Annotated in this window: 50 protein-coding genes, 4 tRNA genes, 1 pseudogene and 1 riboswitch (2 of these 56 cut by a window edge); of the genes and pseudogenes, 21 read left to right on the forward strand and 34 right to left on the reverse strand. The window is 67.2% G+C overall.

Annotated elements, in window-relative coordinates; translation table 11 throughout:
• The 5 genes from ACIPRI_RS11215 to ACIPRI_RS11235 all read right to left on the reverse strand — a co-directional run.
• Positions 1–830, reverse strand: partial view of a ribose-phosphate pyrophosphokinase gene (locus tag ACIPRI_RS11215; protein ID WP_446621511.1) — the 5' portion only. The gene continues 142 nt to the left of window position 1, outside the view; the window shows 830 of its 972 coding nt (coding positions 1–830); the start codon lies at positions 828–830; its stop codon lies off the left edge, out of view.
• Positions 831–892: 62 nt separating this feature from the next.
• Positions 893–969 (reverse strand) — tRNA-Gln (locus ACIPRI_RS11220).
• A gap of 43 nt (positions 970–1012) precedes the next feature.
• Positions 1013–1897, reverse strand: coding sequence for a 4-(cytidine 5'-diphospho)-2-C-methyl-D-erythritol kinase (gene ispE / locus ACIPRI_RS11225; RefSeq protein WP_446621512.1), 885 nt, complete (start codon positions 1895–1897; stop codon positions 1013–1015).
• Positions 1894–2403 (reverse strand): lipoprotein insertase outer membrane protein LolB, encoded by a 510-nt coding sequence (locus ACIPRI_RS11230; protein WP_446621513.1) that lies wholly within the window; start codon positions 2401–2403, stop codon positions 1894–1896. Before ACIPRI_RS11230 ends, ispE begins: the two co-directional genes overlap by 4 nt.
• Complete coding sequence (locus ACIPRI_RS11235) at positions 2400–4247, reverse strand: tetratricopeptide repeat protein (protein ID WP_446621514.1); 1848 nt, start codon at positions 4245–4247, stop codon at positions 2400–2402. Before ACIPRI_RS11235 ends, ACIPRI_RS11230 begins: the two co-directional genes overlap by 4 nt.
• Positions 4248–4332: 85 nt before the next feature.
• On the opposite strand from ACIPRI_RS11235, the gene mutM reads away from it, so the two are divergent.
• The 3 genes from mutM to mutY all read left to right on the forward strand — a co-directional run bounded on the left by mutM (position 4333) and on the right by mutY (position 8338).
• A complete protein-coding gene (gene mutM, locus ACIPRI_RS11240; protein ID WP_446621515.1) occupies positions 4333–5148 on the forward strand; it encodes a bifunctional DNA-formamidopyrimidine glycosylase/DNA-(apurinic or apyrimidinic site) lyase in 816 nt (271 codons plus the stop codon).
• 128 nt (positions 5149–5276) lie between these two features.
• Complete coding sequence (locus ACIPRI_RS11245; RefSeq protein WP_446621516.1) at positions 5277–7238, forward strand: dynamin family protein; 1962 nt, start codon at positions 5277–5279, stop codon at positions 7236–7238.
• A gap of 8 nt (positions 7239–7246) precedes the next feature.
• Positions 7247–8338 (forward strand): A/G-specific adenine glycosylase, encoded by a 1092-nt coding sequence (mutY, locus tag ACIPRI_RS11250; RefSeq protein ID WP_446621517.1) that lies wholly within the window; start codon positions 7247–7249, stop codon positions 8336–8338.
• Here the strand turns inward: mutY and rapZ are convergent.
• The 3 genes from rapZ to ACIPRI_RS11265 all read right to left on the reverse strand — a co-directional run bounded on the left by rapZ (position 8335) and on the right by ACIPRI_RS11265 (position 11915).
• Positions 8335–9210 carry an RNase adapter RapZ gene (rapZ, locus tag ACIPRI_RS11255; RefSeq protein WP_446621518.1) on the reverse strand — a complete coding sequence of 292 codons (876 nt, stop codon included), beginning with the start codon at positions 9208–9210 and terminating at the stop codon, positions 8335–8337. The two genes, mutY and rapZ, sit on opposite strands and share 4 nt — an antisense overlap.
• A gap of 91 nt (positions 9211–9301) precedes the next feature.
• Positions 9302–11005, reverse strand: coding sequence for a DNA repair protein RecN (gene recN / locus ACIPRI_RS11260; protein WP_446621519.1), 1704 nt, complete (start codon positions 11003–11005; stop codon positions 9302–9304).
• 1 nt (position 11006) lies between these two features.
• Positions 11007–11915: an NAD kinase gene (locus tag ACIPRI_RS11265; RefSeq protein ID WP_446621520.1), complete on the reverse strand. Its 909-nt coding sequence runs from the start codon at positions 11913–11915 to the stop codon at positions 11007–11009.
• 28 nt (positions 11916–11943) lie between these two features.
• On the opposite strand from ACIPRI_RS11265, the gene hrcA reads away from it, so the two are divergent.
• Both hrcA and ACIPRI_RS11275 read left to right on the forward strand, forming a co-directional pair.
• Positions 11944–12948 (forward strand): heat-inducible transcriptional repressor HrcA, encoded by a 1005-nt coding sequence (gene hrcA, locus ACIPRI_RS11270; RefSeq protein ID WP_446621521.1) that lies wholly within the window; start codon positions 11944–11946, stop codon positions 12946–12948.
• Positions 12949–12972: 24 nt separating this feature from the next.
• Positions 12973–13049: transfer RNA gene (locus tag ACIPRI_RS11275), tRNA-Ile, on the forward strand.
• A gap of 154 nt (positions 13050–13203) precedes the next feature.
• Here the strand turns inward: ACIPRI_RS11275 and ACIPRI_RS11280 are convergent.
• Entirely contained in the window at positions 13204–13890 is a 687-nt protein-coding gene (locus ACIPRI_RS11280; protein ID WP_446621522.1) for a hypothetical protein, read from the reverse strand.
• Between the two features lie 30 nt (positions 13891–13920).
• Positions 13921–14349, reverse strand: a complete 429-nt coding sequence (locus ACIPRI_RS11285; RefSeq protein WP_446621523.1) for a hypothetical protein — start codon at positions 14347–14349, stop codon at positions 13921–13923.
• A 151-nt stretch (positions 14350–14500) separates the two neighbouring features.
• Between ACIPRI_RS11285 and ACIPRI_RS11290 the strand changes: the two are divergent.
• Positions 14501–14827: pseudogene (locus ACIPRI_RS11290) on the forward strand (VOC family protein); the annotation flags it as partial.
• Between the two features lie 78 nt (positions 14828–14905).
• Here the strand turns inward: ACIPRI_RS11290 and ACIPRI_RS11295 are convergent.
• The 9 genes from ACIPRI_RS11295 to ACIPRI_RS11335 all read right to left on the reverse strand — a co-directional run bounded on the left by ACIPRI_RS11295 (position 14906) and on the right by ACIPRI_RS11335 (position 24574).
• Positions 14906–15277 (reverse strand): FHA domain-containing protein, encoded by a 372-nt coding sequence (locus tag ACIPRI_RS11295; protein ID WP_446621524.1) that lies wholly within the window; start codon positions 15275–15277, stop codon positions 14906–14908.
• A gap of 117 nt (positions 15278–15394) precedes the next feature.
• Complete coding sequence (locus ACIPRI_RS11300; protein ID WP_446621525.1) at positions 15395–16216, reverse strand: M55 family metallopeptidase; 822 nt, start codon at positions 16214–16216, stop codon at positions 15395–15397.
• A gap of 18 nt (positions 16217–16234) precedes the next feature.
• Positions 16235–17305 carry a DmpA family aminopeptidase gene (locus tag ACIPRI_RS11305; RefSeq protein WP_446621705.1) on the reverse strand — a complete coding sequence of 357 codons (1071 nt, stop codon included), beginning with the start codon at positions 17303–17305 and terminating at the stop codon, positions 16235–16237.
• Between the two features lie 8 nt (positions 17306–17313).
• On the reverse strand, positions 17314–18240 hold the full coding sequence (gene gsiD / locus ACIPRI_RS11310) for a glutathione ABC transporter permease GsiD (protein WP_446621526.1): 927 nt from the start codon (positions 18238–18240) through the stop codon (positions 17314–17316).
• Positions 18237–19157, reverse strand: coding sequence for a glutathione ABC transporter permease GsiC (gene gsiC, locus ACIPRI_RS11315; RefSeq protein WP_446621527.1), 921 nt, complete (start codon positions 19155–19157; stop codon positions 18237–18239). The genes gsiD and gsiC overlap by 4 nt, the downstream gene beginning before the upstream one ends.
• Before the next feature lie 34 nt (positions 19158–19191).
• Entirely contained in the window at positions 19192–20730 is a 1539-nt protein-coding gene (gene gsiB, locus ACIPRI_RS11320) for a glutathione ABC transporter substrate-binding protein GsiB (RefSeq protein WP_446621528.1), read from the reverse strand.
• A 51-nt stretch (positions 20731–20781) separates the two neighbouring features.
• On the reverse strand, positions 20782–22674 hold the full coding sequence (locus ACIPRI_RS11325) for a dipeptide ABC transporter ATP-binding protein (protein ID WP_446621529.1): 1893 nt from the start codon (positions 22672–22674) through the stop codon (positions 20782–20784).
• Positions 22671–23630 carry an isoaspartyl peptidase/L-asparaginase family protein gene (locus tag ACIPRI_RS11330; protein ID WP_446621530.1) on the reverse strand — a complete coding sequence of 320 codons (960 nt, stop codon included), beginning with the start codon at positions 23628–23630 and terminating at the stop codon, positions 22671–22673. Before ACIPRI_RS11330 ends, ACIPRI_RS11325 begins: the two co-directional genes overlap by 4 nt.
• Complete coding sequence (locus ACIPRI_RS11335) at positions 23627–24574, reverse strand: MurR/RpiR family transcriptional regulator (protein ID WP_446621531.1); 948 nt, start codon at positions 24572–24574, stop codon at positions 23627–23629. The genes ACIPRI_RS11330 and ACIPRI_RS11335 overlap by 4 nt, the downstream gene beginning before the upstream one ends.
• A gap of 258 nt (positions 24575–24832) precedes the next feature.
• Here ACIPRI_RS11335 and ACIPRI_RS11340 point away from each other — a divergent pair.
• Positions 24833–24909: transfer RNA gene (locus ACIPRI_RS11340), tRNA-Arg, on the forward strand.
• 221 nt (positions 24910–25130) lie between these two features.
• Here ACIPRI_RS11340 and ACIPRI_RS11345 read toward each other — a convergent pair.
• The 4 genes from ACIPRI_RS11345 to ACIPRI_RS11360 all read right to left on the reverse strand — a co-directional run bounded on the left by ACIPRI_RS11345 (position 25131) and on the right by ACIPRI_RS11360 (position 30203).
• Positions 25131–25559: a hypothetical protein gene (locus ACIPRI_RS11345; protein ID WP_446621532.1), complete on the reverse strand. Its 429-nt coding sequence runs from the start codon at positions 25557–25559 to the stop codon at positions 25131–25133.
• A gap of 767 nt (positions 25560–26326) precedes the next feature.
• A complete protein-coding gene (locus tag ACIPRI_RS11350; RefSeq protein WP_446621533.1) occupies positions 26327–27463 on the reverse strand; it encodes a CaiB/BaiF CoA transferase family protein in 1137 nt (378 codons plus the stop codon).
• Between the two features lie 19 nt (positions 27464–27482).
• Positions 27483–28460 (reverse strand): Bug family tripartite tricarboxylate transporter substrate binding protein, encoded by a 978-nt coding sequence (locus tag ACIPRI_RS11355; protein WP_446621534.1) that lies wholly within the window; start codon positions 28458–28460, stop codon positions 27483–27485.
• 45 nt (positions 28461–28505) lie between these two features.
• Positions 28506–30203: an acyl-CoA dehydrogenase family protein gene (locus ACIPRI_RS11360; protein ID WP_446621535.1), complete on the reverse strand. Its 1698-nt coding sequence runs from the start codon at positions 30201–30203 to the stop codon at positions 28506–28508.
• Between the two features lie 105 nt (positions 30204–30308).
• On the opposite strand from ACIPRI_RS11360, the gene ACIPRI_RS11365 reads away from it, so the two are divergent.
• On the forward strand, positions 30309–31199 hold the full coding sequence (locus ACIPRI_RS11365; protein WP_446621536.1) for a LysR family transcriptional regulator: 891 nt from the start codon (positions 30309–30311) through the stop codon (positions 31197–31199).
• Between the two features lies 1 nt (position 31200).
• Here the strand turns inward: ACIPRI_RS11365 and ACIPRI_RS11370 are convergent, their stop codons facing one another.
• Positions 31201–32502 carry a D-amino acid dehydrogenase gene (locus ACIPRI_RS11370; protein ID WP_446621537.1) on the reverse strand — a complete coding sequence of 434 codons (1302 nt, stop codon included), beginning with the start codon at positions 32500–32502 and terminating at the stop codon, positions 31201–31203.
• Positions 32503–32604: 102 nt separating this feature from the next.
• Positions 32605–32716: riboswitch (glycine riboswitch) on the reverse strand.
• Positions 32717–32877: 161 nt separating this feature from the next.
• Here ACIPRI_RS11370 and greB point away from each other — a divergent pair.
• Positions 32878–33435 (forward strand): transcription elongation factor GreB, encoded by a 558-nt coding sequence (gene greB / locus ACIPRI_RS11375; protein ID WP_446621538.1) that lies wholly within the window; start codon positions 32878–32880, stop codon positions 33433–33435.
• Here the strand turns inward: greB and ACIPRI_RS11380 are convergent.
• The 4 genes from ACIPRI_RS11380 to ACIPRI_RS11395 all read right to left on the reverse strand — a co-directional run bounded on the left by ACIPRI_RS11380 (position 33432) and on the right by ACIPRI_RS11395 (position 37563).
• Entirely contained in the window at positions 33432–35693 is a 2262-nt protein-coding gene (locus ACIPRI_RS11380; protein WP_446621539.1) for a RelA/SpoT family protein, read from the reverse strand. The genes greB and ACIPRI_RS11380 overlap by 4 nt on opposite strands.
• Positions 35694–35787: 94 nt before the next feature.
• Positions 35788–35991 (reverse strand): DNA-directed RNA polymerase subunit omega, encoded by a 204-nt coding sequence (gene rpoZ / locus ACIPRI_RS11385; RefSeq protein WP_446621540.1) that lies wholly within the window; start codon positions 35989–35991, stop codon positions 35788–35790.
• Between the two features lie 25 nt (positions 35992–36016).
• A complete protein-coding gene (gmk, locus tag ACIPRI_RS11390) occupies positions 36017–36637 on the reverse strand; it encodes a guanylate kinase (protein WP_446621541.1) in 621 nt (206 codons plus the stop codon).
• An 8-nt stretch (positions 36638–36645) separates the two neighbouring features.
• A complete protein-coding gene (locus tag ACIPRI_RS11395) occupies positions 36646–37563 on the reverse strand; it encodes a YicC/YloC family endoribonuclease (RefSeq protein WP_446621542.1) in 918 nt (305 codons plus the stop codon).
• Between the two features lie 90 nt (positions 37564–37653).
• Here ACIPRI_RS11395 and ACIPRI_RS11400 point away from each other — a divergent pair, with 90 nt between their 5' ends.
• The 6 genes from ACIPRI_RS11400 (at position 37654) to ACIPRI_RS11425 (ending at position 42407) form a co-directional block, all read left to right on the forward strand.
• Positions 37654–38661: a serine/threonine protein kinase gene (locus ACIPRI_RS11400; RefSeq protein ID WP_446621543.1), complete on the forward strand. Its 1008-nt coding sequence runs from the start codon at positions 37654–37656 to the stop codon at positions 38659–38661.
• Between the two features lie 22 nt (positions 38662–38683).
• On the forward strand, positions 38684–39589 hold the full coding sequence (locus tag ACIPRI_RS11405) for a PP2C family protein-serine/threonine phosphatase (RefSeq protein WP_446621544.1): 906 nt from the start codon (positions 38684–38686) through the stop codon (positions 39587–39589).
• Positions 39590–39619: 30 nt separating this feature from the next.
• Complete coding sequence (gene rph, locus ACIPRI_RS11410; protein ID WP_446621545.1) at positions 39620–40351, forward strand: ribonuclease PH; 732 nt, start codon at positions 39620–39622, stop codon at positions 40349–40351.
• A gap of 10 nt (positions 40352–40361) precedes the next feature.
• Entirely contained in the window at positions 40362–40976 is a 615-nt protein-coding gene (gene rdgB, locus ACIPRI_RS11415) for an RdgB/HAM1 family non-canonical purine NTP pyrophosphatase (RefSeq protein ID WP_446621706.1), read from the forward strand.
• Between the two features lie 71 nt (positions 40977–41047).
• Entirely contained in the window at positions 41048–42226 is a 1179-nt protein-coding gene (hemW, locus tag ACIPRI_RS11420; protein ID WP_446621707.1) for a radical SAM family heme chaperone HemW, read from the forward strand.
• A gap of 93 nt (positions 42227–42319) precedes the next feature.
• Positions 42320–42407: transfer RNA gene (locus ACIPRI_RS11425), tRNA-Ser, on the forward strand.
• Between the two features lie 7 nt (positions 42408–42414).
• On the opposite strand, the gene ACIPRI_RS11430 is transcribed toward ACIPRI_RS11425, so the two are convergent.
• The 5 genes from ACIPRI_RS11430 to ACIPRI_RS11450 form a co-directional block, all read right to left on the reverse strand.
• Positions 42415–42636 (reverse strand): hypothetical protein, encoded by a 222-nt coding sequence (locus ACIPRI_RS11430; protein ID WP_446621546.1) that lies wholly within the window; start codon positions 42634–42636, stop codon positions 42415–42417.
• A 122-nt stretch (positions 42637–42758) separates the two neighbouring features.
• Entirely contained in the window at positions 42759–43559 is an 801-nt protein-coding gene (locus tag ACIPRI_RS11435; RefSeq protein ID WP_446621547.1) for a hypothetical protein, read from the reverse strand.
• A 15-nt stretch (positions 43560–43574) separates the two neighbouring features.
• Positions 43575–44687, reverse strand: coding sequence for a PepSY-associated TM helix domain-containing protein (locus ACIPRI_RS11440; protein WP_446621548.1), 1113 nt, complete (start codon positions 44685–44687; stop codon positions 43575–43577).
• A gap of 25 nt (positions 44688–44712) precedes the next feature.
• Entirely contained in the window at positions 44713–46827 is a 2115-nt protein-coding gene (locus ACIPRI_RS11445; RefSeq protein ID WP_446621549.1) for a TonB-dependent siderophore receptor, read from the reverse strand.
• Between the two features lie 110 nt (positions 46828–46937).
• A complete protein-coding gene (locus ACIPRI_RS11450; protein WP_446621550.1) occupies positions 46938–48644 on the reverse strand; it encodes a mechanosensitive ion channel domain-containing protein in 1707 nt (568 codons plus the stop codon).
• Between the two features lie 124 nt (positions 48645–48768).
• Between ACIPRI_RS11450 and ACIPRI_RS11455 the strand changes: the two genes are divergently transcribed.
• Entirely contained in the window at positions 48769–50592 is a 1824-nt protein-coding gene (locus ACIPRI_RS11455; protein ID WP_446621551.1) for a cation:proton antiporter, read from the forward strand.
• Between the two features lie 20 nt (positions 50593–50612).
• Here the strand turns inward: ACIPRI_RS11455 and ACIPRI_RS11460 are convergent, their stop codons facing one another.
• Positions 50613–51542 (reverse strand): carbohydrate kinase family protein, encoded by a 930-nt coding sequence (locus ACIPRI_RS11460; RefSeq protein ID WP_446621552.1) that lies wholly within the window; start codon positions 51540–51542, stop codon positions 50613–50615.
• 180 nt (positions 51543–51722) lie between these two features.
• On the opposite strand from ACIPRI_RS11460, the gene ACIPRI_RS11465 reads away from it, so the two are divergent.
• The 5 genes in view from ACIPRI_RS11465 to zwf are tightly spaced (at most 34 nt apart) and all read left to right on the forward strand, a layout consistent with a single transcriptional unit that may run on beyond the window.
• Complete coding sequence (locus tag ACIPRI_RS11465) at positions 51723–52733, forward strand: substrate-binding domain-containing protein (protein ID WP_446621553.1); 1011 nt, start codon at positions 51723–51725, stop codon at positions 52731–52733.
• A gap of 34 nt (positions 52734–52767) precedes the next feature.
• On the forward strand, positions 52768–53751 hold the full coding sequence (locus ACIPRI_RS11470) for an ABC transporter permease (protein ID WP_446621554.1): 984 nt from the start codon (positions 52768–52770) through the stop codon (positions 53749–53751).
• Entirely contained in the window at positions 53751–54554 is an 804-nt protein-coding gene (locus tag ACIPRI_RS11475; RefSeq protein ID WP_446621555.1) for an ATP-binding cassette domain-containing protein, read from the forward strand. Before ACIPRI_RS11470 ends, ACIPRI_RS11475 begins: the two co-directional genes overlap by 1 nt.
• On the forward strand, positions 54551–55807 hold the full coding sequence (locus ACIPRI_RS11480; protein ID WP_446621556.1) for an ROK family transcriptional regulator: 1257 nt from the start codon (positions 54551–54553) through the stop codon (positions 55805–55807). The genes ACIPRI_RS11475 and ACIPRI_RS11480 overlap by 4 nt, the downstream gene beginning before the upstream one ends.
• Positions 55808–56096, forward strand: partial view of a glucose-6-phosphate dehydrogenase gene (gene zwf / locus ACIPRI_RS11485; protein WP_446621557.1) — the beginning only. It continues 1193 nt past the right edge of the window; only the first 289 of its 1482 coding nucleotides appear in the window; the start codon lies at positions 55808–55810; its stop codon lies off the right edge, out of view. It abuts the gene before it with no gap.

The raw sequence follows: 56096 nt of genomic DNA on the forward strand, positions 1-56096 counted from the left end.
GTGTTGGTCACCACCACTTCGTCCAGCGCCGACTGCGTGATGCGCTCGATCGCCGGACCCGAGAAGATCGGGTGCGTGCAATAGGCATACACCTTCTTGGCGCCGCGCTCCTTGAGCACTTCGGCCGCCTTCACCAGGGTGCCGGCGGTGTCGATCATGTCGTCCATGATCACGCAGTTGCGTCCGTCGATCTCGCCGATCACGTTCATCACTTCGCTCACGTTCGCCTTCGGGCGACGCTTGTCGATGATGGCCAGGTCGGTGTTCAACTGCTTGGCCAGCGCACGGGCGCGGACCACGCCGCCGACGTCGGGCGAGACCACGATCAGGTCTTCGTAGTTCTTGGCGCGCAGGTCGCCCAGCAGCACCGGCGAGGCATAGATGTTGTCGACCGGGATGTCGAAGAAGCCCTGGATCTGGTCGGCGTGCAGGTCCATGGTCAGGACCCGGCTCACGCCCACCGTCTGCAGCAGGTTGGCCACCACCTTGGCCGAGATCGGCACCCGGCTCGAGCGCGGGCGGCGGTCCTGGCGGGCGTAGCCGAAGTAGGGAATCACGGCGCTGATCCGTTCGGCCGAGGCGCGCTTGAGCGCGTCGACCATGATCAGCAGTTCCATCAGGTTCTCGTTGGTCGGGGCGCAGGTGGACTGCACCACGAACACGTCGCGCGCACGGACGTTCTGGTTGATCTCGACGGTGACTTCGCCGTCGGAGAACCGGCCCACGCGGGCAGCGCCCACCGTGGTTCCGAGGTTGTGCGCTATTTCTGCGGCAAGGCCCGGGTTGGCGTTGCCGGTGAAAACCATGAAATCAGGATGTGGAGCCTGCATGCTTGCGTCCCGGCAATGCGAAGGGCCCCTTCGGGCCGTCGGTGGTCTTGATCAGAGAAATTTGGCAGGGGAGAAAGGATTCGAACCTTTGCATGCTGGAATCAAAATCCAGTGCCTTAACCAGCTTGGCGACTCCCCTACACGGGACTCCGGAAACACCCCGAAGGGCAGCAACCGGCGACCTATGAATTGTCGCTGTCTGCCCACCCGGCCAGGGGGTGGACCGACAAATTTCTGCATTGACGAACCGACCAGCCTTGCGGCACATCGGACAAGTCCAAGGACAAGTTCGCTTCTTGCAATCTTGCCGCAGCGAACACAGCGCTACCCGAACCGGTCATCCTGGGTTTGAGTCCCTTGGCGCCCAGCCATTCGATGGCTTGGGTGACCGAGGGGCAAAGCCTCTGTGCAACCGGCTGCAGGTCGTTGCGCCCGAAATCGAACATTTGCTCGACTCCTTGTGCACCGCATGCAGCAAAGCCAGAGATTATAGCAGGCGTTGTAGCGCGCTCAAGATCCGGTGCAACAAAAATTGATTTCGTGTCCAAGCCCTGGTCCGGCTTGACGACCACCACATCGGCAGCGCGCAGCTCGATCGGCGTGATTTGCTCGCCGATGCCTTCCACCCAGGCATTGTGCCCACGCAGGAAGAAGGGCACGTCGGCGCCCAGCGCCAGGCCGATGTCCTCCAGCTTGGCAAGAGGCAGGTTCAACTGCCAAAGGCGATTGAGCGCCAAGAGGCAAGTGGCGGCGTCCGAGGAGCCGCCGCCCATGCCGGCCTGGGCCGGAATGCGCTTGGCAACACCGATATGGGCACCGAGCCCGCCCGGTGCAAGCGCCTGCAGCGCGCGTGCAGCCCGCAGCACCAGGTCATCGGCCGGCAGTGGGGTCGTCAGGTCTTCGCGCGAGAGCTCGCCGTCGCTTCGCAACTCCACATGCAAGGTGTCGCACCAATCGATCAGCATGAAGACCGATTGCAGCAGGTGGTAGCCGTCCGGGCGCCGGCCGGTGATGTGCAGGAAGAGGTTGAGCTTGGCCGGTGCTGGCAGGTCGTAGATGGCTTTCATGGCCGCTCGAACACGATGCGCAGCTCGGCGCCCGGCGGCGGCGCCTGGCGGGTGGCCTGCAGGCGCCCGGCGCCGACCTGGCTCAGGTCGGCCTTCCAGCCGGGCACCGGCTCGTCGCGCCCGTCGAGCCAGCCGAACAGGGCGTCCAGCGGAATGGCAGCGCCGGTGGCCGCTTCGATCAGCGCCTCGACCGAGTCGAAGCGCCGGATGTCCGCGCCGTTTTGCAGCACCGCCTCGCCCGGCGTCCAACGCGCCAGGCCCAGGGTGCTGCCGATCGGGCTGGTGAGCTGCAATTCGCCGGCGCGCGAATTGCCGCGCAGGTCGAAGAAAGCCGAGAAGCTTTGCGGCGGCGCGCTGTCCACGCGCAGCGACATGCGTCCGCTCCAGCGGCTGGCCGTTAAATCCGGCGCCGCCGCCGAGGCGCCGCTGCCAACGCTGGCACAGCCGCTCAGTACGGCCAGCAGCGCGGCCGCCCCCGCTGCCAGCGCCAGCCTCCGGCTCGTCACGGCTTCACGCGCAGGCGTTTGAGCGTTTCCTGCAAGGTTTCGTTGTCGGCATCGGCGGCCACCGATTCTTTCCAGATCGACAAGGCGCGATCGCGTTGGCCGCTGACCCACAGCACTTCGCCCAGGTGCGCGCCGATCTCCGCGTCGGGCCGCTGCTTGTAGGCCGCCTCCAGGATGCGCGAGGCCTCCTGGGTGTTGCCCATGCGGAATTCGACCCAGCCCAGGCTGTCGGCGATGAAGGGGTCATCCGGTGCCAGTTGCACGGCCTTCAGGATCAGGGTGCGCGCTTCTTCCAGCCGCACCTTGCGATCGGCCAGCGAGTAGCCCAGTGCGTTGTAGGCGTTCTGGTTGTCGGGCTTCATGACGATCAGCTGGCGCAGCAGGCGCTCCATCTCGTCCATGCGGTTGAGCTTCTCGGCCACCATCGCCTGGTCGTAGATCAGGTCGGCGTCGTTCGGAGCGGCATCGCTGGCCTGTACCAGCAGGTCGTAGGCATCCTGGTAGTTCTTGGTGTCGCGCAGCAGCTGCACCTCGGCCAGCAGCTTCTGGCGCCGCTGGTCGGCCGAGCTCGCAGGCAGGGCTTGGATCAGTTCGCGCCCCTGGGCCAGCCTGCCCTGGCGCGCCAGCAAGGTGGCGCGGCGCAATTGCGTGGCCGTGAGGTCTTCCGTGCTGTCGACTTTGGCCAGCCAGGCTTCGGCGGCAGGGTAGTCCTTGCGCCGCTCCGCGATCTGCGAGAGAACGAAGTAGGCCTGCGTCAGGCCGCGGCTGCGTTCTTCCACATCACGCTGGCTTTTCGAAAGCTCGATGTAGCGCTTGACCGAGCTTTCCGAGGCGGCGTCCTGCTTGGCTTGCGCTTGCAAGGTGCCCAGCAGCAGCCAGGGCTCGGGCAAAGCGGGTTGCTGGCGGGTCAGGATCGACAGCTGGCTGCTCGATTCGGCATAGCGGCGGTCCTGGGCCAGCACGCGGGCGTAGCCCAGGCGCACTTCGGCAGCGGCCTTGGGGCCGTCCAGGTAGCGCTTGAGCAGAGCCTCGGCTTGCGGCTGGTCGGCATCCACCAGGTCCAGCGCCAGCACGGCCGGCGCTTCTTCGGCGGGCGCAGCCGCCAGGCCCTTGCTGGCGGCGTCCAGCGCGCCTGCCATGTCGCCGCCAGCCAGGCGCACGCGGCCGATGGCGGCCCAGGCGGGCGCCGCCGTCGCCGGCGTTTTCAGCTCGTCCGCCAGCGCCTGCTCGACCACTGACGCGGCCAGCTTCTTGTCGGTGGCGCGCGAATAGTTGCGGGCAATGACGTTCATCAGCACCGGGCGCTCGATTTGCGGCGTGGCGGCGACCTCGGCGCGCAGCGGCTCGGTGGTTTCGCCGATGCGGTTGAGGGCGATCAGGATCTGCAGCTCGAGCCGGCGCGCGTCGCGTGAATCGGGCAGGGTCTGCTTCCAAAGGCGAGCTGCCGTCAATGCGGCCTCGCCGGAGCGCGACTGCAGGGCGATCTCGGTGGCGCGCTGGAACAATTGCGCATCGCGCGTGCGGCGCGCCGAATCGAGCATCAGCGCATAGCCGGTGCCCGGGTCGCCGGAACGCAGGTTCAGCTCGCCCAGCAGCACTTCGTAGAACACTTGGGCCGTCATGGCCGAAGGCACTGCCTGGGACTCGGCTGGGGGCTTGGGCGGACTGGCGGCGGGCGCAGCCGCGGCGGCGGCCGGCGCGGGGGGCGGAGCGACTGCAGCAGGGGGTGTAGTGGCAGGAGGAGAGTCGGCTTGCGGCGCCTTGTCGATGGACGCGCAGGCGCATGCGCTGAGAGCGAGCAACGCGGCCGCCGCAAGGCGGAGTCGGCGGGGCGGAAGGGTCATCGGACCATAATAATCCAAGCATCTTTGGCGACGTTTGCAAGGGGCCCATCCGGCTTCGACGGCCTCGCTGCCCACAACGTAATTCATGCCAGAACTACCCGAAGTCGAAGTCACCCGCCTCGGATTTGCCGATCGGATTGCAGGCGCCCAGGTCCAGGCGGTGCGCCTGGGCAAGCCCTTGCGCTGGGGCCTGGGCATCGATCCGGCCGCGCTGGCCGGCCGCTGGGTGCAGGCCGTGCGCCGGCGCGGCAAGTACCTGCTGCTCGACCTGGAGCCTGGCCTGCTGCTGCTGCACCTGGGCATGTCGGGGAGCCTGCGCTTTGCCGACCAGATGCCCGAGCCCGGCAAGCACGACCATTTCGACCTGGTCACCAGCCGCGGCACCCTGCGCCTGAACGATCCGCGCCGCTTCGGCGCCGTGGTCTATGCCGAGGGAGAGGCGGCGCCCGGCGCGCGCAAACTCCTGGGCGGCCTGGGCGTGGAGCCGCTGGGCGATGGCTTCGACCTGGATGTCTTCCATGCAGGCCTGCGGCGTCGGCAGGCGCCCATCAAGCAGGTGCTGCTGGCCGGCGACCTGGTGGTCGGCGTCGGCAATATCTATGCGTCCGAGGCGCTGTTTGCCGCCGGCATCCGTCCCACACTGGCGGCCGCGCGCATCAGCCGACCCCGGGCGGCGCTCCTGCGCGAGGCGGTGCAAAGCATCCTGGCGCGCGCGGTGGAGCGGGGCGGCAGCACCTTGCGCGATTTTTCCAACGTCGACGGCCAGAGCGGTTATTTCCAGTTGGAAGCCATGGTTTATGGTCGCGCCGGTGAGCCCTGCCGCATTTGCGCGACCCCGATCCGCCAGTTGCGCCAGGGCCAACGCTCCACCTACTACTGCCCACGCTGCCAAAAGTACTAAGCGCTTGCCGGGCGGCCCCTGCCATTTGGGCATGCGCACAACGAAACCAGACTGGCGGTGCGATTGAGGGCCCTTGCAGCAGGGGCGGGTGCTATATTTTGTAAGTCGATGTTTACATTCTCGACCCCTTGACCCGCTCCTTCAATCAGCAATTCGACCAGCACGGTGCCTGGCGGCGCAACTTCGCCCATCGGCTCAAATGGCTGACTGGATGGCTGCGCGAGAACGACCTGCTCGACGCGGCAGTCGGCGAGCGCCTGCGCGAGCTGGAGGCGCAGATGCGCACCAGCAAGGTCATGGTGGCTTTTGTCGCCGAGTTTTCGCGCGGGAAGTCGGAGCTGATCAACGCGATCTTCTTCGCCGGCTATGGCCGCCGCATCATGCCCGCCAGCGCTGGCCGCACCACCATGTGCCCGACCGAGTTGGGCTACGACCCGGCGCTGGTGCCGGGCCTGCGGCTGTTGCCCATCGAGACCCGGATGGAGCCGCACTCGCTGACGCATTGGCGGGAGGAAAAAGAGCGCTGGGCCGAATTCCCGATCGACGTGCGCGACGCCGAGGCGCTGGCCCAGACCATGCACAAGGTGGCCGAGGTCGATTGGGTGCCGCTGGAAGAAGCACGCAGGCTGGGCTTCTGGAGCGACGACAGCCCCGACGACAACCCCGCGCCCGATGCCCACGGCCGGGTCGAGATTCCGCGCTGGCGCCATGCGGTGCTCAACATGCCGCATCCGCTGTTGGAGCAGGGCCTCGTCATCCTCGACACGCCGGGCCTGAACGCCATCGGCGCCGAGCCCGAACTGACGGTGAGCCTCATCCCGCAGGCCCATGCCGTGGTGTTCATCCTGGGCGCCGATACCGGCGTGACGCGCTCCGACCTGTCGATCTGGCGCGAGCACCTGATCACCGAAGGCGACGTCAATGACACCCGCATCGTGGTGCTCAACAAGATCGACACGCTGTGGGACATCCTGAACAGCCCGGCGGAAGTCGACAAGCAGATCGACCGCCAGTGCAGGGCTTCGGCCAAGGTGCTGGACGTGCCGCTGGAGCACGTGCTGCCGGTGTCCGCGCAAAAAGGCTTGCAGGCCAAGATCCGGCGTGACGCGCCGCTGCTGCAGGCCAGCCGCCTGCCGGCGCTGGAGGCGGTGCTGGGCGAAGGCCTGCTGGGCAAGCGCGAAACAGTGCTGCGCCTGGCCATCAACACCGGCATCACGTCCCTGCGCGCCGAGGCCGAGCGCATCCTGAAGGTGCGCGCACGGGACCTGTCGGAGCAGGCGCTGGAACTGCAGGGCCTGCGCGGCAAGAACTCGAGCGTGATCCGCCACATGCGCACGCGCATCGAGGGCGAGCAATCCGAATTCGAAAGCAGCAACGCCCGCATCCTGGCCTTGCGCTCGGTGCAGAGCAAGCTGCTGCGCGAGGTGTATGCGGTGCTGGGCAGCACGGCGCTCAAGGCCGACATGGCGCGGCTGGCGGCGGCGCTCAAGCGCCCTGGCATCAAGCTCAATGTGCGCAAGGTCTATGGCGCCACCTTCGATGCGCTGCGCGGCAACCTGCGCGAGGTGCAGGAGACCACGGCCGAGATCCAGGCCATGCTCAACGCCACCTTCCGCCAGCTTAATGCCGAGCACGGCTTCACCCTGCTGGCGCCCGCCGAGCCGGACCTGACGGGCTTCGTCAAGCAGCTCAGCCAGATCGAGCAGAGCCACATCCAGTACCTGGGCGTGGGCAACATGCTCAAGCTGGCGCAGCCCGAGTTTTGCGACAAGCTGGTGCGGGCCCTGGCCAGCCGGCTGAGGGTGGTCAACGAAGCCGCCATGACCGAGGTCGAGCGCTGGAGCAAGGGCGCCGGCGCCCAGCTCGACGCACAGCTCAAGGAACGCCGCCGCAACTTCGGCCGGCGCATCGAGGCGGTGGAGCGCATCCAGAGCGCCGCCGGCGGGCTCGACGAACGGCTGGCCGAGATTGCCATGCAGGAGGCTTCGCTCAAGCAGCTTGGCGAACGCCTGCAAGAGCTGAGCATGCTCCTGACCAGCCAGGAGTCCGGCGAATTCGGCGGTCGACCGGACCTGCGCGCCGTCGCTTGAGCAAGACCATGGCTGCAGTAGCGCCGCTGCGCGAGGCGGCGCCGGTTCCCTATCTCGCCAATGCAGGCTTTTTCGCCGCGCAGGTCGTGCGCTGGCAGCGCAGCCACGGCCGCAGCGAGCTGCCCTGGCAGAACACGCGCGACCCCTATCGCGTCTGGCTGTCGGAAGTGATGCTGCAGCAGACGCAGGTCAGCACCGTGCTCGCCTACTTCGCCCGCTTTCTGGCGCGCTTTCCCGCAGTGGCCGACCTCGCCGCCGCCACCGAGGACGAGGTGCTGGCGCTGTGGAGCGGCCTGGGCTACTACAGCCGCGCGCGCAACATGCATCGCTGCGCGCAGGAGGTGGTGGCGCGCTTTGGCGGCGAGTTTCCGCGCACGGCTGAAGCGCTGCAAAGCCTGCCTGGCATCGGGCGCTCGACGGCAGCGGCGATTGCGGCCTTCTGCTTTGGCGAGCGCGTGGCGATCCTGGACGGCAACGTCAAGCGGGTGCTGACGCGCTACATCGGCTTCGAGGCCGACCTGGCCAGCAGCGCCAACGAACGCGCGCTGTGGGACATCGCCACGCAGCTGCTGCCACCTGCCGCAAGCAAGCCCGAGATGACGGCCTATACCCAGGGCCTGATGGACCTGGGCGCCACCGTGTGCACGCCGCGCAAGCCCGATTGCGGCGCGTGCCCGGCCGCTGCGGATTGCGCCGCCCACGCGCGCGGCGAGCCGGAGCGCTTTCCGGTCAAGACGCGCAAGCTCAAGCGCAGTGCAGCGGCGCTGTGGATGCTGGTCGCGCGCGATGCTGCGGGCCGCGTCTGGCTGGAAAAGCGGCCGGCCTCCGGCATCTGGGCCGGCTTGTATTGCCTGCCCTGCTTCGACGACCGGCAGGCGCTGCTGGCGGCCCTGCCTGCGCATCACAAAGAAAGCGAGCTGCACGACGCGCCAGCCTTCGTGCACGTGCTGACGCACAAGGATCTGCATCTGCACCCGGTGGGCTGGACGACGCAGGAGGGCGCGCGAATCTCGCCGCACGGCGCCTGGTTCGACGCGCAGGCCTGGCCTGGCCTGGGGCTGCCGGCGCCCGTGCGCAAGCTCCTTCAAGAATTGGATTAGAGCTCGCTGAGCTCGCGATGCCGCTTGAGCGCCGCCCAGCGCTTTTCGAAAGTGCGCGTCAACTGCTCGACCAGGAATACCGAGCGATGCTGCCCGCCGGTGCAGCCGATCGCCACCGTGACATAGCTGCGGTGGTCGCGCGCCAGCGCATCGAGCCAGCGGCCGAGAAAGCCCTCGATGTCGTCGTACATGCGCAGCACCTCGTCGTGCTGGCGCAGCCAATCGATCACCGGCGAGTCGCGGCCGGTAAGCGGGCGCAGCGCCGGCACGTAGTGCGGATTGGGCAGCATGCGCACGTCGAACACATAGTCGGCATCCAGCGGAATCCCCCGCTTGAAGGCGAAGGATTCGAACACCAGGGTCAGCGCGCTTTGCGGCGCCGCGATCAGGTCCTTGATGTAGCTTTGCAGCTGCGCCGGACGGATGATGCTGGTGTCGATGATGTCGGCGCCCTCGCGCAGATCGGCCAGCAGCTCGCGCTCCAGCTCGATGGCCTGCACCAGGGCGCGGTGCCGCTCGGGCGCATCGACATCGCCCTCCTGGCGCGACAGCGGATGCCGGCGCCGGGTCTCGGAAAAGCGCCGCACCAGCGCGTCGGTTGTGGCATCGAGAAAGAGCGAGTGCAGCGACACGCCTTCCTGGCGCAGCGCCTCCAGCTGCTGCGGAATGAGCGGAAAAGAAACGCCGCTGCGCACGTCCATCGCAATGGCCACGCGCCGCGCCTGCTGCTGGCGCTCCAGCGCGATGAATGCCGAGAGCAGCTCGGGCGGCAGGTTGTCGACGCAGTAGTAGCCGGCGTCTTCCAGCGCGTGCAGCGCGACTGACTTGCCCGAACCGGACATCCCGGTGATGAGGACGACTTCGAGGCTCATCGATGGTTCGCTATTTCCCGCTGCGCTCATAAGGCAACCTTCGTGCTGCGCACTGCGGTGCGAGCCCCCTTCGGAGCGGCCGGGCGGGGGCTCATGCTCGGACCGCCTTGACCGGCGCCGCCGGCTTTCGGCCGAGCATTTCGCGCGCATGGGCCAGTGTGGTCTGAGACACGCGTTCGCCGCCCAGCATGCGGGCAATTTCCTGGTCGCGCGTGCCGTCTTCCAGCAGCACCACGCTGCTTTCGGTGCGCGGGCCGGCGGCAGCTTCGTCCTGCGACTGCCGCTTGGACACCAGGAGGTGATGGTCGGCGCAGGCCGCCACCTGCGGCAGGTGGGTCACGGCCAGCACCTGGCGGTCGCGGCCCAGCTGCTGCATCAAGCGGCCGACCGTCTCGGCCACGGCGCCGCCCACGCCGGAATCGACCTCGTCGAAGATAAGTGCCTGCGCTTCGCCGAGCTGGCTGGTGGTGACCGCGATGGCCAGCGCGATGCGCGACAGCTCGCCGCCCGACGCCACCTTGCCGATCGGGCGCGGCGTGCTGCCGGCATGGCCGCTGACCAGAAAGCCGATGTCTTCCAGGCCGAAACGGCTGGGCTGCGCCAGCGGCGCGAGTGCCACCTCGAACTGGCCGCCCTTCATGCCCAGGCCCTGCATCGCTTCCGTGATCGCCTTGGCCAGCCGCGGCGCCGCGGCCTGGCGCGCCTTGCCCAGGGCGCGCGCCTCCTTCATATAGGCTTGCAAGGCCGCTTTTTCGGCGCGCTCCAGCGATTCGAGGTCGCTCGCCGCATCCAGTGCCTTCAGCTCTTCCTGCCAGCCGGCCAGCAGCACCGGCAACTCTTCAGGTGGACGGCGGTAGCGGCGCGCCAGCGACATCCACAGGCCCATGCGCTCGTCGAGCTCGGCCAGGCGCTGCGGGTCGGTTTCGGTATGCCGCAGGTAGCCGTGCAGGCTGTGGGCCGCGTCGGCGGCCTGCGCCACGCTGGAGGCCAGCACGTCGCCGAGCGCCTTGAATTGCGGCTCGATGTGCTCGCAGTCCTGCAGCAGGGCCAAGGCGCGATTCAGTGCGCTGAGCGCGCCCTGGTCGTCATCCTCGATGGCCAGGCGGGCACCCTCGGCCGCGTCGATCAGCGCCTGGGCGTTGGAGATGCGCGAATGGCTGGTGGAAAGCTCTTCCCATTCGTCGGCGCCAGGCGCGAGCTTGGCGACTTCGGCGATCTGCCACTGAAGGCGCTCGCGTTCGCGCTGCAGCGAATCCTGGGCGCTGCGTGCGGCATCCAGGGCGGCGACGGCCTGCCGCCAGGCCTGCCAGGGCGCTTCGAGCGTGTCCTGGCGCGCGCCGGCATAGGCATCGAGCAGGCCGCGCACCGAGTCGGGCCGGGTCAGGCTTTGCCAGGCGTGCTGGCCGTGGATGTCGAGCAGGCGCTCGCCCAGCTCGCGCAACTGTGCCGCGGTGGCCGGGCTGCCGTTGATCCAGCCGCGGCTGCGGCCTTGCACATCGACGGTGCGGCGCAGCAGCAGGGCGTCGCCGGCGGCTGCTGATTCGAAGCCGCCTTCGTCCAGCCAGGCGTCGAGCGATGGCGCGGCGTCGAACTCGGCGCTCACGTCCAGGCGCTGGGCGCCCTCACGCACGGAACCGGGGTCGGCGCGGCTGCCCAGCGCCAGTTGCAGCGCGTCGATCAGGATGGATTTGCCGGCACCGGTCTCGCCGGTGAGCACGGTGAAGCCGGACGACAGGTCGATGTCCAGCGAGCGCACGATGACGAAATCGCGCAGAGTGATCCTTCGCAGAGCCAAGTCAGGAACCCCCCTCGTTCCAATGCAGTTTTTTGCGCAGCGTGTCGAAGTAGCTCCAGCCCTTGGGGTGCAGGAAGCACACGTTCAGGCCGGAGCGCCGCACCACGATCTGATCGCCGTGCGCCAGAGTGGCCAGCGATTGCATGTCGAAACTGGCGCTGGCGTCGCGGCCGGCCACCAGTTCGATGGTGACTTCCTCGTCGTCCGGCAGAAGAATCGGCCGGTTCGACAAGGTGTGCGGCGCGATCGGCACCAGCACCCAGCCCGAGACGGCCGGATGCAGAAGCGGCCCCCCGGCCGACAGCGCGTAGGCGGTGGAGCCGGTGGGCGTGGCGATGATCAGGCCGTCGGCGCGCTGGTTGGCCACGAAATGGCTGCCCACCGACACGCGCAACTCCACCATGCCGGACGTGGCGCCGCGGTTGACCACCACGTCGTTCATGGCAAGCGCCTCGAACACGATCTGGCCGTCGCGCAGCACCTGGCCGTGCATCAGGCCGCGGCGCTCTTGTTCGTACTCACCAGCCAGCATGGGCACCAGGGTCGACTGGTAGTTGTCCAGCGGGATGTCGGTGATGAAACCCAGGCGCCCGCGGTTGATGCCGATCAGCGGCACGCCGAAGGGCGCCAGCTGCCGGCCGATGCCCAGCATGGTGCCGTCGCCGCCCACCACCAGGCCCAGGTCGCACTGCTGGCCGATTTCTTCGACGCTGAGGGCCGGGTAGCGGCCGGGCGGCTCGGCGCCGTCCGCGTCGTCGTCCTCGCCTTTTTGCACCGACACTTGGCAACCCCGGGCCTGCAGGAACAGGCCGATGCTGTCGAGCATCTCGTCCGGAGCGCTGGATTGCGCGCGCACACCGCTTTGCTGGTATTTACCGATGAGCGCAACGTGCCGGAAGCGGGGGGTCATGTACAAATTACAACATTAAAATCATCAAATGCTGGACGATCGCGCACGTCTCTTGCTCAAGACCCTGGTGGAACGGTACATCGCCGACGGCCAGCCCGTGGGTTCGCGCACATTGTCTCGCGTGCCGGGGCTGGAACTGTCGCCGGCAACCATCCGCAACGTGATGTCCGACCTGGAGGAGCATGGCCTGATCGCCAGCCCCCACACCTCGGCCGGCCGCGTGCCGACGGCGCGCGGCTATCGTCTTTTCGTCGACACCATGTTGACCGCCAAGCGTGACGAGATTGCGGCACCTACCCTGGCGGCCGACCAGCCGCAGAAGGTGATCGCCAACGCGGCCAACATGCTGTCGAACCTGTCGCAGTTCGTCGGCGTGGTGATGGCGCCGCGCCGCACCTCCACCTTCCGCCACATCGAATTCCTGCGGCTGTCGGAAAAGCGCCTGTTGGTCATCATCGTCTCGCCCGAAGGCGACGTGCAGAACCGGGTGATCTTTCCGGAGATCGACTTCAGCCAGTCGGAACTGGTCGAGGCCTCCAACTACATCAACATGCACTACTCGGGGCTGACGCTCGAGCAGGTGCGCGACCGCCTGCAGTCCGAGATCGACACCCTGCGCAGCGAGATCGCAACCTTGATGCAGGCCGCGGTGCAGGTCAGCGCCGAGGCGCTGAGCCAGGCCGAGGACGAAGTGGTGATTTCCGGCGAGCGCAACCTGCTGTCGGTGAGCGATTTCTCCAGCGACATGACCCACCTGCGTCGCGCCTTCGACCTGTTCGAGCAGAAGGCGCAGCTGATGCGCCTCCTGGACGTATCGAGCAAGGGCGAGGGCGTGCGCATCTTCATCGGCGGCGAAAGCCAGGTCGTGCCCTATGAAGAACTGTCGGTGGTCACCACCAACTACGAGGTCGACGGCCAGGTGGTCGGCACCCTGGGGGTGATCGGCCCGACGCGCATGCCGTACGAGCGCATGATCCAGATCGTCGACATCACCTCGCGCCTGGTGAGCAACGCGCTCAGCCACCGAAAGTAGCGAAAGTAGAATGGCGCCCCACGTGGGCCGTTAGCTCAGTTGGTTAGAGCAGCGGACTCATAATCCGTTGGTCGCTGGTTCAAGCCCAGCACGGCCTACCAAAATCACCGCGTGGTTATTGAAAAGCCTGCTATCGAATCGGTAGCGGGCTTTTTGGTTTTTAAGTCCGTCTCCACTCCGCCTCCACTTTTCCAAAGATGGATGCGCAACTCCAGATTGAGGGCGGTTGCCGAGGCGGCCGACTAACTTGAGCGATCAACGCTCGGCGCGTGCCATTTGGGCAAGGATCACGTTGTATTTGCTGAGGTAGCGGTTGAGGTCGATGTTGAAAACGACAAGTTGGTCGAGCGGGGATGAAAGAAGAGGTGCGAGACCAAACACCTCAAGCACGTCAAGGCCTTCCAGCACTTCAAGTTGCGCGTATGCGTCGTGGTCGCGGTGGGCACCGACATAGTTGCGCACCTTGAGCAAGAATGGTTCATGCGCTCTACGGAAAGCAGCTATGGACTTTGTGATGGCATTTAGTCGATCAAGCCACTCATCACCGAGGCCCAGTTCGATCAGCCACTTGCGATAGTTCTTGCCCAAGAGCTCGGGCAAATCTTCAGCCAACTCATACAACAGAACAGCAAGTCCACGGGCATGGAACTTTCGATGCCACTGGGAGCGCCCGTGCAAGATGGACTCGGCATAGGTGCTCAAGTCTTGTTCAGCAATAGCAATGAAGAGCCCCACATTGAAGACGCCCTCATAGGTGGGCAACCTGTAAGTGCGCGCCTTCTCAATGTTGTTCTTGAACGTCTTTTGAAGCTTGCGGGAAGTGCTGAGTCTCTTGCGATTCTTCCAGCGGTGGCGGAGCCGGATCGGAATGGTCATTAGGTTGAATGCAAAGTCCGCCAACGTCCTCTTTGCCGAGCCCTCAGCGCCCGCCGGTTCGTTCATGCTCTTTCCCAATCAATTGAAGCCAAGGGCCTAGTACTGAGCGCGCAGCGCCTCACCTATCTGCTCTTGCGCACTACCCACGGCGCCAAGCAAGTCGTTGCACAGGTGGTTCCACTCGTCCGTGCTTTCCGTGTTGGTCGCCATCGTTGCCGTCTCAAGGATCGACATGAGTTGACTGCGCAAGGCATCGTCGGCCACGCGCTGCGTCAACTTCAGTATGGTCCTTTCCGTCTGCGTGTAGCCCGCGCCCAGGGCGCCCAACATTAGGTCGATCGTCTTGGCTTTCTTGCGCGTGCCTGCCTGTAAAGCGTCCTTCAGGAGGATATCGAGCGTGTCTTGCAGCGCGGCCAGCGTGTCGTGCTGAAAAATCCGGTGTTGCTCTGCCCGCGCGGCCTGAGACGCCTTGCTGTGCAGCTTCGCCGCGTTCCGATTCGTGATGATCGTCGTGAGGATGCTCACGCCTCCGCCCAGGAGGGCGCCAAGGAACCCCCATATCGCCTCTGTCATGTGACCCCTCGTTGTCGCGGCACTTGGGTGGCCGCGTGGCGCGGATTCTGCCTTGTCGTGTCCCGCACTCGAAAGCGCATTTGCCTAGACAGTTGCCGACTACCCCCAGGCGGGCTTCACCGTGGTGGAAGGCGGCAAGCATCCGGGACGCAACACGGCCAACGCGCTGGTGGTGTTCGAAGATGGCAGCTACCTAGAACTGATCGCCTATTCCGCCCCGTCGCCGCAGGAGCGCTGGTGGCGGGTGCTGGATGCCGCCGGCGAAGGTCTTGTCGATTTCGCGCTGCTGCCCCGGAACATCGACACTGTGGTCGCCCAGGCGCGCCAGCGCGGGCTGACCGAACTGACGACCGCGCCGGGCGGGCGCTTGCGCCCCGACGGCGTCCGGGTCGAATGGCAATCAGCGCGGCAGGCCAGGCACGACCTGCCATTCTTGTGCGCCGACATCACGCCGCGCGCATGGCGCGTGCCTGCATGGCGCGCTTTTCCAGTTCGGCGCGGCCTGATATCAGGCTGCCAATGCTGCCGGTTCCAGATCCACCAGGACACCCGGAATCGTGATCAGGCGAAGCGCCTTCTCTTCCGGCGTGCTGACATCGTTCAGAAAGCGCAGATTGCAGTCGCCGATGGTGATGGTGTCGCCGTTGCGCAAGGGGCGCTGCGTGACGCGCAAGCCGTTCACGTAGGTTCCGTTGCGGCTGCCGACGTCCGCGATCGCGAACTGCTGCCCGTTCCAGTCGATGACGGCGTGCTGGCGGCTGACGCGGTCGCGGTCGACGACGAGCGAGTTGTTGTGATGGCGGCCGATGGTGGTCATGCGGCCGCTGATGTAGACCTGCCTTGTGCTGCGGTCCTTGGTCAGGATGATCAATCTGGGCATCTTGCTGCTCTGAATCGAAGTAAGTCTCGGGGAAGGGCCAGACTGTACGAAGCGAAGCACGAGCGGCAAAGTCTGAAAAGAGAGGCCTTTCGGCCTCATCTTCGGGCCGGCAGCCCCTCAGCGCAGCATCGCCGACATGGCCGAGCAGCAATTGAGTATGCGCACCGCGGCCTCCATCGAGGGGGCGTCGAAGCGCAATTCGGTGGCCCCGCTGCGTTCGAAGGCGGGCCATTGGCAAAACAGATCGGCCAGGGCGGGCGTTTGTGTGCGCAACACGACGGCCAGGGGCTTCCTGGCCGGCAGCAGCGGCCGGGCCTGCCCGCGGGCGGCCAGGGCCGCGCTCACCCCTTCACGGATCGCGGCGCAGGATTGCGCCGGCGAAAGGGAGATGCCGCTGTTCTGCCCCGTGGCGCGCTTGGTCTGCACGAAAGTCGCATGCGGGAACAGTGGCCGGTTCTCCGCGATGAAGGCATCGTCGCCGCTGGCCATCAGCACCGGCGCGCCGTACTCTCCGGCCAGCGTGCCGTAGATGCCGGCCTCGCCCTGTGGCTCGCCATTGATCTCGATGCCGGCGAAGGCAAAGCTGTTGATCGTGTGGGCCAGAATGCCGCGCCCGCCGGCGCGCGAGTGATAGCCGACCATGCAGACCCCATCCACGCCAAGCTCGACCCCGGCCACCATGCTCAGGTAGCGCGGCTTGCCCTGAATGACCTGGGCCCGCTCGTCCAGCAGGTCCGGCGGCATGTTGCGGAAGTCGCCGTGCGAATCGTTCACCCAGACCTCGGTGGCGCCGCCGTCGAAGGCGCCGGCAATGGCGGCGTTGGCCTCCTCGGTCATCAGCCGGCGGGCCCGTTCGTACTCGGGGTTGCCGGCGCGCACCTGCTGCGAATGGAAGACGCCGGCCACGCCTTCGATGTCGACGGAGATCAGGATTTTCATTTTGGGGAGAAAGAGCTTCTACGAGTTGGCGAAGGCGTCCACGCTGTCCAGCAGGTCGCGCAGGGCCGGCCGCACATGGCCGTCGCGCCCCGTGACGGCCTGGGCGCGCCACAGCGCATGCAGGATGGCCTGCTCCACGCTGTCGGCCGCGGCCTGGAACAAGCCGTCGAGCAGGGCGTCGTGCAGCAGCGTTGGCGCAGGCATCGGCGCATCACGCAATTGCGGCACCGTGTAGGCGGTGGAGAAGGCGAGCGCGATGTCGCCGCTGCCGTGGCCGAAGACGGAGCCGGTGCGCGCCAGGCCGGCGCCGGCACGCAAGGCCAGGCGGCGCAGCTGGCGCGCGTCCAGCGGCGCATCGGTGGCGATCAGCATGATGATCGAGCCCTTCTCCGGCTCGGCCGCGGGCTTGGCCTCGGCCCGTTGGGCCGCCAGCCGCGCGCCGACCGGGCGGCCGGCAAGGATCAGGTTGGATTGCAGCCCGTAGTTGGCGAGCACCAGCGCGCCCACCGTGTGCGCTGCGCCGCTGTTGTTGCCGGGCGCCGGCACGCGGCGCGAGGCGCTGCCGATGCCGCCTTTGAGCCCGAAGCAGGACATGCCGCGGCCGGCGCCGACCGAGCCCTGTTCCACCGCTTCGCCTGCCGCTGCGGCCAGGGCGCCCAGGTAGTGCTGCTGGCCCACCGCCATGCGCTGCATGTCGTTGAGAAAGCCGTCGTTGCACTCAAATACGAGAGGGTTGACGCTGGGCAGGCTGCGCCCGCATTCCGGGTTGGCGGCGATGCACGCGCTGATCTGCGCCTGCGCGACGGCCGGGACCGAGAAGGTGTTGGTGAGCGCGATCGGGGTTTCCAAGAGGCCCAGCTCCTCCACCTGCAAGAGCCCGATGCTCTTGCCGAAGCCGTTGAGCACAGCGACGCCCGCCGGCACGCGCTGAAGGTAGGGGTCGCCGGCATGGGGCCGCAGCACCGTCACGCCGGTCTGCACGGCGCCTTCGTCCAGCGTGCAATGGCCGACCGTGACGCCGGCCACGTCGGTGATGGCGTCATGCGGTCCCGAGGGCAATGCGCCGATGCGCGGAGGCGTCGCAGTCACGGTCACGGTCAGATGCGGTCGATCTTCGGATCGAGCGCGTCGCGCAGCCCGTCGCCGAGCAGGTTGAAGGCCAGCACGGTGAAGAAGATGGCCAGTGAGGGAAACAGCGCCACATGCGGCGCATTGACCATGTCGGCACGTGCTTCGTTGAGCATGGCGCCCCATTCGGGCATGGGCGGCTGCGCGCCCATGCCCAGGAAGCTCAGGCTGGCGGCCGTGATGATCGATGTGCCCAGCCGCATCGTGAAGTACACGACGATGGATGAGATGGTGCCGGGCAGGATGTGCCGCAAGAGGATGGTGCGGTCGCTCGCGCCGATGCTGCGCGTGGCCTCGATGTAGGTGAGGTTCTTCAATGCCAGCGTGTTGCCGCGCACCAGGCGCGCGAAGGCCGGCACGCTGAAGACCGAGACCGCCACCACCACGTTGGTCATGCTGCTGCCCAGGATCGCCACCACGCCCAGGGCCAGCAGGATGCCCGGGAAGGCGAACAGCACGTCGGAGATGCGCATCACGATGCGGTCCCACCAGCCGCCGTAGTAGCCGGCCAGGAGGCCCAGCGCAGTGCCGACGATGGCGCCCAGTGCCACCGAAAGAAAACCGGCGGCCAGCGAGATGCGCGCGCCCATCAGGATGCGGCTGAAGATGTCGCGGCCCAGGGGGTCGACGCCGAACCAATGCACCGCGGAAGGGCCGGCATTGATCCTGTCGTAATCGAAGAAGTTCTCGGCGTCGTAGGGCACGATCCAGGGCGCCAGGATGGCGACTGCCACCAGCAGCAGCACGAACACGCCCGCGCCCATGGCGACGTGCTGCATGCGGAACTTGCGCCAGAACTCGCTCCAGGGCGTGCGCACGCGCGACGATGACGTGTCGGCCTCCTGCTGCGACTGCGTTGCGGCGGCGGAAAGGGTGTCTGCGGGAGGCGTGCTCATTTGAAACGGATGGTCGGGTTGATGAAGCCGTACAGCACGTCCACCACCAGGTTGATCAGGATGAATTCCAGCGAGAACAGCAGCACCAGCGTCTGGATCACCGGGTAGTCGCGCATCTCCACGGCGTCGACCAGCAGGCGACCGAGTCCGGGCCAGTTGAACACCGCCTCCACCACGATGGAGCCGCCCAGCAGGAAGCCGAACTGCAGGCCCATCATGGTGACCACCGGGATCAGCGCGTTGCGCAGGCAATGCTTGAGCACCACCCATTTTTCCGACACGCCCTTGGCGCGCGCGGTGCGCACGAAATCTTCCTGGATCACCTCGACGAATGACGCGCGGGTGAAGCGCGCCATCACGGCCGCCACCGCCGCGCCCAGCGTGAGCGAGGGCAGGATGTAGTGGCGCCACGAGTCGGCGCCGATCGTGGGCAGCCAGCCCAGCTGCACCGAGAAGATCTGCATCAGCAGCATGCCCAGTGCAAAGGCCGGAAAGGAGATGCCCGACACAGCGAGCGTCATGCCGATCCGGTCCGGCCATTGGTTTCGGTAGACCGCCGAAGTGATGCCGATGGCCATGCCGAAAACCACCGCCCACGCCATGCTGGTGAGGGTGAGCAGCAGGGTGGGCATGAAGCGGTCCGCGATCTCGGTGGACACCGGGCGCTGCGTGCGCAGCGACTTGCCGAAGTTGCCTTGCAGCATGTTGCCGAAGAAGCTCAGAAACTGCTGCGGCAAGGGCTTGTCCAGGCCGAGGTCCTGGCGGACCAGTTCCACCGTCTCGGGCGATGCGTCCACGCCCGCGGCCAGTCGCGCCGGATCGCCCGGCAGCATATGGACGAACAGGAACACCAGCACCGAGACGATCAGCAGCGTTGGCGCGAGGCCCAGCAGGCGCTTGAGCACGTACTGGATCATGCCGCGCGCTCCATGGCTTCTTCTTTCGCAACGATCACTTGAGCTCGGCTTCGTCGAAGTTGAAGCTGCCGTCCGGGATCACGTAGAAGCCGGTCAGGTTGCGTGCGCGCACCGACAGCAGTTTTTCGGTCACCAGGAAGACCCAGGGCGCGTCCTTCCAGATGCGCTGCTGCGCATCGGCGTACAGCTTGGCCTTTTCGCCGGAGTCGGTCACGACCAGCGCCTTGGCGATGTCGGCGTCGACCTCCGCATTCTTGTAGTAGGCCGTGTTGAAGAGCTTCGGCGGGAAGGACTCCGAGGCCAGCAGCGGGCGCATCGCCCAGTCGGCCTCGCCGGTGGAGGACGACCAGCCCACGTAGTACATGCGCACCGGCGCGCTGGCCGGGTCTTGCGCGCTTTCCACCAGCTCCACGCGTTGGCCGGTTTCCAGTGCGCGGACCTGCACCTTGACGCCCACCTGCGCCAGCTGTTGCTGCACGAACTGGATGACCTTCTGGGCCGTGGTGTGGTTGTAGGCCGACCACAGCGTCGACTCGAAGCCCTCCGGATAGCCCGCCTCCTTGAGCAGTTCCTTCGCCTTGGCCGGGTTGTAAGGCCAGGGGCCGAGCTTGGTCGCGAACTCCACGCCCTTGGGCAGCACGCCCTCTGCCGGAATGGCATGGCCGGAGAAGGCCACCTTGGCCAGCGCCTCCTTGTTGATCGCGTAGTTCATGGCCTCACGCACCTTCGGGTTGTCGAAAGGCTTTTGCTGCGTGTTCATCGACAGGTAGCGATGGATGATCGAGGGCGCGCTGGTCACTTCCAGGCTGGGCTTGCTCGTCAGCGTTTGCGCGGCCTCGGGCGGCATCGGGAAGGCGAAGTGCGCTTCGTTGGTCTGCATCATGGCCGCGCGGGTGTTGTTGTCCACCACCGGGCGCCAGGTGATGCTGTCGATCTTGGGATAGCCCTTGCGCCAGTAGCCGTCCCACTTGGCGACCTTCAGGTAGTCGGTGGATTTCCACTCGACGAACTTGAAGGGGCCGGTGCCCACCGGGTTTTGCGCGATGCCCTTGCTGCCGTACTTGGCGAGCGCCGCCGGCGAGATCATCACGGCAGACGGATGGGCCAGCGAGTTGATGAAGGGCGAGAAAGCCTCCTTGAGCGTGAAGCGCACCGTGGTCGCGTCCAGCGCCTCGGTCTTGATGACGTTCTTGTAGAGGTTGTAGCGCTTGAGCTTGTTCTCGGGATTGGTGACGCGGTCGAAGTTGGCCTTCACCGCCTGGGCGTTGAAGTCGGTGCCGTCGTGGAACTTGATGCCGCTCTTGAGCTTGAAGGTATAGACCAGCCCGTCCTTGCTGACCGTGTAGCTGTCGGCCAGCACCGGCACCATCTTCATGGTGTGGTCGAAGCCGTACAGGCCCTGATAGAAGGACTTGGCCACCGCCTGCGAGACCGTGTCGTTGGCATCGTAGGGATCGGTGGTGGTGAAGGTCGACTGAACGGCCACCACCAGGTCCTTGCCGGCGGCCTGCGCCGACAGGGCCAGGCCGGCGAGCGCGAGGGCGGCCGCGATTTTGGAAAGACCTTGGTTCATGTGAAGACTCCTTTGACGTCTTGAGGGAGGAAAAAAACTGAATCAGGTGAATCAGGAATCGGCGGCAACCGGATGCCGCGCGACGAAGTGGCCCGGCCCGACCTCGACCAAGGGCGCCAGTTCGGGCTGGTAGCCCACCGGATGCACCGGGCTCGGCACCTCGCCCTGCAGCAGCGCGTGCTGGCGCCTGCGGCGCGTCGGGTCGGCCACCGGCACGGCGGACATCAGGCGCTTGGTGTAGTCGTGCTGTGGGTTCTCGAAGATCGCGCGGCGCGGGCCGATCTCGACGATCTGGCCCAGGTACATCACGGCCACGCGGTGGCTGATGCGCTCCACCACGGCCATGTCGTGCGAGATGAAAAGAAAAGCCACGCCCAGCTCGCGCTGCAGGTCGAGCATCAGGTTGACGATCTGGGCCTGGATCGAGACGTCCAGCGCAGAGACCGATTCGTCGGCCACCACCACCTTGGGGTCGAGCGCGAGCGCGCGGGCAATGGCGATGCGCTGGCGCTGGCCGCCGGAGAATTCGTGCGGATAGCGCTGCGCATAGTCGGCCGGCAGGCCCACCTTTTCAAGCAGCCAGCGCACCCGCGCCTGCGCCTCGCCGCCCTTGGCGACGCCATGCACCAGGAGCGGCTCCATGATCGAATAGCCCACGGTGAGGCGCGGATCCAGCGAAGCGAAAGGATCCTGGAAGATGAACTGGATGTCGCGTCGCAGCGCCTGTAGTTCGTTTTTTGCAAGCGCCAGCACGTTGCGGCCCTTGAACTCGATCTCGCCGCCCTGGCTCTCGACCAGGCGCAGCAGCGAGCGGCCGGTGGTCGACTTGCCGCAGCCCGATTCGCCCACCAGCGCCAGGGTCTCGCCCGCATGCAGGTCGAAGCTGATGCCTTCCACCGCGTGCACGCGGCGCGTGACGCGACCCAGCAGGCCGCTCTTGAGGTCGAAGCGGGTCACCAGCTTCTTCACGCGCAGGATCGGCGGGGCGTCGCGCCGAACCGTGTCCTGCGGGCGCGGCGTGTTCACGCTGGCGCCGGCCTCGTCGACCTTGAGCAGTTCGAAGCGCGCCGGCAGCTCGGTGCCGCGCATCGCACCCAGCTGCGGCACCGCCGACAGCAGCGCGCGCGTATAGGCGTGGCGCGGGGCCGCGAACACCTGCTCGGCGCTGCCGGCCTCGGCCTTGTCGCCGCGATACATCACCAGGACGCGATCGGCCACCTCGGCCACCACGCCCATGTCGTGCGTGATGAAGACCACGCCCATGTGCATCTCGGCCTGCAGCTCGCGGATCAGTTGCAGGATCTGCGCCTGGATGGTGACGTCGAGCGCCGTGGTGGGCTCGTCGGCAATCAGCAGCGAGGGCCGGCAGGACAGCGCCATCGCGATCATCACGCGCTGGCGCATGCCGCCCGAGAGTTGATGCGGATAGCGCTGCAGCACGCCGCGCGCCTCAGGGATGCGCACCAGCTCCAGCATGCGCAGTGCCTCGGCGCGCGCGGCGGCGCGGTCCTTGCCCTGGTGGATGGTGATGGCTTCCGCGATCTGGTCGCCGGCGGTGAACACCGGGTTGAGCGATGTCATCGGCTCCTGGAAGATCATCGCGATGTCGGCGCCGCGGATGCCGCGCATGGTCGCGTCCGGCGCCTTGGCCAGGTCCAGCACCTGGCCGTTGCGCCGCCGGAAGGCCATGCGGCCGTCGAGGATGCGGCCGCCGCCGTATTCCACCAGCCGCATCAGCGACAGCGAGGTGACCGATTTGCCCGAGCCGGACTCGCCGACGATGGCCAGCGTTTCGCCGCGATCGACATGAAAGCCCAGCTGGCGCACCGCATCGACGGTGCGCTCGGAGGTGCTGAAGCGCACGGTGAGGCCGTCCACCTCGAGGACGCGTTGCTCGGGCAGCTGCAAGGCAGCCGTGGGAGAGGATAGGACCGCAGCGTTCATCGGTAGATGGCGGTCTGGGGCAACTCTGTGCCGCGGGCATGGCCGCGGTACATGCCTTCGGTGTTGAAGGGCAGGCAGATGTTGCCGTGGCGGTCCACCGCGATCAGCCCGCCGTTGCCGCCGATGCGCGGCAGCGACTGCATCACCACGGCATGCGTGGCTTGTTCCAGTGATTGGCCGGCGTAGCGCATGCGCGCGCACACGTCGTAGGCGGCGGCCGCGCGGATGAACATCTCGCCGCTGCCGGTGCAGGAGACGGCGGCGCTCTCGTCGTCGGCGTAGGTGCCGGCGCCGATCAGCGGCGAATCGCCGACGCGGCCGACGCGCTTGTTGGTCATGCCGCCGGTGGAGGTGGCGGCCGCCAGGTGGCCGTGCAGGTCGAGCGCGACGGCGCCGACGGTGCCGAACTTCTGGCCTTCGTCCAGCGGCGTGGTGGCGTTGTTGGCCGTGCCGTCATGGTCGAGCGCGACACGGCCGGCAGCCAGGGCGCGCTCCAATTGCAAGCGCCGCGCCTCGGTGGAGAAGTGCGAAGGCTCGACCATCTCCAGCGCGCGCTCGCGCGCGAATGCCTCGGCGCCGGCGCCGGCCAGCAGCACGTGGGCGCCGTCTTCCAGCACGGCGCGGGCGGCGCGCACCGGGCGGCGGATGTGGCTGACGCAAGCCACGGCGCCGGCGCGCAGGTCGGCGCCGTTCATGACAGCCGCGTCGAGCTCGTGCGTGGCGGCATGGGTGAAGACCGCGCCGTGGCCGGCATTGAAGAGCGGGCAGTCCTCCAGCATCTCGACCGCGAGACAGACTGCATCGAGCGCGCTGGCGCCGCGCAGCAGCAGCGCCTGGCCGGCCTGCACGATGCCGCGCAGCGCCTCGTGATACGCCAGGGCAGCGCCGGCATCCAGCGCCGCGGCGCTGACGGTGCCGGCGCCGCCGTGAATGGCAATGGCGGGTGTTGTATTCATGGTCTCTTCTTCTTTGCCGCCGGCGCGCGCGACGGCGATGCTTGTTTGATTTTTGGCATGTGGTTGATTCGCAGGTCTTGCGCGCCGTGCAGCCAGGGCATGACGGCGTGCACCACGCCGCTGGCGGCGCGCAGGGCTTGCGGCGTGCGCAGGGCGACGGCGCTGGTCAGGGCCTCGATCAGCGCCAGCACGCTGGTCTCGCAGTTGGGGCGATAGCGGGTTTCGGTCTGCGCGTAAAGGACCACGTCGGCCAGCGGCGCGACCGGCGAGCTGGGCCGATCGGTCAGGGCCAGCACGCCGACGCCGTGGCTGCGGGCGATTTCCGTCAATGCCACGGTGTCGGTCAAATAGCGCGGAAAGCTCAGTGCCACCAGCAAGTCGCGCGAACCGCCACGCGAGAGCGCGCGCGCGCCATGCGTCACGCCGCTCATCGAGGGCAGCAGGCGCACGTCCGCGCAGTAGGCATCCAGCCCGTGCTGCAACAGCCCGGCCAGCCAGGCGCTGGCGCCATAGCCCGCGATGAAGACGGTGCGCGCCCCAAGCACGCGCGCCACCGCGGCCTCGCAGGAAGCGCGGTCCAGGGCTTGGCGCGTCGCCGCGATGTTGTGCTGGCTTTCTTCCAGCGCCATGGCGAAAACATCGGCCACCGTGGTCGGCTGTGCCAGGTTGCCGCGCAAGCGCACCACGGGTGCCACCAGCGGCTCGAAGCCACGCACCAATTCGGCGCGAAACCTCGCGTAGCCATCGAAGCCCAGCACCCGTGCGAAGCGGTTGGCCGTGGCCACCGAAACGCCGACGGTGGCTGCCAGCTCATCGATGGGCTGCGTGGCCACCTGCAAAGGGCGCTCGAGCACGTGATCGGCCAATTGCCGCTGCGAGCGGGTCATTTGCGGCAGGGCCTGCGCAATGCGCTGAGCGACGGTGGCGGCGGCGGGAGATGCCATGCGGGATGTGGGCGGCGCACGCTCAAGAGCAGCGTGCGATGTAAAAAAAATTACAAGATAGTGCGATGGAAGAAAATATTCAATCAGCACTTGCCACTAAGCAATCCCCAGGCCAGCTGGTCCGCGATTCGAGAACTTGGCAGGGCCCGGCCAAAATCACGCTATACTTGAAGGCTTCGCGATTTATGCGCCTTGAGTCATCAAATTCAAGCCGCCCCGAAAGGGAGCATGTTCAACCATGCTATAATTGCAAGCTGTGCGGGTGTAGCTCAGTTGGATAGAGTACTTGGCTACGAACCAAGGGGTCGTGGGTTCGAATCCTGCCACCCGCACCACTCTCTTAAAGGGTTAGGACGCTAGCGTGTCCTAACCCTTTTTCTTTTTGCGCGACTTAAAGGTGTTGGCCGCGCTTGCCCTTGAACTGCGCAGCCGGGATCACAAAGACACTGCGCTCCGGAACCAACTGCGCTTGCTCTGACCAAGACAGCGGGTACGGCTTTCTCCGCCGCGCTTGCTCATCCAGCATCTCGATCAGCGGCACCGCGGACCCCCGCCGCTACTTGGTGCCGACGATGCGGATCATGGAGCCGGTGCGCGCGTCGAAGATGCCAACGTCGATCACGATGCCGGGCCGCCGGGCGTCATAGACGGCCACCTCGACTTCCTGAGATCGAGATCCGGGCGAGATCAGCCAACCACCTGGCTCAACCCGACCGCGACCTTGACCACATTTGAACGGCGGTGGTTGATGACCGGCCGGCCGGTCCGGATACCAAACGCGGCATTCTCCTGGAGGCGGCAAGTGGCCGTTGGGAATGCGGGTGTAGCCGTGCTGGTGGAAGTACGAGGAGTTTCCTCCGTGCTGCTTCCGCTCTTCGCTTCGTTGCTTTCCTTTGCCAGACTCGTCCTTGCCTTCGTCGGCGAAGGCTCCGGTGCCGAGCGCCATCAATCCGATGAGGGCCGACACTGCTGCACGCTTGATCATTTGTGCCTCCTATACGCAAGCCTTCGTTATAAAGCCCGCGCGATGCGGGCTTTATTCGTGAAGGGGATGGCAGCTATTTCTTCGTCGATGGCGTTGCTGGGGTTGCTGGGGTTGCAGGCGTAGCCGGAACAGTCGTAGTTGTTGACGTCCCAGGAGTTGCGGGAGTTGCTGGGGTAGCCGGGGTTGCTGGTGTTGCAGCATTGGCTGATCCAGTGGCGCTGGCGTTCGAGCTTGATGAGTTGCCAGGGCCGCTCGTCGAAGTGGACCCGCCCGCGCTGCCAGATGCGCCGCTACCAGAGCCGCCACCGGAACCTCCAGCGGAACCACCAGAGCCTCCGCCAGCACCGGCGCCGGCGCCGGCGCCGGCTCCACCACCACCGCCTCCGGCACCACCGCCACCACCAGCTGCGTAGCTTGCCGGCACGAGGCTGGCGCCGAGCAGAAGTGCAACTAGCGCGGGCGCAATGAATCGTCGTTTTTGCTTCATCTGAATTCCTTTGCGAATGCTTGGGCGAGTCCAGTATCACGACTCTGATTGCGCGCAGCCGGTGGGACAGAACGGCGGCAGTCTGTAGGAAAAAGGGCTGATCGGGATGGAACGTTTGACCCAGTTTTGGGTCTGACGGCCAACAGCGTTTCTCCAAGGTCGACCACCGACCTCTTGCCCCGACTGGAAACAGCCGGGGTTTTTTCGTGAGCCCCAGGAATTCGGGCTCGATCGTTCAAGTTGGGACGGCCAGCCGCTTACTTTTGTCTGGCGCCTTGCTTCAGTCTTCGAAGGCAACGCCCGGCTTCAGCGGCGCATGCCGGTAGCTGGCCGGCGTGCGGCTCAGCTTGATCGGCGAGGCAATGCCGCGATAGCTGCCTTCTTCAAGTTCCACCACCATGCCGCGATGCGCCGTGTGCGGATGCGTGAGGGCGGCGTCCACCGGCAGCACCGGCGCCGCAGGCACGCCCCTGGCCATCAGGGTGTCGACCAGTTGTCGCCCATCGAAGCTGGCCAGCGCGGCTTCCAGTTGCATCTTGAGCCTGTCGCGGTTCACCGAGCGCGAGCGCGCGTCGGCATACAGCGGGTTCTCGGCCAGGGCTGGCACGCCGATGCACTGGCAAAGGCTGGCGAACTGCCGGTCGTTCCCCACCGCCAGAAAGATCGGGTCGGTGCCGGTGCAGAGGGCGTCGTAGGGATAGATGTTGGGATGCGCATTGCCGGTGCGCTTGGGGCTCTTGCCGTCGAGGAACCAGTTGGCCGCGTGCGGATGCAGGAGCGACAGGCCGCTGTCGTACAGCGCGGCCTCGATCAGTTGGCCGCGCCCGCTGCGGGCACGCTCCTGCAAGGCGAGCAGCACACCGATGGTGGCGTTGAGTCCGGTCACCATGTCCACCACCGGCAGGCCCACGCGCAAGGGGCCACCACCTTCTTCGCCATTGATGCTCATGATGCCGGTCATGGCCTGCACCGCTGCGTCGTAGCCGGGCAGGGCGCCCAGCGGGCCGTCGGCGCCGAAGCCTGAAACGCGGCACCACACCAGGCCCGGAAAGCGCTGCGACAAGCTGCCGTAGCCGATGCCCCAGCGCTCCATGGTGCCGGTCTTGAAGTTCTCGATCAGCACGTCGGCCTGCGGCAGCAGCGCCATCAATGCGACACGCCCTTCTTCGGACGACAGGTCCAGGTGCTGCACCCGCTTGTTGCGGTTCAGGCCATGGTAGTAGGAAGCCACGCCATCCTTGAAGGGAGGGCCCCAGCTTCGGGTGTCGTCGCCCTGGGGCGGCTCGATCTTGAGCACATCGGCGCCGTGGTCGCCCAGGATCTGGCCGCAGTAGGGGCCGCCGAGCACGCGCGACAGGTCGAGTACGCGCACGCCGGCGAGCGAGCCCTTCGCATTTTTCTGACTGCTGGATTTCATGATGATGATGGCGATGCGATCAATCGAGTTGCGCGCCGGACTGCTTCACCACGCCGGCCCACATGGCCATCTGCTCTGGGATGAACTTGGCCAGTTGTTGGGGCGAGGTGGAGGGTGCCGATTCCAGGCCTTGCTCGGCAAACAGTTCCTTCACCTTGGGCGAGGCCAGCACTTCTGCAAAGGCGCTGTTGAGCTTGGCGATGCGATCGGGCGGCGTGCCGGCCGGCGCCACGATGCCGAAGAACACGCTCACGTCGAAGCCCTTGTAGCCTTGCTCGGCCACGGTGGGCACGTCGGGCAGGGCTTGCGACCGGGTCGCGGTGGTCACGCCCAGCGCGCGCAGCCTGCCGGCCTTGATGTAGGGCATGGCGGTGAGCACGTCGGTAAAGCTCATGCTCACCTGGCCGCCCAGCAGGTCGTTCAGTGCCGGCCCCGTTCCCTTGTAAGGCACGTGCAGCAGGTCGACGCCGGCGGTCGAGTTGAACAGCACGCCGGCCAGGTGCGACGAGGCGCCGTTGCCCGAAGAAGCGTAGCTCAGCTTGCCCGGATTGGCCTTGGCATAGGCCACCAGCTCCTTCACGTTGCTGGCCGACACCGAGGGGTGCACCACCAGGATGTTGGGCAGGTGCCCGACCTGGATCACCGGCGCAAAGCTCTTCACCGGGTTGTAGTTGATCTTGCGGTACAGGCTCGCGTTGATGGCCAGCGGCCCCGAGGTGCCGAAAAGCAAGGTCTGGCCGTCGGCCGGCGCCCGCGCCACGTATTCCGCGCCGATGTTGCCACCGGCGCCGGCGCGGTTCTCCACGATCATCGGCTGGCCCAGCCGGTCCTTCAGCTCGGCCGCCAGGGTGCGTGCCATCGCATCGGTCGGGCCGCCGGGCGGGAAGGGAACGACCAGCACGACCGGCTTGTCCGGGAAAGCGTCGGCGTGCACCGGTACTGCCGCCAGGGAGAGGGCCGCGGCGGCGGCCAGGGCGAGGGTGTGGATCAGCTTCATGTCTTGTGTCTCCTGGTTGTGATGTGTGAAGAAGCGAGCGAGCGCCTACCCGGCGTTCCATTCAGTCGGAAGCGCATCGGGCGCCAGCGGATCGCGCGGCAGCACCCGGTGCAGCAGCACCAGCTGCGCCCATTGCACGCGCTGCGCCGAGCCGCTGCGCATGCCTTCCCAGGCCATTGCGATGGCGCTGCAGCAGTGATAGAGCGCCGATGCGGCCTGGCGCGCCAGCGCATCGCCGCCTGCGGCGGCGGCACACGTGGCCAACGCGCAAGCGCGCTCCAGTGCCCCTTGCAGCGCCTGTGAAAAACCCGACGCCACGCCGGCTTCCGACAGCAGCGCACCGAAGTGACGCTTGAGCGCGGTGAGCGAATCCTCGCGCTGGATGGCGCGCATCACATCGAGCGCCACGATGTTGCTGGTGCCTTCCCAGATCGAGCCCAGGTGCGCATCGCGCACCAGCCGGGGATCGCTCCACTCCTCGATATAGCCGCAGCCGCCGCGCACTTCCATCGCATCGCCCGTGACCTTGCGCGCATCGCGACAGGCGCGGAACTTGATGAGCGGGGTGAGGATGCGCAGCAGTGGATAGGCGCTGGCATCGCCGCCGTCGGAGCGGGCCAATGCAAGGGCGGTCTGGAACACCATGGTGCGCGCCTGTTCGGCCGGCAGCCGCAGCTTTAGCAACTGGCGCTGCATCAGCGGCATGTCGGCCAGGCGCCGGCCGAAAGCACGGCGTTCGCTGGCGATGAACTCGGCCTCGGCCACCGCCCTGCGCATCAGGCCGGCGGCGCGCACGCCGTTGGACAGGCGCGAGTTGTTGACCATGTCGGCCATCTGCACGAAGCCGCGGCCGAGTTCGCCCACCAGGTAGGCGAGCGCGCCTTCCAGCCGGATCTCGCCGCTGGCCATCGAGCGCGTGCCCAGCTTGTCCTTGAGCCGGATGATCCGGTAAAGGTTGGCGCTGCCATCTTCCAGCTGGCGCGGCAGCAGGAACAGCGACACGCCCTTCATGCCGGCCGGTGCGCCGTCGGGCCGGGCCAGCACCATGGCGAAGTCCGCGTCCGGGTTGGAGCAGAACCACTTGTCGCCGGCCAACCGCCATTGGCCATCCGCGTCCTGCCAGGCGCGCGTCTGCGTGACGGCAATGTCGGAGCCGGCGGCCTGCTCGGTCATGAACATCGCGCCCTGGGCCAGGGTGTCGAAGTCCAGCGATTGGAATCGCGGCAGGAAGCGTTCGACCAGCGCCGGGCTGCCGAATTTCTTCAGCGTGCGGGCCAGCGAGTCGGTCATCGAGACTGGGCAGCACAGGCCGAACTCCGCCTGCACGAAGAGATAGGTCAGCACGTACTTGACCAGCGGCGGCATCTTGCCTTTCCAGCCCAGAGTCTCGTCGCGATGCGAGATGGCAGCCAGCCCGAATTCGCTCAGGGCGAGGCGCTCCATCTGCACGTAGGCGGGGTGCTTGACGATGCGCTGCGCGTCGATGCCGGTGCGGGTGCGGTGCTCCAGCACCGGCGGGTTCTGGTCGGCGGTGTGGGCCAGTTCATCCAAGGGGCCACCGGCCAGGGCGCCCAGGCGCTCGAAGTGCGGCTGCATGTGGCGCAGCAGATCGGGCGGCAGGTACAGGCCCAAGAGGCCGTGCAGTTCGCTGTCGGTGGTGTAGAGGTTCTTCCCGTGGCGGTCGGGCACGGGATGGGCTTCGGCGGCTTTGGAATCGGCCGCCGGGATCGTGCTGCTGGACATGCGTGTCTCCTTGATTTGCAGAAATCTTCAAGGCGCGGACGATTCGTGTCCAATATCAAATACGACTTGCTTGATCTGATCTTCCTATCGTGCAAGACTGCCCGCATGGAGCTGCGTCACCTGCGCTATTTCGTCGTGCTGGCCGAGGAACTGCATTTCGGCCGCGCTGCACGCCGCCTGTCGATCTCGCAGCCGCCGCTCAGCGTGGCGATCCGCCAGCTCGAGTCATCGGTGGGGGCGCAACTGTTCGAGCGCAACAGCAAAGAGGTGCGCCTGACGCCGGCCGGCCAGGCGCTGCAGGTGTCGGCGCGTCAGCTGCTGCGCCAGGCGCAAGAGGCGGCGCTCGAGGCGCGTGATGTGGCGCAGGGTCTGGCAGGCCGGCTGCGTGTCGGCTTCGTCGGCGCCATGCTCTATCGCGGCTTGCCGCAGGCACTGCGCAAGTTCCAGCTCGAGCATGCTGCCGTGAAGGTGACCTTGGCCGAACTCAATTCGCGCGAGCAGATTGCCGAGCTGCTGCACGACCGGCTCGACGTCGGTTTCGTGCACACCAGCCGCATGCCGGCCGAGCTGGCGCATGTGCTGCTGCTGTCCGAGCCCTTCGTCGCCTGCCTGCCCACTGCGCATCGGCTGGCACGGCGGCGCACGGTGGATCCGGCGCAGCTGAAGGGCGAGCCCTTCGTGCTGTTCGCCCGCAGCGTCTCGCCGGACTATCACGAGCGCATCCTGGGCATCTGCGCCGACGCGGGCTTTGCGCCCGAGGTTCGGCACGAGGTGCGCCACTGGATGTCGGTGGTCTCGCTGGTGTCGCAGGGCATGGGCGTGGCGCTGGTGCCCGATGCCATGCGCCACGCAGCCCTGCGCGGGGCCGTGTTCCGGCCGCTGGAAGGCGAGGCGGCGCGCTCGGAAGCCTATTGCGTCTGGCGCGCCGGGCCGGCCAATGCGGTGGTGCAGGGCTTTCTGCAAGCCGTGCGCACGGGCCGGCCGGTGGTGGCCTGAATCAGGCCGGCATCAGCCGGCCAGCCGCGGGTGCCGGCATGCCGGCAAAAGCGAAATCCACCTCGGGCGCGAGCCCGCTCACGATGCGGGCGATCGACTTGCCCGAGCCGCAGGCATGGGTCCAGCCCAAGGTGCCGTGGCCGGTGTTGAGGAAGAGGTTGGAAAGCTTCGACTTGCCGATGATCGGCACGTTGCTCGGCGTGGCCGGCCGCAGCCCGGTCCAGAACTGGGCCTGCGTGGTGTCGCCGGCACCCGGGAACAACGCTTCGACCCGGCGCACGATGGCTTCGCAGCGCACCTGGTTGAGGTCGCGGTCGTAGCCGTTGAGCTCGGCCGTGCCGGCGATGCGCATGCGATCGCCCTGGGCCGAGGTGTAGCGCGAGAAGACCAGCTTGAATTCGTCGTCGGTCAGCGAGGTTTCATAGGCGCGGCTGGCGTCCTTCACCGGCAGCGTCACCGAGTAGCCCTTGGCCGGGTAGATCGGCAGCCGAATGCCCAGGGGTGCAGCCAGCAGCGGGCTGAAAGAGCCCATGGCCAGCACGTAGGCGTCGCCGCGGATGCGCTGGAAGCGGCCGGTGGCGTCGGTCACTTCGATGTGGTCCAGCCGCCCGCCAGCTTCCCGCAACGCGGTGATGGTGTGGCTCATCAGGAACTGTACGCCCTTGGCCTGGGCCAGCTTGGCCAGCTCGCGCGCGAAGGCGTTGGCGTCGCCCGATTCGTCTTCTGCGGTGTAGGTGGCGCCGGCCAGTTGCGGGCGGATGTGGGCCAGCGCTGGCTCCAGCGCCACCGCCTCGTCGGCCGAGATCACGCGGCGCTCGCAGCCCAGCTGGCGCATCTGTTCGGCCGGCGCCAGGGCGGCATCGAACTCCTTCTGGTTGGTATAGAAGTGCAGGATGCCCTGGCTGCGCTGGTCATAGGCAATGCCGGTGTCGCGGCGCAGCTCCTGCAGATTGCCGCGGCTGTAGGTGCCCAGGCGCACGATCTGCTCGATGTTGTGGCGAGTGCGCGCGGGCGTGCATTCACGCAGGAAGGACAGGCCCCACAGCCACTGGCGAACATCGGCCCGCAGGCGAAAGAGCAAGGGGGCGTCTTCCTTGCCCAGCCATTGCAGGAGCTTCAGCGGCGCACCGGGGTTGGCCCAGGGCTCGGCATGGCTCACGGAGATCTGGCCGCCGTTGGCGAAGCTGGTTTCGGCGGCCGGGGTGCCCTGCCGGTCGATCACGGTCACTTCGTGGCCGAGTTTCTGGAGGTAGTAGGCCGAGGTGGTGCCGAGCAGGCCGGCGCCGAGGACGATCACGCGCATTGCAGTACCTTTCGAAGGTGCAGCGCTTGAACGACAGGCAAATGCGTGGATGCCATCGGGGAGCGATGGGCAACCGGAACGCACGCGAATGCCGTCCAAGTTGCCGCTCCCCCTGTCCTTGGTACCTGAGAGATTCATCCGCTGCACCCGCAGCGGACTTGCTCCTTCGGTGCGTCGCGCGCATGTTGCGCGACGGCTCTCCAGACGGCTTTTTCAGTATCTGCAGTACGAGGCCCCTCTTGACTTGGGGCCGACCTGAGCGTTTATGGGAGTTTGCGCCTTCGGTGGGGCATGGATGCCCGCTCTCCTGCAGTGGGCGAATTCTAGTCGCAAACTATCATCGAACGCGCGAAGAGACATGCACGAGATAGGCAGATGAACAAGGCATTCACCAAGGAAAGCGACACCGACGATGAGGAAGACGGCGCATCGCTGCCGTCCATTCCCGCCGGCACCCGCAACTACATGACGCCGGGCGGCTTCGCCCGTCTGCGCGCGGAACTTCTGCAACTGATGGACGAGGAGCGGCCCAAGGTGGTGGAGGCCGTGCACTGGGCCGCCAAGAACGGCGATCGCTCGGAAAACGGCGACTACCTCTATGGCAAGAAGCGCCTGCGCGAGATCGACCGGCGCATCCGTTTCCTCACCAAGCGGCTGGAAATCGCCGAGGTGACCGACCCCTCGGTTCACCACGGCCGCGACCAGGTCTTCTTCGGCGCCACCGTCACCTATGCCGACGAGCACGGCGAGGAAAACAGCGTCACCATCCTGGGCATCGACGAAGCCGAAAGCAGCCAGCACCAGGTGAGCTGGATCTCGCCCATCGCCCGATCCTTGCTGAAAGCGCGCGAAGGCGACGTGGTGAAGCTGGTCACGCCCGGCGGCGTGCACGAGATCGAGGTGCTGGAGGTGCGCTACCCGACGCCTGCTTAAGGCGCAGGCACGGTGCGCACGGCGCTCAGCACCGAAGGCGTTCGCCGCACCGCGCGAAGCACCGCGTCCAGGTGCACGCGGTCGCGCACGGCGATCACGAAGCGCAGGTCGGTCGAGTCCTGTGGCACTTCTTCCGACATCTCCACGTGGGTGATGTCGGCTTCGGCGGCCGAGAGCGACGCTGCCACACGCGCCAGCACGCCCTTGTCGTTGCGCACGGTGATGATGACGCCGGTCTCGAAGGTGCGCACCGGCTCGTCCGCCCATTCGACCGCGAAGAAGCGCTCGCTGTCGCGATAGCGCAGGCGCTGGCCGACGCCGCATTGCTCGGTGTGGACCACCAGGCCCTCGCCATGCCCCAGGTAGCCGACGATCTCGTCGCCCGGAATGGGACGGCAGCACAGGGCGAAGCGCACCGAGGAGTTCTCGCTGCCATCCAGGGTGACGGCGCCTTGCGACACCGTCTCATGCGCGGTGAAGCGTTCGCGGCTCAGCATCAGCGCGTCCGGCTTCTCGCCGCGCTCGCCCAAGAGGGCCATCAGCCGCTTGGCCACGATGGTGGCGATGCGCCTTCCCAGGCCGATGTCGGTCAGCAGTTCGGCGCGCGTGCGGTTGCCGGTGAAGCGCAGCAGCTTCTCCCACATCGCCTGGTGCTCTTCGTCGTCGGCCGGCAGGCTGCCCAGGCCTTCGGCGCGTAGCGCCTGGGCCAGCAGGCGTTCGCCCAGCGTTTCGGATTCGGCCTGCGCCAGGGTCTTCAGGTAGTGGCGGATCTTGGAGCGCGCCCGACCGGTGCGCACGAAGCCCAGCCAGGCCGGATTGGGGTTGGACGTCGGCGCGGTGATGACTTCCACCACGTCGCCGTTCTTCAGCTCGGTGCGCAGCGGCACCTGGTCGCCGTTGATGCGCGCCGCCGAGGTGTGGTCGCCCACGTTGCTGTGGATGGCGTAGGCAAAGTCGATCACGGTGGCGCCGCGCGGCAGCGCCAGGATCTGGCTCTTGGGCGTGAAGACGTAGACGGCGTCGGGGAACAGGTCGACCTTGACGTGGTCCCAGAACTCGGCGGCGTCGCGGGTTTCGTCCTGGATGTCGAGCAGCGACTGCAGCCACTTGGTGCCCAGCCGTTCGTTGCTGGCCGGCGTCGGGTCGGAGGCCTTGTAGAGCCAGTGCGCCGCCACGCCGGATTCGGCCACCACGTGCATGGCCTCGGTGCGCAACTGAAACTCGACGTTCACGCCCGAGGGGCCGACCAGGGTGGTGTGCAGCGACTGGTAGCCGTTGACCTTGGCAATCGCGATGTGGTCCTTGAACTTGCCGGGCAGCGGCTTGTACATCTGATGCAGGATCCCCAGACCCGTGTAGCAGCTGATCACCGTCGGCAAGATCAGGCGAAAGCCATAGATGTCGGTCACCTGGGCAAAGCTCAGGTGCTTGTCCTGCATCTTGCGATAGATGGAATAGAGCGTCTTTTCGCGGCCGGCGATGCGCAGGCTGATGCTGGCGCCGGTGAAGGCGCTCTCGACCTCGCGCTGCACCTTCTGGATCAGGTCGCGCCGGCGGCTGCGGGCCTTGGTCACCGCCTTGGACAGCACCGCGTAGCGCCAAGGCAGCAGGTGCTTGAAGGATGTCTCCTGCAACTCGCGATAGGTCTGATTCAGGCCCAGGCGGTGCGCGATCGGCGCGTAGATGTCCAGCGTTTCCTTGGAGATGCGGCCCCACTTTTCGCGCGGGACATCGTCCAGGGTGCGCATGTTGTGGGTGCGGTCGGCCAGCTTGATGAGAATGACGCGCACGTCGCGCGCCATGGCCAGCAACATCTTGCGGAAGGACTCGGCCTGGTTCTCCTCGCGGGTGTTGAACTGCAGCTTGTCCAGCTTGGTGAGGCCGTCCACCAGTTCGGCCACCGGGGCGCCGAAACGCTCGATCAGCTCGGCCTTGGTGACGCCGCAGTCCTCGATGGCGTCGTGCAGCAGGGCGGCCATCAGGGCCTGCGCATCCAGCTTCCATTCGGCGCACTGGGCGGCCACCGCGATGGGGTGGGTGATGTAGGGCTCGCCGCTGTTGCGCAGCTGGCCCAGATGGGCCTCGTCGGCAAAGCGGTAGGCGCGGCGCACCTGCTCGGTGTCTTCCGCGTTCAAATAGTCGAGCTTGGCCGTGAGCGCGGCAAAGCTGGCGGCCGCGGCATTGAGCGCTGCCGGCGTGGGGCGATGGTGCGCCCCGCCCCCCGGGGCGTTGGCCTTGGGTTTGGCGACCGCGCTCATACCTCGACTTTAGCGCGCCGGCCGCCGGCCCGTGTCCGGGCACAAAAAAGGCACCACAGTGGGTGCCTTTCTCGGGGGAAGTGACCAGCCGCTATCAGCCGGGAACCTTCTTCAGCATTTCCAGGCCGACCTTGCCGTCCGCGATTTCGCGCAGGGCCGTCACGCCGGGCTTGTTCTTGCTTTCGATCTTCGGGGCATGGCCCTGGCTCAGCATGCGGGCACGGTAGGTGGCCGCCAGCACGAGTTGAAAGCGGTTGGGGATCTGTTGCAGGCAATCTTCGACAGTGATGCGGGCCATCGTTGTGCTTTCGGGTGGTGGTCTGTCAGGGTATGTTCAGCGCGGCAAAAGTGTCGGCGCGAAAGCGGCGCTGTGCGGAATACCGAAGCCGCTGCGCGTGGACGATCGCTTTGAGATCGAAAAGCGCGCGCTCAAATAACTCGTTGATTATAACGAAATCGAATTCCCGGGCCTGTGCCATTTCCTCTGCAGCGTTTTTCAGGCGCACTTCGATCACCTCGTTGCTGTCCTCCCCGCGCCGCTCCAGGCGGGAGCGCAGTTCTTCCCAGCTGGGCGGCAGGATGAAGATCAGCACCGCGTTGGCAAAGGTCTTGCGGATCTGAAGGGCGCCCTGGAAGTCGATTTCCAGCACCACGTCTGCCCCGGTCGCAATGCGCTCCTCGATCGCCTTCTTGGAGGTGCCGTAGCGCTGACCGTGCACATGCGCCCATTCGACGAAGGCGTCGCCCTCGACCATGGCGTCGAACTCGGCATGGGAGGCAAAGAAGTACTCGCGCCCATGCTTTTCCTGGCCGCGCGGTGGACGGGTGGTGTGGGAGACCGAAGGTTGCACGGCCGAATCGAGCTCCATCAGCGCCTTCACCAGGCTCGACTTGCCGGCGCCGCTGGGCGCCGCGACCACGAAGATGTTTCCGGGATAGTCCATGGCCGGTTTTACTCGATGTTCTGTACCTGCTCGCGCATCTGTTCGATGAGCACTTTCATGTCGACCCCGATGCGCGAGAGCTCCAGGGTGGCCGACTTGGAGCCCAGCGTGTTGGCCTCGCGGTGCAGTTCCTGGATCAGGAAATCGAGTCGCTTGCCGATGTCGCCGCCCTTCTTCAGGAGGCGCTCGATTTCGTCCAGGTGCGAGTCCAGCCGGGTCAGTTCTTCCGCCACGTCGATGCGGATGGCGAAGGCGGTGGCTTCGGAGAGGGCGCGGTCCTGCGCCGCTTCGGGCAAGGTGCTGCCGGCCGCCAGGCCCATGGCCTCTTGCCAGCGCTCCAGGAAGCGGGTGCGCTGCTGCTCGACCAGTTGCGGCACCAGCGGAGCGGCCTGCTCGGCCAGCTTGCGCAGCTGCGCCACGCGGCCGCTCAGCATGGTCGCCAGGCGGGCGCCTTCGCGGGCGCGTGCGGCGAGCAGCTCGTCGGCCACGCGGGTGGCCAACTCGGTCAGCGCCGGGCCCCAGTCGCCGTGCGCGGCACTATCGCCGCCGGCCAGGCGCAGCACATCGGCCACGCTCAGCTCGCGCGCTTCCGGCAGCCAGGCGCGGATGCTGTCCTGCACGCCATTGAGGCGCTGCAGAAAGCGTGCGGAAGGCTCCACCACGCCGCCGGGCGCCGTGCTTTCGATGGCGCCGCGCACCTCGACCTTGCCGCGTTTGAGGCGTTCTCCCAACAGTTCGCGCAAGCCGGCTTCGTGCTGGCGCAACTCTTCCGGAAGCTTGAAGGTGAGGTCGAGAAAGCGGCTGTTGACCGATCGGATCTCCAGGCCAAGCCGGCCCGCTGCCGAGGGGCGCGCGTCGCTTTCGGTGGTGCCTGCTGGGCTTGCGGTCTGGCCACTTGCGTAGCCGGTCATGCTGTAAACTGCCATTGCGCCTCGCTGTGTTCTGTTGTGTGCACGGGCGGCGCCGGCACGTTGTTCGCTTGCCGCACTGCCGCCTTCGGGCGAAACTCCCGGATTATGTCAAAGGTCAAACCTTCGCCCTTGTTGCCGGACACGGTCATAGGCGGATATCGCGTCGTGCGCCGCCTGTCGGCGGGTGGTTTTGGCGTCGTGTATCTGGCCGTCGACAGTGGCGGCCAGCAGGTCGCCATCAAGGAATACTTGCCGTCTTCGCTGGCCACCCGTGGCGTTGGCGAGCTGCTGCCGGTGGTGGCGCCGGAAAAACTTTCGCTCTACCGCCTGGGCCTCAAGAGCTTCTTCGAAGAGGGCCGTTCGCTGGCCCAGATCTCGCACGCCTCGGTGGTCAGCGTCCTCAACTTCTTCCGGGAAAACGAGACGGTCTACATGGTGATGAACTACCTGGAGGGCGCGACCCTGCAGGATTTCATCGTCACCGCGCGCGACCTGAAAAAGCAGAAGGTGTTCCGCGAGTCCACCATCCGCTCGCTGTTCGACGAGATCCTGCGCGGCCTGCGCATCGTGCACCAGCACAAGATGCTGCACCTGGACATCAAGCCGGCCAACATCTTCGTCACCGACGACGACCGCGCGGTGATGATCGACTTCGGTGCCGCGCGCGAGGTGCTCAGCAAAGAGGGCAACTTCATCCGCCCCATGTACACCCCCGGCTTCGCCGCGCCCGAGATGTACCGGCGCGACTCCTCCATGGGGCCCTGGACCGACATCTACGCGATCGGCGCCTGCATCTACGCCTGCATGCAGGGCTATCCGCCCAGCGACGCGCCGCAGCGCATCGAGAAAGACCGGCTCTCGCTCTCGCTGTCGCGCCTGCGCGGCGTCTATTCCGACAACCTGATCGAGGTGGTGGAGTGGTGCATGTCGCTCGATCCGCTATCGCGCCCGCAGTCGGTGTTTGCGCTGCAAAAGGAGCTCAGCCGCGAAGGCGAGCGCCGCTACACCAAGCTCACCGTCGGCGAGAAGGTGCGTCTTTCGATCGACAACATTCGCTCGCCCGAGAAGAAGTCGCTGCCCAAGGCGGCGGCGCCCACCACCCGTCCGGCATGAACTTTCGTCTTCTCGAGATCCAATGAAGTTTTCCGTATTCCAGGTCAGCCGCAAGGGCGGCCGTCTCAAGAACGAAGACCGCATGGGCTATTGCTACACGCGGGAATCGGGCCTGTTCGTGCTGGCCGACGGCATGGGCGGCCACCCCGAGGGCGAGGTGGCGGCGCAGCTGGCGCTGCAGACCATTGCCGCGCTTTACCAGCGCGAGGCGCGGCCGCTGCTCAAGGACGTCAAGGCCTTCCTGGGTTCGGCCGTGATGGCGGCGCACCAGCAGATCATGCGTTACGCCGGCGGCAAGGGCATGCTCGACACGCCGCGCACCACCGTGGTGGCCGCGGTGCTGCAAGACAACTGCGCGACCTGGGTGCACTGCGGCGACTCGCGCCTGTACGTCGTGCGCGACGGCGAACTGCTCACCCGCACGCTCGATCATTCGCATGCCGAGCGCCCGCGTCCGCACCCCGGGCCCGAAAGCGCCAACCGCAACCTGCTCTTGACCTGCCTGGGCTCGCCCACCACGCCGATGTTCGACATGGCGGAACCGCTGCCGCTGCAGCAGGGCGACCGCATCATGCTGTGCTCCGATGGCCTGTGGGGCGTGATGGACGAAATGCAGATCGTGCGCATCCTCGCCACCCGGTCGGTGGCCGACGCGGCACCCGAACTGGTCGAGATGGCGCTGCGCCGCGGCGGCGCCAACGGCGACAACGTCACCATGATCGCGCTCGAATGGCAAACGCCCGACACCCCGGGCGTGGAGCGCGGGATCTCCACCGACAGCATCAGCGAAGGCGTGTTTGCCTCCACCATCCAGGCCGGCATGCCTGCCGACGGAGAGGCGGCCGACCTCGACGAGGACGCCATCGAGCGCTCCATCGCCGAGATCAACGAGGCCATCCGCCGCTCTGCGGCGCGCAGCAAGACCTGAGCGCTTCTTTCTTCTTTTTTCGCATCCAACATGACTGACTACACCCGTAGCGGCGGCCGCGCCGCCGACCAGCTGCGCCCCGTGCGCATCACCCGTGGCTTCACCATCCATGCCGAAGGCTCGGTGCTGATCGAGTTCGGCCAGACCCGCGTGCTGTGCACCGCCTCGGTCGAAGAGAGGGTGCCGCCGCACAAGAAGGGCAGCGGCGAAGGCTGGGTGACGGCCGAGTACGGCATGCTGCCGCGCGCCACCCACACCCGCAGCAGCCGCGAAGCCGCCAAGGGCAAGCAGACCGGCCGCACGCAGGAGATCCAGCGCCTGATCGGCCGCTCCATGCGCGCCGTGTTCGACCTGGCGGCGCTCGGCGAGCGCACCATCCACCTCGACTGCGACGTGCTGCAGGCCGACGGCGGCACCCGCACCGCAGCCATCACCGGAGCCTTCGTGGCCGCGCAGGACGCCGTCAACAAGCTGCTGGCGGGCGGGCTCATTGCCACATCGCCCATCAAGGGCCACGTGGCCGCGATCTCGGTGGGCATCGTCGGTGGCACGCCGCTCCTGGACCTGGAATACACCGAGGATTCGGCCTGCGACACCGACATGAACGTGGTGATGACCGGCGCCGGCCATTTTGTCGAAGTGCAGGGCACGGCCGAAGGCGTGGCCTTCTCGCGTGCCGAGATGGATTTGCTGCTGGGCCTGGCCGAGAAAGGCATCGGCGAGCTGATCGCACTGCAGACGCAGGCACTGGAAGGCGCCTGAAACCGTCATGTTGAAGCTGGTCCTGGCCTCCAACAACGCCGGCAAGCTGGCCGAGCTGCAGGAGCTGTTCGCGCCCCTGGGGATCGAACTGGTGCGCCAGAGCGAGCTGGGCGTGAGCGAGGCCGAGGAGCCGCATCGCACCTTCGTCGAGAACGCCCTGACCAAGGCGCGCCACGCCAGTGCCGCCACCGGCCTGCCGGCCATCGCCGACGATGCGGGGCTGTGCGTCGATGCCTTCGGCGGCTTGCCCGGCGTGGACACCGCCTACTACGCGACGCAGTTCGGCTACCCCAAGGGCGATGGCAACAACGTGCGCGCCTTGCTCGAGCAGATGCAGGGCGTGACCAACCGCCGCGCCGCCCTGGTCAGCACGCTGGTGGCGCTGCGCAGCCATGACGATCCCGAGCCGCTGATTGCCGCCGGCCGCGTGGTGGGTGAGATCACGCGCGAGCCCGTGGGCGAGAACGGCTTCGGCTTCGACCCGGTGATGTTCCTGCCTCAGTTCGGCAAGACCTTCGCCCAACTGCCCCCCGACGTGAAGAATGCCAACAGCCACCGCGGTCAGGCGGCCCGGCAGATGCTGGCATTGATGCGCGAACGCTGGACCTCTTCCGTACTGTCGTGACCATCCCGATCCAGCCCGTAGCCGCTGCGAGCGGTGCGGGCGCAGCCCAGGCCAATGACGTGCTGCACCAGATGCGGCCCGGCCCGCTGCAGCTTGCCGCCTTGCCGCCCTTGTCGCTTTACGTGCATCTGCCGTGGTGCCTGCGCAAGTGCCCGTACTGCGATTTCAATTCGCACGAGTGGCGCGAAGGAGGCGATGGCGTTCCCGAGCAGCGCTACCTCGACGCGCTGATGGCCGACCTCGATGCCGCGCTGCCCCTGATCTGGGGCCGCAGCGTGCACACCATCTTCATCGGCGGCGGCACGCCCAGCCTGTTTTCGCCGGAAAGCATCGAGCGCCTGATCAGCGATGTGCGGGCGCGCCTGAAGCTCATGCCCGAATGCGAGATCACGCTGGAGGCCAACCCCGGCACCTTCGAGCGCGAGCGCTTTCGCGCCTACCGCGCGGCCGGCGTGACGCGCTTGTCGGTGGGCGTCCAGAGCTTCAACGACGCGCATCTGAAGGCACTGGGCCGCGTGCATGACCGGGCCCAGGCCATTGCGGCGCTGGAAGAAGCGGCGAGCGCCTTCGACACCTTCAACCTCGACCTGATGTATGCGCTGCCGGGCCAGAGCATTGCCGATCTGGACGCGGACCTGACGCAGGCGTTGGCGCTGGCGCCGCCGCACCTTTCGGTCTATCACCTGACGCTGGAGCCCAACACCTACTTCGCCAAGTACCCGCCGAAGGCGCTGCCGCCGGAGGACGAGGCCTACGCCATGCTGGACCGCATCACGGAGCGAACGGCAGCGCACGGCATGCAGCGCTACGAGATATCGGCGTATGCGAAAGAGGGGCATCGCTGCGCCCACAACCTCAACTACTGGCAGTTTGGCGACTATCTGGGCATTGGCGCCGGCGCGCACAGCAAGCTGAGCTTTGCGCATCGCATCGTGCGGCAGGTGCGCTTTCGCGATCCGCGCCTGTACATGGACAACGCGCTGGCCGCCAATGCGGTGGCGCAGAACGAAGAGGTGGCCATTGCCGATCTGCCTTTCGAGTTCATGCTCAATGCGCTGCGGCTGAAGGATGGCTTCACGCTGGCCCAGTTCGGCGAGCGCACCGGCCTGGCCGTTACCGCGATTCAACGCGGCATGGAAGAGGCCGAGAAGAAGGGCTTGCTGGCGCGCGACCTGTGGCACGCCTGGCCGACGGAGAAGGGCTTCGACTTCCTGAGCGATCTGCAGGAGATCTTTTTGCCAGAGGCTTGATGCTGGTTGTTTGCTGATGGCGCCGCCGCCATCGACGCAGCGACTAAAATGCATGTGCAGCCGGGCACCCGCGGCTGCCGCAAAGTTTCTTTCGGAGAGTTGGGTGAGTGGTTTAAACCAGCAGTCTTGAAAACTGCCGACGGGCAACCGTCCGTGAGTTCGAATCTCACACTCTCCGCCAGACCACTCTAGGTCAGCAAGCGCCAAGCCGCGAGCCCCGCCGATCCCGCCAACGCAAGCCAGCCGCTGCGACGCGACCACGCGAGAGTACCGGCAGGCCAGGCGTTGAGCGCCATGGCAAAAGCCCAGCCCCCGAGCATCCAGGCGCAGGCCACGAGGGTCGGCCCGCCCACCAGGCCGAGCAGGGCGGTGGCACAGGCCAGCTGCGCCGTCAGCAGCAGCGCGACCAACGTCCACCTCCGTCCTCGCCGTGAGATTTGCGGCTCCCCCAACGCCCGCGTGGGCACTGCCGAACACCAGTCGGCGAGGCCGGCCAAGGTGCTCCAGGCGGCCAGCATGGCGCCAACGTCCGTCATGTGCGGATCCCGGGCGGGCGCGGTGTTCGCCGCCGAAGCAGCACGTGCCACGCCACCAGCAGCGACAGCGCGGCGGCCGCCCACCACTGGGGCAGCCCGGAGCGCAACCCCAGCCAGGCATGCAGCGCGGCGGCGGCGACGGCGAGCGCCGCCGTGCTGCGCGGCAGCCAGGGCGCCAGGGTCGCGGCCGGCAGCAGCAGGAAGAAGGCGGTCAGCATGCCCACCATGCCGGTGCCGCGTTGCGGTTCGCGCGCCACGATGTGCGCCAGCCTGAAAGCCTCCAGCAGCAGGCCGCCGGCCACCCAGAAAGGCAGTGCACGCCACAGGCGCCGCCAAGCTGGCAGGGGCCATCGACGCGCCGATTCCTTTTGCGCGTGGGCCGGACTCGGCGCTGCGCGCCAGTGTTCGCGCAAGCGGTGCGGCCCCAGCGCGGGCGCCAGTGCAGCGCAGACGGCGCCCAGCAGCACCAGCGCCAGCGCGAAGGACAACGCCTGGGCACTGTGCAGCGCAGTGCCGGCCAGCGCGGCAGCCAGCAGCAGGACTGCGCTGAGCGTGAGCGCCCAGCGCCACAGCAGCAGCCGCCGTGGCAGTGCGGCCAGCATCAGCGACAGCGCCAGCCACGCCCCGATGCCGGCCCACGCCGCCCACAGCGGGCGCTGGGCGGGCGCGCTCCATGAAGCCGGTGGAAACAACTGCAGCAGGCCGCAGGCCAGCAAGGCGGCAGGCAGGCTGGCGTGCAGGCCGAGCAGGAGACGCTCGGCCAGCGTGGCATCGCGGATTCGTGACGGCTTGTCCATTGGCGCGCGCGGTCCTCAGGCGCGCACGCCGCGGCCGGCATCGACCGCCCGGCGCTGCCGCCGCCCGTCCAGCCAGATCAAGGTGCCCGAGAGCGACAGGAATGCCGGGGTCATGCCGAGCGCGAAGTACAGCCACTTGAGCGCCAGACCGCCAAAGTCGCCGAAATGCAGCGGCTCCATCAGGCCGTTGAACTGGCTCCAGAAGCCGCGCTCGCGTGGATCGAGAACGCTTTGCACATGGCCGCTCGCGCCCGCGACCTGCACGCGCACGGTGCTGGCCAGATGGTCGGCGAGGCCGCCGGCGAACGCAACCTGTGCGTCGGCGCGGCCCCATTGCCGCAGCGTGATCTGGCGCGGCTCGAAGCCCGGCACGGCGCGCAGCGCGGCGGCGCGCGCTTCGTCCAGGGCCACCATGGCGGCCGCCGGCGCCCGCTTCGGCGTGGTGGCCGGCGCCGACGGCTGCACGAGGTAATCGAAGGCGCGCTCGAAGACCGGCGCCAGGCCCAGCCAGGCGCCGCTGAAGGCGATGAGCAGGTGAAAGGCGAGGCCCCAGATGCCGGCCGCCTTGTGCAGGTCCGACATCACCAACCGGAAGCTGCGGCCCCAGCGCTGGGTGAACAGCTCGGCAATGATCTTGCGGTGGATCACGAAGCCGGTGCCGATCAGCACCAGCATCGCCACGCCCAGGAAGCCGACGATCCAGCGCGGCCCGAAGAACAGGAACACGTGCAGGGAGCGCAGGAACTGGCCGAGCTGGCTGTCCACCGGGCCCACCACCTCGGTGGTGTCCGAGCGCACGGCCAGCTTGGTGCGCTGCCCATCGGCGCCCCCGCCGCCCTGCTCGCGCACGAAGACGAAATGGCTGGGCGTCACCGCATCGGGCAGCAGGATGGTCTCGATCCGGGCACCGGGGTAGCGGGCGTGCACGTTGCGCGCGATCGCGTCGAGCGAGGCCGGCGCGCTCGCCCGCGGCAGCGCAGCCAGGCTCGGGTTGGCCCACAGGTCGATCTCGTTCTTGAACACCACCACGGCACCGGAGAAGCAGACGACGAACATCAGCAGGCCGGTGACGATGCCGGCCCACGAATGGATCGTGAACAGCATGTTCAGCGTGCGTTTCGAGGTCATGGCGGGTGGCGCCTTTCTTCGGGCTTCAGAAGAAGTAGGTGCCACTGAGCGCGAAGTTGCGCGGCAGGCCCGGCGACACCACGTTGGCGTTGACGGCGCCGTCGTAGTAGGTCTCGTCGAACAGGTTCTTCACGCCGAAGGTCAGGCGCCAGTTGTCGCCCAGGTAGGAGACCGAGGCATCGGCCACGAAGTAGGCGGGCAGCGAGAAGGGCAGGGCACCGCGCTGCGAACCGACATAGCGTCCTCCGGCGCCCAGCGTGACGCGCTGGAGCATCGGCAGGCGCCAGGTCAGCCACAGCGCCGCCGTGTGGCGAGGCGTCAGGTTGATCGGCAGGCCGACCAGGGCCAGGTTGGTGTCGCGCGTGACCTCGGCGTCGGTGTAGGCGTAGGCCCCGGTCAGCTTGAGGCCGCTCGCCAGGTCGGCGCCGGCCTCCAGTTCCAGGCCGCGCGCACGCTGCTCGCCGGTCTGTACCGAGAAGCCGGTGTTCACCGGGTCAGAAGTGGTCACGTTCTGGCGTTTGAGGTCGTAGATCGCCGCCGAAGCGGTCAAGCCGCCGCCAGGGCGCTCGTACTTGAGGCCGGTCTCCCACTGCTGCCCGGTCTCGGGCACGAAGGGCGTGCCGCCGAAGCTCTGGCCGCTGACGGGCAGGAAGGATTCGCTGTAGCTGGCATACGTGGCCCAGCCCGGCGTGAACTCGTACACCAGGCCACCCGAGCCGGTGGTGGCCTGGTCCTTCTGCACGGTGAAGGTGTTGCGCACCATGTCCGTGATCTCGTTGCGCGAGCGCTCGCTGCGCAGGCCCAGCAGCGCGCTCCAGCCGCCGCCGAACTTGACCTGGTCCTGCAGGTACAGGCCGGCCACGGTCAGTTCGGACGGCGCGTGCGTGGTCGGCTTGGCCGGGCAGGTCACGGGCATGCCGTAAGTCGGGGCGAACAGGTCCAGCGCGCCGATGCGGCAGGCGGTGCTGGCCTGGTCGCTGCTGCCCTTGCGTGCGTCCAGCCCGGCGACCAGGCGGTGCGACAGGCCCAGCGCCTCGAATTCGGACAGGAGCGAGGTGTCGGTCACCAGGATGTCGTAGTTCAGGTCCTGCAGCGAGGCCGTGCGGTTTTGCGTGCGCTGGTTGGCGGCCAGTGCCCCGTTGGCGACCAGGCGGCCTTCGCCCTGTTCCTTCTCGTAGCGCACGCCCTGGCGCAGTACCAGCTTGGGATTGATGCGGTGCTCGAACGCGTAGCCCACGGTGGACTGTTCCACGTCGTACGGCCCGAAGTTCGGCTCGCCGGTGAACAGGCTCAGCGGCAGCTTGCCGTTGCGGTTGGGCAGTACCGTGCCGTAGGGCGAGATGCCCTGCATGCGAATCCAGCGCGAGTGGCTGTAGGTGGCAAACAGCACCAGGTCGGTATCGGGGCCCAGGTCGAGGGAAAGCGAAGGCGCGAGCCACTGGTCCTTGCGCCACACGTGGTCGACCGGATCGTCGGTCTCGGAGATGTAGGCGTTGATGCGCAGCGCCGTCTTGCCCGATTCCGACATTGGCCGGTTCAAGTCGGCCGCCAGGCTCTTGAAGCCGAAGCTGCCCACTTCCGCGCTGACTTCGCCGAAGGCGTCCTTGCGCGGGCGCTTGCTGATGGCGTTGACGAAGCCGCCGGGCTGTACCTGCCCGTAGAGCACCGAGTTGGCGCCCTTTTGCACCTCGATGCGCTCGTAGCCGTAGGGCACCAGTCGCGTCCACATGCCGGGGCTTTGCACCAGCCCGTCGATCAGGATGGATTCGGTGGAGCGAAAGCCGCGGATGTTGATGTCGTCGAAACCGCGCCGCCCGAAGTTGACCGGGCTCACGCCGGCCACCGTTTGCAGCGCCTGCTGCAGGGTCGTGATCTGGCGCGATTCCATTTCCTCGCGTGTCACCACGCTGATCGACTGCGGCGTCTCGAGCCTGCGCATCGGGCCCTTGCCGGCGGTCTGCGATTCGGTCGGCGCGAAGCCCACGTCCTGCTCGGCCGCCGCGTTGACGCGCACTTCCTGCAGAGCGGGCGTCTTGTCCTGCGCATCGGCAGCCTGGGCACAGGCCCATGGAGAGATGCCCCAGGCCAGCGGCGTCAACAGCAGGGAGGCAAGGGAAGGAAGGCGGCGGTGCGGTGGCATGAGTGAGTGAAGGCGCGAGGCACAGTCAGGGGTTGCTGGCTGGCTTCACTCACGGGGAGAGGGCTGGCGGGGGTCGCGATTCTAGCGTAGGCCGCCGCCGCCAGCCGGCCTCAGGTGGCCGGCGCGGCGTCTTCCGACTTCTTCGCCGGCGCCGCATACCAGTTCGAGCGGGGCACCACCTTGTCCGCGGGTGGGTCGCCCAGGTAATGCGGTGACATGATCTGCACGCCGTGCTCGTTGAACACGTCAAGCAGGTTCGAGTGCAGCACTTGCATCACCTCGGCGCGCGGACGCGGCTGGGCCGGAATGGCCTGGCAGACCAGCCGGTACTCCACGTAGAAGTCCTGCAGCGCAGTCTTGAAGACCCGGGGCGGCGGCGTGTCCAGCACGCCTTCGGTGCGCCGGGCGGCCTCGGTCATCATGGCTTCGACCTGGCGCCACGGCGTGTCGTAGCCGATGGTCATCACCGTGTCCAGGATGTAGCCCTTGCCGCGGATGGTGCGCGAGTAGTTCTTGGTGACCGAGCTCATGATCAGCGAGTTGGGCAGGCTGATCTCTTCGCCCAGGCCGGTGCGGATCTTGGTGGTGAAGGTGCCCAGCTCGGTCACCGTGCCTTCCTGGTCGTTGATGCGCACATACTCGCCCACCCGGATGGTGCGCGAATACATCAGCAGCAGGCCGCTGGCGCCCTGGCCCACCAGGCCCGAGCCGCCCAGGGTGAGCATCAGGCCCACCAGCACCGAGATGCCCTTGAAGGCCTCGCTCTGCGCGCCCGGCAGGTAAGGGTAGGCCATGGCGATGGCGAACAGCCACACCGCTGCGGTGACGATGCGGCGCGTGGGCACGGCCAGGTCCTGGTCGAGCCAGCCAGGGCCGCCGCCCCGGCCGTGCTCGGCACGCTCGAACATCGGCTTGAGCAGGGCGATCACGCCGCGCGCCAGCAGGAAGATGGCGAGCGCGATGATCAGGTCGGGCAGGGCGCGCAGCACTCCGCCGCCGATGCGCTGCAGCACGCTGAACAGGAAGTCACCGAGCTGCTCGCCCCAGGCTCGCGTGTAGGCGAAGCGGGTCAGCACGAACACCAGCCATTCGTAGGCCAGCGCCGCCATCACCAGCCAGGCCGCGAAGCCGAGCAGCCAGCGCACGGCGGTGCGCAGCCGCGAGGGATGCAGCAAGGACGCTTCGTCCGCCTGGAGCTTGGCTGTTCTTTTTTCAAGCATGCGTGCGGCACGCGCCATGAGCAGCTGCCGCAGGCGCCACGCGCCCCACACCGCGATCGCGAAGACCAGCGTGGCGAGCGCGCTGTAGAGCAGGGCACGCATCAATCGTCCCTTGTCGCGCGCCTCCCGGGTTTCGGCAATGGCGTGCGACAGCGCCTGCGCGCTGCGCTGTGTCAGGGCCTCGAAGGATTCGCCGCTGACCTTGTCTGCGTCTTCCGGCACCAGGATCAGCGCGAAGGCGCCGTCGATCATCAGCAGGCTGCCCTGCGGCGCCTGCTGCACGCTCACCGTGCCGGGGCCGCCCTTGTCGAGCAGGTCACGGATGGTCTGCTCGGCGCGCTGGGCGCGCTCGGCCGGCGGCACGCCGAGGAAATAGGCGCGCAGCAGGGCCACCTTGCGATTGAGGACCACCACGTGGGCCGGCGCCGGCGCCGCCTGTTGCATCGTCGTCGTCGCGGCAGCCCCTTCGGGCGCGCCCGCCTGGGCCCATGCCGACGCCGGCAGCAGCAAGCCGAGCATCAGCAGCAGGCAAGCAACCGGGGAGCGGGCGCCATGCATCAACAGGGCCCAGGAACGCAACAGGACGGGGACGCGCATCACGAAGAATCCTCCAGTGGACCGCAGGGAACTTTCCTGCCCCCGCGCAGCCGCCGGCCGATGATGCCTGAATCCGAGGTAGGCTCCGCAGCCCGTCGCCAAGCAACAAGAACGAGTCACAAACGTGCATGCCGCCTCCCTTCTCCTGATCATCCTTTGCGCCGGCCTGGCCAGCCAGTGGCTGGCGGCGCAGATCCGGCTCCCGGCGATCGTCGTGCTGATCGCCGTCGGCCTCCTGCTGGGGCCGGTCAGCGGCGTGGTGCACCTCGACATCGAACGCGAGCAGCTCAGCGAACTGATCGGCCTGGGCGTGGCCATCATCTTGTTCGAGGGCGGCATGGACCTGAAGCTCAGCGAGTTCAAGCGCGTCGGCCACGGCGTGGGCCGGCTCACCGTGCTGGGCCCGCCGCTGGCCTGGCTGTTTGGCAGCCTGGCGGCGCACTACATCGGCGGCCTCGAATGGCCGGTGGCCATCGTGCTGGGCGCCATCCTGGTGGTGACCGGGCCCACAGTGATCCTTCCGCTGCTGCGCCAGGCGCGGCTCAACAAGGAATCGGCGGCCCTCCTGAAATGGGAAGGCATCGTCAACGACCCCATCGGCGTGCTGATGGCGGTGCTGGCCTTCCAGTACTTCACCATTTCCGGCGGCGGCCTGGCCACCACCCTGAAGGCGCTGGGCGCCGCCATCGCGGTGGCGCTGGTGCTGGGCGGTCTGGGTGGCTGGCTGATCGGCTGGCTGTACCGGCGCGGCGGCGCGCCCGAGCATCTGAAGGCGCCGGTGCTCATGGTGCTGGTGCTGGCCGTCTTCTGGCTCAGCAACCAGGTGCAGCACGAGGCCGGCCTGCTCACCGTCACCGTGATGGGGCTGGTGATCGGCAACATGGACCTGGTGGAGCGCGAGGCACTGCAGCGCTTCAAGGAAGACCTGACGGTGGTGTTGCTGTCGGTGCTGTTCATCGTGATTCCGAGCCAGCTGGAGGCCGGCGAACTCAAGCTGATCGACTGGCGCATGGTGGCTTTCGTGCTGGCCATCGTGTTCGTGGTGCGCCCGCTGACCATCGGCCTGGCCACGCTGGGCGCGCCGATGCGCAAGGAAGACAAGCTCCTGCTGGCCTGGATCGCACCGCGCGGCATCGTGGCGGTGGCCACCGCCGGCATCTTCGGCCCGGCGCTGGTGGCTGCCGGCTACCCAGATGCCGCAAAGCTGCTGCCCGTCACCTTCCTGCTGGTCATCAGTACTGTGCTGTGCCATGGCCTGAGCCTGGGCCGCATCGCGCGCAAGCTGGGGCTGGCGGCAGGCAGCGATTCGGGCCTCTTGATCGTCGGCGCCTCGCCCTTTACCTGCGCATTGGCGCTGGCGCTGCAAAAGCTGCAGATCGACGTGCTGGTGGTGGACCGCTACTACGACGCTCTCAAGCTCGCGCGCATGCAAGGCATCGAGGTCTTCTACGGCGAGTTCCTGTCCGAGCATGCCGAAGAAACGCTGGAAGTACAGCACCTGAGCTACCTCTTGTGCGCCACCGACAACGATTCCTACAACGCCCTGGTGTGCAAGGCGCAGGGGCGCCGCGTCGGCCATCACCGCACCTTCCAGCTGGCGGTCAGCCGCGGATCGGGGCAGGCGGCCGGCGAGGTGTCACTGCAGCAGCGCGGCTACGTCGCCTTTCACCAGGATGCCAACTTCCACACCCTCAATGCGCTGCTGCAGGAAGGCTGGACGGCGCAGACCACCAACCTCACCACGAGCTACGGCTGGGCTGAGTTCACCGAGCGCATGGGCGAAGTGGGCAAGGACTGGTGGCTGGTCGGCGGCGTTTCGCCCGCCGGCATGTTCCGCATCTATTCCAGCGAGCAGGCCTTCAGGGTCGAGGCAGGCTGGACGGTGATCTGCTTCGCGCCGCCGGCCGCGGCAGCCGCAGTGGCTGCGCAGGAGCGCGCGGCGGCGTGATGCGGCTGGCGGGCTGATTCCTACGCCGGCAGCTCGGCCCGCCGCGGCAGGTCGGCGCCGCGGCGCGAGCAGGTGATGGCGGCCGCGGTCACGGCAAATTCGATGGCTTGCGCGAGCTGCGCCGACGACAGCGCGCCGATGGCGTCGATCGCCAGGCAGCCTTGCTCGGCCAGCCAGGTGAGCAGGGCGGCCTGAAAAGTGTCACCGGCGCCCACGGTGTCGACCACCGTCAGGACCCGGGCCGGAACCTCGGCTTCGCCCTGGCGGTTCCAGGCAGTGGCGCCTTCGCTGCCGCGCGTCAGCACCACCAGCCCGACACCGGCGGCCAGCGCTTCGCCGGCAAACTGCGCGCGTCCCTGGCCCGGGCGCAAGAGCGCAAGGTCTTCCTCGCTGATCTTCAGGAGATGGGTGCGCGGCAGCATCCAGGCGAGCATGTCGCGCCAGCGCGCCAGATCGGGCTCGACGTTCAGGCGCACGTTCGGGTCAAAGCAGATCGGCGTGCGTGCGCGCTCGCGCTCGACCAGCGCGCGCAGGGTGGATGCAATGGGCTCGACCACCGTCGCGTACGAGCCCAGTTGCAGCGCGCTGATCTTGTGCGGCAGCAGAGCCAGCGCCTCCATGCGCAGAAGGCGGTCGGCGCAGCCCTCGCCGTAGAAGCTGTAGGCCGGCACGCCGTGCGCGTCCAGCCCCACCAGGCCCAGCGTGGTCGGCGCGTCGACACGCGCCACCGTGCCGGTGGCCACGCCTTCGACCCGCAGCGCCTGCATCAGGCGTTCGCCCAAAAAACCGCTGGAGACCGCGCTGAAAAAAGCCACCGGCTGGGCCAGCCGGGCCAGGCCCAGCGCCACGTTGAAAGGCGAGCCGCCGATGCGCGCATCCAGCGTGGTGCCGGTGGGCGTGTCCCCGGCCGCGAACACGTCCATCAAGGCTTCGCCGCAAACCACAAACATGACTGCCTCCACTTCCCTGAAAAGAAAGGCCGCACGCGCAACTGCGTCCGGACTGCGCCGCGAGCATCGCGCAGCCCGGGTGCCGCGGGAACTCGGGAAATCACTTAGTAAATCGCATTGATTTAGTTAGTCAAGGTGACCAGAATTCGCATCGTCCATCACATAAACAGGAGATGCCTCATGTCGAAGACCGCCTTCACCCGGATCGCCGCCACCCTCGCCGCCGGCCTGTGCGCCAGTGCCGGCGCGCTGGCCCAGCAGCAGCCCGTGATCGGCCTCATCACCAAGACCGACACCAATCCCTTCTTCGTGAAGATGAAAGAGGGCGCGCAGGCCGCAGCCAAGGAGCAGGGTGCCAAGCTCCTGAGCGCCGCGGGCAAGGTGGACGGCGACAACGCCGGCCAGGTGACGGCCATCGAGAACATGATCGCGGGCGGTGCCAAGACCATCCTGATCACGCCCAACGATTCCAAGGCCATCGTGCCGGCCATCAAGAAGGCGCAGGAAAAGGGCGTGATGTTCATCGCGCTGGACAGCCCCGCCGACCCGGCCGACGCCACCGACGCGCTGTTCGCCACCGACAACTACAAGGCCGGCCAGCTGATCGGCCGTTACGCCAAGGTGGCGATGGCCGGAAAGCCCGCCAAGATCGCCACGCTCGACCTGTTCCCGGGCCACCCGGTGGGCGCGCAGCGGCACAACGGCTTCATGGAGGGCTTCGGCCTGAAGGCCTTCGACGCCAAGAGCAACGAGCTGTCGAAGGCCTCCGAAATCGTCTGCTCGGCCGACAGCTTCGGCGACCAGGCCAAGGGCCAGACCGCCATGGAGAACTGCCTGCAGAAGAACCCGGACATCAACCTGGTCTACACCATCAACGAGCCGGCGGCGGCCGGTGCCTACCAGGCGCTGAAGGCAGCGGGCAAGGAAAAGGGCGTCGTCATCGTGTCGGTCGACGGCGGCTGTGCCGGCGTGCGCAATGTGAAGAACGGCGTGATCGCCGCCACCTCGCAGCAATACCCGCTGAAGATGGCCGCCATGGGCGTGGCCGCCGGCGTGCAGTACGCCAAGGACGGCAAGAAGGTCAAGGGCTACACCGACACGGGCGTCACCCTGATCAGCGACAAGCCGATGGCCGGCGTCGAGAGCAAGGACACCAAGGTCGGCACCGAGCTGTGCTGGGGCAACAAGTAAGTCAGCGCCAGAACTGACGCACAAGGGAAGCGCCATGTCCGCCACCACCACTCCCGCCGCGCCGGCGGCGGCCTTCAAGCTGCCGCCCGTGGCCACCCTGGGCCCGCTGATCGCGCTGCTGCTCGCAGTGGGCTTCTTCTCGACGCAGAGCGACCGCTTCCTGTCGGTGCAGAACTTCTCGCTGATCCTGCAGCAGGTGATGGTGGTGGGCACCATCGCCATCGGCCAGACCCTGATCATCCTCACGGCCGGCATCGACCTGAGCTGCGGCATGGTGATGGCGCTGGGCGGCATCGTCATGACCAAGCTGGCGGTGGCCAGCGGCATGAACGCCTACCTGGCGATCCTGTGCGGCGTGCTGGTGTGCATGGCCTTTGGCCTGATCAATGGCCTCCTGGTCACGCGCATCAAGCTGCCGCCCTTCATCGTGACGCTGGGCACCATGAACATCGCCTTCGCCATCACGCAGCTGTATTCGGGCGCGCAGACCATCACCGACCTGCCGCCGGAGATGACCTTCTTCGGCAACACCATCGCCATCGGCGGCGCCGCCATCAACTACGGCACCCTGTTCATGGTCGCGCTCTACATCTTCATGTGGTGGGGCCTGCGCGACACGCAGCCGGGCCGCCATATCTACGCGGTCGGCAACAACCCCGAGGCCACGCGCCTGACCGGTATCGCCACCGACAAGGTGCTGCTGGCGGTGTATGTCACGGCAGGCCTCTTTTACGGCATCGCGTCGCTCTTGTCGGTGGCGCGCACCGCGGTGGGCGACCCCAACGCCGGCCAGACCGAGAACCTGGACGCCATCACCGCCGTGGTGCTGGGCGGCACCAGCCTCTTTGGCGGGCGCGGGATCATCCTGGGCACGCTGCTGGGCGCGGTGATCGTCGGCGTGTTCCGCAACGGCCTCACGCTGATGGGGGTGTCCTCGGTCTACCAGGTGCTGATCACCGGCGTGCTGGTGATCCTGGCGGTGGCCACCGACCAGATTTCACGCAAGGGAGTTCGCTGATGACCACCCCCGCACATTCGCATACCCCGCTGGTGATGGAAGCGCGCGGCCTGGTCAAGCGCTATGGCAACGTGACGGCATTGGACGGCGCCGACTTCGAGCTGCGCGCCGGCGAGATCATGGCGGTGATCGGCGACAACGGCGCCGGCAAGTCGTCGCTGATCAAGGCGCTGTCGGGCGCCACCCTTCCGGACGAAGGCGAGATCTGGCTGGATGGCAATCCCATCCATTTCAAGTCGCCCATGGACGCACGCCGCGAAGGCATCGAGACGGTCTACCAGGACCTGGCGGTGGCGCCGGCCATGACCATTGCCGAGAACCTGTTCCTGGGCCGCGAGATCATCCGGCCGGGCTTCTTCTCGCGCCTGTTCCGCTGCATCGACAAGAAGAAGATGCTGGAAGAGAGCATCGCCCGCATGAACGACCTGAAGGTGGGCATCCGCTCCATGACGCAGGCGGTCGAGACGCTGTCGGGCGGCCAGCGCCAGTGCGTGGCGGTGGCGCGCAGCGCGGCCTTCGCGCGCCACGTGGTGATCCTGGACGAGCCCACCGCGGCGCTGGGCGTGAAAGAGGGCAACATGGTGCTGGAGCTGATTCGCCGGGTGCGCGACCGCGGGCTGCCCGTCATTCTCATCAGCCACAATATGCCGCATGTGTTCGAGATCGCTGACCGCATCCATATCGCCCGCCTCGGCAAGCGCGCCTGCATCGTCAATCCGAAGAACATCAGCATGAGCGACACCGTCGCCGTCATGACGGGGGCCATGCGCCCCGAAGAGTTGCCGCACCAGGCATTTGCATGAGCGCCGGCAGAGACGGTGCCGAGATGGAACCGACGATGCCGCTCGAACGCGACGCAGAGCGCCTGCGCCCGCGCGGCTCCAACCAGGTGGGCATGCGCCAGTTCAACGAGCGCGTGGTGCTGCAGGCGATCCGGCTGCACGGGCCGCTGCCCAAGGCCGAGATCGCGCGCCTGACCAACCTCACGGCGCAGACGGTGCAGATCATCATCGCGCGGCTGGAGGCCGAGGGCCTGGTGCTCAAGCACGCGCCGCTGCGCGGGCGCATGGGCCAGCCCTCGGTGCCGATGGCGCTCAACCCCGACGGCGCCTTTTCCATCGGCATCAAGATCGGGCGGCGCAGCCTCGACGTGCTGCTGCTGGACTTTGCGGCGCAAGTGCGCGAGCGCCTCACGCTGGACTACGACTTTCCGGATCCCGACACGCTGTTCGGCGAGATCCGCGCGCGCCTCAAGCTTTTGCGCAAGAGCCTGGGCCCCAAGCGCGCTGCGCTGCTGCGCGGGGTCGGCATCGCGGCGCCGTTGTCGCTGGGCGGCTGGCAGTCGCTGCTGGGCGTGCCGCCGGCGCAGGCCGCCAAGTGGAACGCCATCGACATCGAGGCCGAAGTGCAGGACATGACGCCGCTGCCGGTCGCGCTGTGCAAGGACACGGCTGCCGCCTGCGTGGCCGAGCTGGTGGCCGGGCGCGGGCGCAGCGTGCGCAGCTTTCTCTACGTTTTCGTCGATACCTTCATCGGCGGCGGCCTGGTGATCGACAGCCACCTGCGCAGCGGCGGCACCGGCAACGCGGGCGCCATCGGTTCCCTGTCGCTGGGGCTGGGCGCGGCGCATGGCGAGCCGCCGCGCCAGCTGCTCAGCGTGGCATCCCTCTTCACCCTGGAAAAGATGTACGGCGAGGCTGGGCTCGATACCGGTGCCATCGTGGATGCCCGCGCCATGCAGCAGCCCTGGCTGCCCGTCACCCAGTCCTGGCTGCAGAAGTCGGCGCCAGGCATCGCGCTGGCGGCGCACAGCGCAACGGCGCTCTTGGACCTGGACGGCGTGATCATCGATGGCTCCTTCAGCCGCGAGCTGCTGGCCGCCACCCTGGCGCAGGTCGATGCCGCACTGGACCGCTACGACTGGGAAGGCGTGACCCGCCCGTCCCTGATGGCCGGCGCCATCGGCGCCGATGCACGCGCCATCGGCGGCGCCCTGCTGCCGCTGTACGGCAGCTTCGCGCCCGACCGCGACCTCTTTCTCAAAGACGACGCCTGAATGACCACTGCGCCATCACCGACCCAAGCCCCGTCCTTCGACCTGCTGCTGTTCGGCGGCACCGGCGACCTCGCCATGCGCAAGCTCCTGCCGGCGCTCTACATGCGCCACCGCGGCGGCGATCTGCCGGCGCACGGACGCATCGTCGGGCTGGCGCGCGAAACCATGAGCCGCGGCGAATTCATCGACAAGGTGCGCGCGAGCTTCGATCGCTTCGTGCCGGCAGCCGAACGCGATGCCAAGGATTTCGACGCCTTCGCCCAGCGCCTGGACTACCTGCAGGTAGAGG

This window comes from Variovorax sp. LARHSF232 (assembly GCF_052871435.1).

Coding starts and splice junctions, on each gene's coding strand:
- ACIPRI_RS11480 (WP_446621556.1), top strand. CDS start 54,551: ATGAGCGCCGGCAGAGACGGTGCCGAGATGGAACCGACGATGCCGCTC.
- rph (WP_446621545.1), top strand. CDS start 39,620: ATGACTGACTACACCCGTAGCGGCGGCCGCGCCGCCGACCAGCTGCGC.
- ACIPRI_RS11440 (WP_446621548.1), bottom strand. CDS start 44,687: ATGACCTCGAAACGCACGCTGAACATGCTGTTCACGATCCATTCGTGG.
- ACIPRI_RS11365 (WP_446621536.1), top strand. CDS start 30,309: ATGGAGCTGCGTCACCTGCGCTATTTCGTCGTGCTGGCCGAGGAACTG.
- gmk (WP_446621541.1), bottom strand. CDS start 36,637: ATGGACTATCCCGGAAACATCTTCGTGGTCGCGGCGCCCAGCGGCGCC.
- rapZ (WP_446621518.1), bottom strand. CDS start 9,210: ATGAGCCTCGAAGTCGTCCTCATCACCGGGATGTCCGGTTCGGGCAAG.
- gsiC (WP_446621527.1), bottom strand. CDS start 19,157: ATGATCCAGTACGTGCTCAAGCGCCTGCTGGGCCTCGCGCCAACGCTG.
- ACIPRI_RS11370 (WP_446621537.1), bottom strand. CDS start 32,502: ATGCGCGTGATCGTCCTCGGCGCCGGCCTGCTCGGCACCACCTCGGCC.
- ACIPRI_RS11400 (WP_446621543.1), top strand. CDS start 37,654: ATGTCAAAGGTCAAACCTTCGCCCTTGTTGCCGGACACGGTCATAGGC.
- ACIPRI_RS11445 (WP_446621549.1), bottom strand. CDS start 46,827: ATGCCACCGCACCGCCGCCTTCCTTCCCTTGCCTCCCTGCTGTTGACG.
- gsiD (WP_446621526.1), bottom strand. CDS start 18,240: ATGAGCACGCCTCCCGCAGACACCCTTTCCGCCGCCGCAACGCAGTCG.
- ACIPRI_RS11470 (WP_446621554.1), top strand. CDS start 52,768: ATGTCCGCCACCACCACTCCCGCCGCGCCGGCGGCGGCCTTCAAGCTG.
- mutY (WP_446621517.1), top strand. CDS start 7,247: ATGGCTGCAGTAGCGCCGCTGCGCGAGGCGGCGCCGGTTCCCTATCTC.
- ACIPRI_RS11405 (WP_446621544.1), top strand. CDS start 38,684: ATGAAGTTTTCCGTATTCCAGGTCAGCCGCAAGGGCGGCCGTCTCAAG.
- ACIPRI_RS11450 (WP_446621550.1), bottom strand. CDS start 48,644: ATGCGCGTCCCCGTCCTGTTGCGTTCCTGGGCCCTGTTGATGCATGGC.
- hrcA (WP_446621521.1), top strand. CDS start 11,944: ATGCTGGACGATCGCGCACGTCTCTTGCTCAAGACCCTGGTGGAACGG.
- greB (WP_446621538.1), top strand. CDS start 32,878: ATGAACAAGGCATTCACCAAGGAAAGCGACACCGACGATGAGGAAGAC.
- ACIPRI_RS11335 (WP_446621531.1), bottom strand. CDS start 24,574: ATGGCATCTCCCGCCGCCGCCACCGTCGCTCAGCGCATTGCGCAGGCC.
- ACIPRI_RS11465 (WP_446621553.1), top strand. CDS start 51,723: ATGTCGAAGACCGCCTTCACCCGGATCGCCGCCACCCTCGCCGCCGGC.
- ACIPRI_RS11265 (WP_446621520.1), bottom strand. CDS start 11,915: ATGACCCCCCGCTTCCGGCACGTTGCGCTCATCGGTAAATACCAGCAA.
- ACIPRI_RS11300 (WP_446621525.1), bottom strand. CDS start 16,216: ATGAAAATCCTGATCTCCGTCGACATCGAAGGCGTGGCCGGCGTCTTC.
- ACIPRI_RS11345 (WP_446621532.1), bottom strand. CDS start 25,559: ATGATCAAGCGTGCAGCAGTGTCGGCCCTCATCGGATTGATGGCGCTC.
- ACIPRI_RS11280 (WP_446621522.1), bottom strand. CDS start 13,890: ATGAACGAACCGGCGGGCGCTGAGGGCTCGGCAAAGAGGACGTTGGCG.
- ACIPRI_RS11325 (WP_446621529.1), bottom strand. CDS start 22,674: ATGAACGCTGCGGTCCTATCCTCTCCCACGGCTGCCTTGCAGCTGCCC.
- ACIPRI_RS11360 (WP_446621535.1), bottom strand. CDS start 30,203: ATGTCCAGCAGCACGATCCCGGCGGCCGATTCCAAAGCCGCCGAAGCC.
- ACIPRI_RS11330 (WP_446621530.1), bottom strand. CDS start 23,630: ATGAATACAACACCCGCCATTGCCATTCACGGCGGCGCCGGCACCGTC.
- ACIPRI_RS11295 (WP_446621524.1), bottom strand. CDS start 15,277: ATGCCCAGATTGATCATCCTGACCAAGGACCGCAGCACAAGGCAGGTC.
- gsiB (WP_446621528.1), bottom strand. CDS start 20,730: ATGAACCAAGGTCTTTCCAAAATCGCGGCCGCCCTCGCGCTCGCCGGC.
- mutM (WP_446621515.1), top strand. CDS start 4,333: ATGCCAGAACTACCCGAAGTCGAAGTCACCCGCCTCGGATTTGCCGAT.
- ACIPRI_RS11475 (WP_446621555.1), top strand. CDS start 53,751: ATGACCACCCCCGCACATTCGCATACCCCGCTGGTGATGGAAGCGCGC.
- ACIPRI_RS11435 (WP_446621547.1), bottom strand. CDS start 43,559: ATGGACAAGCCGTCACGAATCCGCGATGCCACGCTGGCCGAGCGTCTC.
- ACIPRI_RS11235 (WP_446621514.1), bottom strand. CDS start 4,247: ATGACCCTTCCGCCCCGCCGACTCCGCCTTGCGGCGGCCGCGTTGCTC.
- ACIPRI_RS11460 (WP_446621552.1), bottom strand. CDS start 51,542: ATGTTTGTGGTTTGCGGCGAAGCCTTGATGGACGTGTTCGCGGCCGGG.
- ispE (WP_446621512.1), bottom strand. CDS start 1,897: ATGAAAGCCATCTACGACCTGCCAGCACCGGCCAAGCTCAACCTCTTC.
- ACIPRI_RS11355 (WP_446621534.1), bottom strand. CDS start 28,460: ATGAAGCTGATCCACACCCTCGCCCTGGCCGCCGCCGCGGCCCTCTCC.
- hemW (WP_446621707.1), top strand. CDS start 41,048: ATGCGGCCCGGCCCGCTGCAGCTTGCCGCCTTGCCGCCCTTGTCGCTT.
- ACIPRI_RS11380 (WP_446621539.1), bottom strand. CDS start 35,693: ATGAGCGCGGTCGCCAAACCCAAGGCCAACGCCCCGGGGGGCGGGGCG.
- ACIPRI_RS11350 (WP_446621533.1), bottom strand. CDS start 27,463: ATGAAATCCAGCAGTCAGAAAAATGCGAAGGGCTCGCTCGCCGGCGTG.
- rpoZ (WP_446621540.1), bottom strand. CDS start 35,991: ATGGCCCGCATCACTGTCGAAGATTGCCTGCAACAGATCCCCAACCGC.
- ACIPRI_RS11395 (WP_446621542.1), bottom strand. CDS start 37,563: ATGGCAGTTTACAGCATGACCGGCTACGCAAGTGGCCAGACCGCAAGC.